Origin of the sequence: Mycobacterium sp. 2-64 (assembly GCF_035918375.1) — a bacterium.
In the GTDB taxonomy this organism is placed as follows: Bacteria; Actinomycetota; Actinomycetes; order Mycobacteriales; family Mycobacteriaceae; genus Mycobacterium; species Mycobacterium intracellulare.
On the sequence record NZ_CP142361.1, the window covers coordinates 2,553,199 to 2,609,058 of the forward strand.

General features: G+C 65.2%; 61 protein-coding genes (2 of these 61 cut by a window edge). 35 read left to right on the forward strand and 26 right to left on the reverse strand.

The genetic code is table 11. The features are described from left to right. The 8 genes in view from QGN31_RS12140 to QGN31_RS12175 are tightly spaced (at most 32 nt apart) and all read right to left on the reverse strand, a layout consistent with a single transcriptional unit that may run on beyond the window. On the reverse strand, positions 1–937 hold the 5' portion of the coding sequence (locus tag QGN31_RS12140) for an aldehyde dehydrogenase (protein ID WP_014384960.1). The gene continues 548 nt to the left of window position 1, outside the view; 937 of the gene's 1,485 nt are visible here — the first part of the coding sequence; it begins with the start codon at positions 935–937; its stop codon lies beyond the left edge, outside the window. A gap of 11 nt (positions 938–948) precedes the next feature. After that, positions 949–1,734, reverse strand: coding sequence for an enoyl-CoA hydratase/isomerase family protein (locus QGN31_RS12145; protein WP_014384959.1), 786 nt, complete (start codon positions 1,732–1,734; stop codon positions 949–951). 7 nt (positions 1,735–1,741) lie between these two features. Further along, positions 1,742–3,295, reverse strand: coding sequence for a class I adenylate-forming enzyme family protein (locus tag QGN31_RS12150; protein ID WP_179960076.1), 1,554 nt, complete (start codon positions 3,293–3,295; stop codon positions 1,742–1,744). A gap of 13 nt (positions 3,296–3,308) precedes the next feature. Continuing rightward, positions 3,309–3,839, reverse strand: coding sequence for an aromatic-ring-hydroxylating dioxygenase subunit beta (locus tag QGN31_RS12155; protein ID WP_014384957.1), 531 nt, complete (start codon positions 3,837–3,839; stop codon positions 3,309–3,311). Next, positions 3,836–5,131 carry an aromatic ring-hydroxylating oxygenase subunit alpha gene (locus QGN31_RS12160; protein WP_014384956.1) on the reverse strand — a complete coding sequence of 432 codons (1,296 nt, stop codon included), beginning with the start codon at positions 5,129–5,131 and terminating at the stop codon, positions 3,836–3,838. The genes QGN31_RS12155 and QGN31_RS12160 overlap by 4 nt, the downstream gene beginning before the upstream one ends. Beyond that, positions 5,128–5,586 carry a Zn-ribbon domain-containing OB-fold protein gene (locus QGN31_RS12165; protein WP_014384955.1) on the reverse strand — a complete coding sequence of 153 codons (459 nt, stop codon included), beginning with the start codon at positions 5,584–5,586 and terminating at the stop codon, positions 5,128–5,130. Before QGN31_RS12165 ends, QGN31_RS12160 begins: the two co-directional genes overlap by 4 nt. After that, complete coding sequence (locus QGN31_RS12170) at positions 5,583–6,701, reverse strand: thiolase family protein (protein WP_041785632.1); 1,119 nt, start codon at positions 6,699–6,701, stop codon at positions 5,583–5,585. Before QGN31_RS12170 ends, QGN31_RS12165 begins: the two co-directional genes overlap by 4 nt. A gap of 32 nt (positions 6,702–6,733) precedes the next feature. Beyond that, complete coding sequence (locus QGN31_RS12175; protein WP_041785005.1) at positions 6,734–6,979, reverse strand: hypothetical protein; 246 nt, start codon at positions 6,977–6,979, stop codon at positions 6,734–6,736. A 436-nt stretch (positions 6,980–7,415) separates the two neighbouring features. Between QGN31_RS12175 and QGN31_RS12180 the strand changes: the two genes are divergently transcribed. The 10 genes from QGN31_RS12180 to QGN31_RS12225 all read left to right on the forward strand — a co-directional run bounded on the left by QGN31_RS12180 (position 7,416) and on the right by QGN31_RS12225 (position 18,148). Next, the gene (locus QGN31_RS12180; RefSeq protein WP_014384952.1) at positions 7,416–8,627 is read left to right on the forward strand and encodes an RNA-guided endonuclease InsQ/TnpB family protein; all 1,212 of its coding nucleotides are present in this window, start codon (positions 7,416–7,418) and stop codon (positions 8,625–8,627) included. Positions 8,628–8,748: 121 nt separating this feature from the next. Next, a complete protein-coding gene (locus QGN31_RS12185) occupies positions 8,749–9,597 on the forward strand; it encodes an alpha/beta fold hydrolase (protein WP_139826539.1) in 849 nt (282 codons plus the stop codon). Between the two features lie 28 nt (positions 9,598–9,625). After that, positions 9,626–10,447: a 2-oxo-hept-4-ene-1,7-dioate hydratase gene (gene hpaH, locus QGN31_RS12190; protein WP_014384950.1), complete on the forward strand. Its 822-nt coding sequence runs from the start codon at positions 9,626–9,628 to the stop codon at positions 10,445–10,447. Further along, positions 10,444–11,214, forward strand: coding sequence for an aldolase/citrate lyase family protein (locus QGN31_RS12195; RefSeq protein ID WP_041785004.1), 771 nt, complete (start codon positions 10,444–10,446; stop codon positions 11,212–11,214). Before hpaH ends, QGN31_RS12195 begins: the two co-directional genes overlap by 4 nt. Further along, positions 11,211–12,248, forward strand: coding sequence for an LLM class flavin-dependent oxidoreductase (locus QGN31_RS12200; protein ID WP_236593130.1), 1,038 nt, complete (start codon positions 11,211–11,213; stop codon positions 12,246–12,248). Before QGN31_RS12195 ends, QGN31_RS12200 begins: the two co-directional genes overlap by 4 nt. Positions 12,249–12,450: 202 nt before the next feature. Continuing rightward, on the forward strand, positions 12,451–13,623 hold the full coding sequence (locus QGN31_RS12205; RefSeq protein ID WP_014384947.1) for an acyl-CoA dehydrogenase family protein: 1,173 nt from the start codon (positions 12,451–12,453) through the stop codon (positions 13,621–13,623). Between the two features lie 12 nt (positions 13,624–13,635). After that, positions 13,636–14,664, forward strand: coding sequence for an acyl-CoA dehydrogenase family protein (locus QGN31_RS12210; RefSeq protein WP_201407131.1), 1,029 nt, complete (start codon positions 13,636–13,638; stop codon positions 14,662–14,664). Continuing rightward, positions 14,661–15,821: an acetyl-CoA acetyltransferase gene (locus QGN31_RS12215; protein ID WP_014384945.1), complete on the forward strand. Its 1,161-nt coding sequence runs from the start codon at positions 14,661–14,663 to the stop codon at positions 15,819–15,821. The genes QGN31_RS12210 and QGN31_RS12215 overlap by 4 nt, the downstream gene beginning before the upstream one ends. Further along, complete coding sequence (locus QGN31_RS12220; protein ID WP_014384944.1) at positions 15,822–17,324, forward strand: class I adenylate-forming enzyme family protein; 1,503 nt, start codon at positions 15,822–15,824, stop codon at positions 17,322–17,324. A gap of 8 nt (positions 17,325–17,332) precedes the next feature. Further along, positions 17,333–18,148 (forward strand): mycofactocin-coupled SDR family oxidoreductase, encoded by an 816-nt coding sequence (locus tag QGN31_RS12225; RefSeq protein WP_014384943.1) that lies wholly within the window; start codon positions 17,333–17,335, stop codon positions 18,146–18,148. Between the two features lie 9 nt (positions 18,149–18,157). Here QGN31_RS12225 and QGN31_RS12230 read toward each other — a convergent pair whose 3' ends face one another. Continuing rightward, complete coding sequence (locus QGN31_RS12230; RefSeq protein WP_080588065.1) at positions 18,158–18,754, reverse strand: PaaI family thioesterase; 597 nt, start codon at positions 18,752–18,754, stop codon at positions 18,158–18,160. A gap of 165 nt (positions 18,755–18,919) precedes the next feature. On the opposite strand from QGN31_RS12230, the gene QGN31_RS12235 reads away from it, so the two are divergent. After that, entirely contained in the window at positions 18,920–21,376 is a 2,457-nt protein-coding gene (locus QGN31_RS12235; RefSeq protein ID WP_041785002.1) for a CaiB/BaiF CoA transferase family protein, read from the forward strand. 4 nt (positions 21,377–21,380) lie between these two features. Here the strand turns inward: QGN31_RS12235 and QGN31_RS12240 are convergent, their stop codons facing one another. Then, positions 21,381–22,064, reverse strand: a complete 684-nt coding sequence (locus tag QGN31_RS12240; protein ID WP_014384940.1) for a TetR/AcrR family transcriptional regulator — start codon at positions 22,062–22,064, stop codon at positions 21,381–21,383. A 141-nt stretch (positions 22,065–22,205) separates the two neighbouring features. Between QGN31_RS12240 and QGN31_RS12245 the strand changes: the two genes are divergently transcribed. The 10 genes from QGN31_RS12245 to QGN31_RS12290 are packed head-to-tail and all read left to right on the forward strand — an operon-like array spanning position 22,206 to position 30,035. Next, positions 22,206–23,342 carry an amidohydrolase family protein gene (locus QGN31_RS12245; RefSeq protein ID WP_014384939.1) on the forward strand — a complete coding sequence of 379 codons (1,137 nt, stop codon included), beginning with the start codon at positions 22,206–22,208 and terminating at the stop codon, positions 23,340–23,342. A 4-nt stretch (positions 23,343–23,346) separates the two neighbouring features. Then, positions 23,347–24,546: a thiolase C-terminal domain-containing protein gene (locus QGN31_RS12250; protein ID WP_014384938.1), complete on the forward strand. Its 1,200-nt coding sequence runs from the start codon at positions 23,347–23,349 to the stop codon at positions 24,544–24,546. Next, positions 24,543–24,986: a Zn-ribbon domain-containing OB-fold protein gene (locus tag QGN31_RS12255; RefSeq protein WP_014384937.1), complete on the forward strand. Its 444-nt coding sequence runs from the start codon at positions 24,543–24,545 to the stop codon at positions 24,984–24,986. The genes QGN31_RS12250 and QGN31_RS12255 overlap by 4 nt, the downstream gene beginning before the upstream one ends. 13 nt (positions 24,987–24,999) lie before the next feature. Beyond that, on the forward strand, positions 25,000–25,209 hold the full coding sequence (locus QGN31_RS12260) for a hypothetical protein (RefSeq protein WP_014384936.1): 210 nt from the start codon (positions 25,000–25,002) through the stop codon (positions 25,207–25,209). Between the two features lie 19 nt (positions 25,210–25,228). Next, positions 25,229–26,044, forward strand: coding sequence for a mycofactocin-coupled SDR family oxidoreductase (locus QGN31_RS12265; protein WP_014384935.1), 816 nt, complete (start codon positions 25,229–25,231; stop codon positions 26,042–26,044). 24 nt (positions 26,045–26,068) lie between these two features. Next, positions 26,069–27,529, forward strand: a complete 1,461-nt coding sequence (locus QGN31_RS12270) for an aldehyde dehydrogenase family protein (RefSeq protein ID WP_014384934.1) — start codon at positions 26,069–26,071, stop codon at positions 27,527–27,529. 17 nt (positions 27,530–27,546) lie between these two features. Then, positions 27,547–27,996: a VOC family protein gene (locus tag QGN31_RS12275; RefSeq protein WP_139826533.1), complete on the forward strand. Its 450-nt coding sequence runs from the start codon at positions 27,547–27,549 to the stop codon at positions 27,994–27,996. 42 nt (positions 27,997–28,038) lie between these two features. After that, a complete protein-coding gene (locus QGN31_RS12280; RefSeq protein ID WP_014384932.1) occupies positions 28,039–28,872 on the forward strand; it encodes a hypothetical protein in 834 nt (277 codons plus the stop codon). A 23-nt stretch (positions 28,873–28,895) separates the two neighbouring features. Continuing rightward, positions 28,896–29,852: an alpha/beta hydrolase gene (locus QGN31_RS12285; RefSeq protein WP_232065603.1), complete on the forward strand. Its 957-nt coding sequence runs from the start codon at positions 28,896–28,898 to the stop codon at positions 29,850–29,852. Between the two features lie 9 nt (positions 29,853–29,861). Then, complete coding sequence (locus QGN31_RS12290; RefSeq protein ID WP_014384930.1) at positions 29,862–30,035, forward strand: NAD(P)-binding domain-containing protein; 174 nt, start codon at positions 29,862–29,864, stop codon at positions 30,033–30,035. A 373-nt stretch (positions 30,036–30,408) separates the two neighbouring features. Here QGN31_RS12290 and QGN31_RS12295 read toward each other — a convergent pair whose 3' ends face one another. Beyond that, positions 30,409–31,500 (reverse strand): phosphotransferase family protein, encoded by a 1,092-nt coding sequence (locus tag QGN31_RS12295; protein WP_201358721.1) that lies wholly within the window; start codon positions 31,498–31,500, stop codon positions 30,409–30,411. Positions 31,501–31,544: 44 nt separating this feature from the next. On the opposite strand from QGN31_RS12295, the gene QGN31_RS12300 reads away from it, so the two are divergent. From QGN31_RS12300 to QGN31_RS12315, 4 genes are all read left to right on the forward strand, one after another. Next, entirely contained in the window at positions 31,545–32,591 is a 1,047-nt protein-coding gene (locus tag QGN31_RS12300) for a TIGR03857 family LLM class F420-dependent oxidoreductase (RefSeq protein ID WP_014384928.1), read from the forward strand. A 35-nt stretch (positions 32,592–32,626) separates the two neighbouring features. Then, on the forward strand, positions 32,627–33,343 hold the full coding sequence (locus tag QGN31_RS12305; RefSeq protein ID WP_014384927.1) for a hypothetical protein: 717 nt from the start codon (positions 32,627–32,629) through the stop codon (positions 33,341–33,343). Between the two features lie 83 nt (positions 33,344–33,426). Further along, positions 33,427–33,930 carry a cytochrome c oxidase subunit 3 gene (locus QGN31_RS12310; RefSeq protein ID WP_014384926.1) on the forward strand — a complete coding sequence of 168 codons (504 nt, stop codon included), beginning with the start codon at positions 33,427–33,429 and terminating at the stop codon, positions 33,928–33,930. Beyond that, positions 33,930–34,208 carry a cytochrome C oxidase subunit IV family protein gene (locus QGN31_RS12315; protein ID WP_014384925.1) on the forward strand — a complete coding sequence of 93 codons (279 nt, stop codon included), beginning with the start codon at positions 33,930–33,932 and terminating at the stop codon, positions 34,206–34,208. Before QGN31_RS12310 ends, QGN31_RS12315 begins: the two co-directional genes overlap by 1 nt. Positions 34,209–34,211: 3 nt before the next feature. On the opposite strand, the gene QGN31_RS12320 is transcribed toward QGN31_RS12315, so the two are convergent. The 5 genes from QGN31_RS12320 to QGN31_RS12340 are packed head-to-tail and all read right to left on the reverse strand — an operon-like array spanning position 34,212 to position 38,224. Beyond that, positions 34,212–34,793: a nuclear transport factor 2 family protein gene (locus tag QGN31_RS12320; protein ID WP_014384924.1), complete on the reverse strand. Its 582-nt coding sequence runs from the start codon at positions 34,791–34,793 to the stop codon at positions 34,212–34,214. Positions 34,794–34,798: 5 nt separating this feature from the next. Next, a complete protein-coding gene (locus QGN31_RS12325; protein WP_326544703.1) occupies positions 34,799–35,722 on the reverse strand; it encodes an SDR family NAD(P)-dependent oxidoreductase in 924 nt (307 codons plus the stop codon). Continuing rightward, positions 35,719–36,153, reverse strand: a complete 435-nt coding sequence (locus tag QGN31_RS12330; protein WP_139826540.1) for a Zn-ribbon domain-containing OB-fold protein — start codon at positions 36,151–36,153, stop codon at positions 35,719–35,721. The genes QGN31_RS12325 and QGN31_RS12330 overlap by 4 nt, the downstream gene beginning before the upstream one ends. Beyond that, entirely contained in the window at positions 36,150–36,953 is an 804-nt protein-coding gene (locus tag QGN31_RS12335) for an enoyl-CoA hydratase/isomerase family protein (protein WP_014384921.1), read from the reverse strand. Before QGN31_RS12335 ends, QGN31_RS12330 begins: the two co-directional genes overlap by 4 nt. Further along, complete coding sequence (locus QGN31_RS12340) at positions 36,950–38,224, reverse strand: cytochrome P450 (RefSeq protein WP_041785000.1); 1,275 nt, start codon at positions 38,222–38,224, stop codon at positions 36,950–36,952. Before QGN31_RS12340 ends, QGN31_RS12335 begins: the two co-directional genes overlap by 4 nt. Before the next feature lie 168 nt (positions 38,225–38,392). Here QGN31_RS12340 and QGN31_RS12345 point away from each other — a divergent pair, with 168 nt between their 5' ends. Continuing rightward, the gene (locus QGN31_RS12345; protein WP_326544704.1) at positions 38,393–39,475 is read left to right on the forward strand and encodes a Gfo/Idh/MocA family protein; all 1,083 of its coding nucleotides are present in this window, start codon (positions 38,393–38,395) and stop codon (positions 39,473–39,475) included. A 5-nt stretch (positions 39,476–39,480) separates the two neighbouring features. On the opposite strand, the gene QGN31_RS12350 is transcribed toward QGN31_RS12345, so the two are convergent. The 3 genes from QGN31_RS12350 to QGN31_RS12360 form a co-directional block, all read right to left on the reverse strand. Then, the gene (locus tag QGN31_RS12350) at positions 39,481–40,056 is read right to left on the reverse strand and encodes a cysteine hydrolase (protein WP_169716664.1); all 576 of its coding nucleotides are present in this window, start codon (positions 40,054–40,056) and stop codon (positions 39,481–39,483) included. 67 nt (positions 40,057–40,123) lie between these two features. Further along, complete coding sequence (locus QGN31_RS12355) at positions 40,124–41,257, reverse strand: Zn-dependent alcohol dehydrogenase (RefSeq protein WP_041785616.1); 1,134 nt, start codon at positions 41,255–41,257, stop codon at positions 40,124–40,126. Positions 41,258–41,282: 25 nt separating this feature from the next. Beyond that, positions 41,283–42,746, reverse strand: coding sequence for an aldehyde dehydrogenase (locus QGN31_RS12360; RefSeq protein WP_014384916.1), 1,464 nt, complete (start codon positions 42,744–42,746; stop codon positions 41,283–41,285). Between the two features lie 79 nt (positions 42,747–42,825). Between QGN31_RS12360 and QGN31_RS12365 the strand changes: the two genes are divergently transcribed. The 3 genes from QGN31_RS12365 to QGN31_RS12375 are packed head-to-tail and all read left to right on the forward strand — an operon-like array spanning position 42,826 to position 45,068. Beyond that, a complete protein-coding gene (locus QGN31_RS12365; protein ID WP_014384915.1) occupies positions 42,826–43,263 on the forward strand; it encodes an FAS1-like dehydratase domain-containing protein in 438 nt (145 codons plus the stop codon). Further along, the gene (locus tag QGN31_RS12370; RefSeq protein WP_041784999.1) at positions 43,260–43,715 is read left to right on the forward strand and encodes a MaoC/PaaZ C-terminal domain-containing protein; all 456 of its coding nucleotides are present in this window, start codon (positions 43,260–43,262) and stop codon (positions 43,713–43,715) included. The genes QGN31_RS12365 and QGN31_RS12370 overlap by 4 nt, the downstream gene beginning before the upstream one ends. Before the next feature lie 12 nt (positions 43,716–43,727). Then, positions 43,728–45,068, forward strand: a complete 1,341-nt coding sequence (locus QGN31_RS12375) for a TetR/AcrR family transcriptional regulator (protein WP_014384913.1) — start codon at positions 43,728–43,730, stop codon at positions 45,066–45,068. Here QGN31_RS12375 and QGN31_RS12380 read toward each other — a convergent pair. From QGN31_RS12380 to QGN31_RS12395, 5 genes are all read right to left on the reverse strand, one after another. Beyond that, entirely contained in the window at positions 45,021–45,932 is a 912-nt protein-coding gene (locus tag QGN31_RS12380) for a 3-carboxyethylcatechol 2,3-dioxygenase (RefSeq protein ID WP_014384912.1), read from the reverse strand. The genes QGN31_RS12375 and QGN31_RS12380 overlap by 48 nt on opposite strands. Before the next feature lie 5 nt (positions 45,933–45,937). Further along, entirely contained in the window at positions 45,938–46,033 is a 96-nt protein-coding gene (locus tag QGN31_RS26350) for a ferredoxin (RefSeq protein WP_158023543.1), read from the reverse strand. Positions 46,034–46,522: 489 nt separating this feature from the next. Further along, the gene (locus QGN31_RS12385) at positions 46,523–47,362 is read right to left on the reverse strand and encodes a thioesterase family protein (RefSeq protein ID WP_041784998.1); all 840 of its coding nucleotides are present in this window, start codon (positions 47,360–47,362) and stop codon (positions 46,523–46,525) included. A 50-nt stretch (positions 47,363–47,412) separates the two neighbouring features. Further along, positions 47,413–48,159: an alpha/beta fold hydrolase gene (locus QGN31_RS12390; protein WP_014384910.1), complete on the reverse strand. Its 747-nt coding sequence runs from the start codon at positions 48,157–48,159 to the stop codon at positions 47,413–47,415. Next, on the reverse strand, positions 48,156–48,284 hold the full coding sequence (locus QGN31_RS12395; protein WP_014384909.1) for a hypothetical protein: 129 nt from the start codon (positions 48,282–48,284) through the stop codon (positions 48,156–48,158). The genes QGN31_RS12390 and QGN31_RS12395 overlap by 4 nt, the downstream gene beginning before the upstream one ends. A gap of 448 nt (positions 48,285–48,732) precedes the next feature. Here QGN31_RS12395 and QGN31_RS12400 point away from each other — a divergent pair, with 448 nt between their 5' ends. The 4 genes from QGN31_RS12400 (at position 48,733) to QGN31_RS12415 (ending at position 53,114) form a co-directional block, all read left to right on the forward strand. Further along, on the forward strand, positions 48,733–49,938 hold the full coding sequence (locus tag QGN31_RS12400; protein WP_014384907.1) for a cytochrome P450: 1,206 nt from the start codon (positions 48,733–48,735) through the stop codon (positions 49,936–49,938). Between the two features lies 1 nt (position 49,939). Next, a complete protein-coding gene (locus tag QGN31_RS12405) occupies positions 49,940–51,157 on the forward strand; it encodes an acyl-CoA dehydrogenase family protein (RefSeq protein ID WP_014384906.1) in 1,218 nt (405 codons plus the stop codon). A gap of 296 nt (positions 51,158–51,453) precedes the next feature. Next, the gene (locus QGN31_RS12410) at positions 51,454–52,293 is read left to right on the forward strand and encodes an NAD(P)-dependent oxidoreductase (protein WP_014384904.1); all 840 of its coding nucleotides are present in this window, start codon (positions 51,454–51,456) and stop codon (positions 52,291–52,293) included. After that, a complete protein-coding gene (locus QGN31_RS12415) occupies positions 52,293–53,114 on the forward strand; it encodes a mycofactocin-coupled SDR family oxidoreductase (protein ID WP_014384903.1) in 822 nt (273 codons plus the stop codon). Before QGN31_RS12410 ends, QGN31_RS12415 begins: the two co-directional genes overlap by 1 nt. Positions 53,115–53,291: 177 nt before the next feature. On the opposite strand, the gene QGN31_RS12420 is transcribed toward QGN31_RS12415, so the two are convergent. Both QGN31_RS12420 and QGN31_RS12425 read right to left on the reverse strand, forming a co-directional pair. Further along, on the reverse strand, positions 53,292–53,444 hold the full coding sequence (locus QGN31_RS12420; protein WP_014384902.1) for a DUF7156 family protein: 153 nt from the start codon (positions 53,442–53,444) through the stop codon (positions 53,292–53,294). Positions 53,445–53,461: 17 nt separating this feature from the next. Next, complete coding sequence (locus QGN31_RS12425) at positions 53,462–54,376, reverse strand: spirocyclase AveC family protein (RefSeq protein ID WP_196771518.1); 915 nt, start codon at positions 54,374–54,376, stop codon at positions 53,462–53,464. Between the two features lie 115 nt (positions 54,377–54,491). Between QGN31_RS12425 and QGN31_RS12430 the strand changes: the two genes are divergently transcribed. Together QGN31_RS12430 and QGN31_RS12435 are read left to right on the forward strand one after the other, a co-directional pair. Continuing rightward, the gene (locus QGN31_RS12430) at positions 54,492–55,673 is read left to right on the forward strand and encodes a phosphotransferase (protein WP_014384900.1); all 1,182 of its coding nucleotides are present in this window, start codon (positions 54,492–54,494) and stop codon (positions 55,671–55,673) included. A gap of 80 nt (positions 55,674–55,753) precedes the next feature. Continuing rightward, positions 55,754–55,860, forward strand: the beginning of a protein-coding gene (locus QGN31_RS12435) for a spirocyclase AveC family protein (RefSeq protein WP_014384899.1). It continues 934 nt past the right edge of the window; 107 of the gene's 1,041 nt are visible here — the first part of the coding sequence; the start codon lies at positions 55,754–55,756; its stop codon lies beyond the right edge, outside the window.

A 55,860-nucleotide genomic window follows, 5' to 3' on the forward strand; every position in this document is an offset into this window, starting at 1 on the left:
CGCGGGCCACGATGCGCTGGACCAGTGCGTCGGCAACGCTCTCGTGGACCAGAAGACGCGAGCCCGCCAGGCATGTCTGACCGGTGGCCGCGAACACGCCTGCGATGACGCCGTTGGCGGCAGCGTCGAGGTCGGCGTCGTCGAACACCACCTGTGCGGACTTGCCGCCCAACTCCAGGGTGAATCGAGTCATGTTGGCAATCGCCGCCTTGCCGACGTGAATTCCGGTGGCCGTCGAACCGGTGAACGCAACCTTGTCGACGCCGGGGTGCGAGGCAAGGGCGGCGCCGGTCTCCGGGCCCCAGCCGGTGACGACGTTGATGACGCCGGGCGGAAAGCCGGCCTCGGCGAACAGCTTTGCGAACGCCAGCGTCGACGTCGGCGTGTGGTCACTGGGTTTGACGACGAAGGTGCACCCTGCCGCCAGCCCTGCGGCGAGCTTCCAGGTCAGCAGCAGCAGCGGCGAGTTCCACGGGGTGATCGCACCGACCACGCCGACCGGCTCGTGACGGGTGTAGACGAAGAAGTTCGGCTTGTCGACCGGAACGACCTCGCCTTGCAGCTTGTCGGCCAGCCCGGCGTAGTAGAAGTAGTAGTCCGGCAACGCCTTCATCTGGCCGACCATCTCCCGGGTCAGCTTGCCGCCGTCGCGGACCTCCAACTCGGCCAGGTTCTCGGCCTCACGCGCGATGACTTCGCCCAACCGCCACAACAGCTTGCCGCGCGAAGTAGCGGTCAACTGCCCCCACTGGCCGTCCAGCGCCGCGCGGGCGGCGGCCACTGCGCGGTCGACGTCCGCGGCCCCGCCGTCGGGCACGCGCGCCCACGGGCTGCCCGTGAACGGGTCGACGCTGTCGTAGGTGGCTCCCGATGCGGCGGCGGTCTGCTCGCCGCCGATCAGCAAGTCGAACTGCACCAATTGCTCAGTCGTGGTCATATCGACCCCTCCTATCGGGTGCGCGGCGCTTTCTTGTTGGCGCGCGAGTCGGTCCGCCCCGCGCCGGCGTTGCCCAAATCCGTGTAGAACTTGCCGTGTCGTGCGGCGGCGCTGGGCGGCAGGTCGCGAGCCTCCCACATGGCGCGGACCGTGCCCTGAACCCCCAAGGGCCGCCGTGCGGCGATCTCACTCGCCAATTCGGTTGCCCGCGAACGCAACTGATCGTCTGGGACTACTTCGGTCACAATGCCAATCCGCAGTGCGGTTTGTGCCGACATTCGTTCCTCGCTGCCAAGGAGGGCCCACCGCATCACCTCGCCGTAGGGCACGCCGAGGGCGAGCATGCCCATCGGTTCCAGTGCCGAGACGATCCCGGCATTGGCATGCGGATCGAAGAAGGTGGCCGTCTCGCTGCAGATGGAGAAGTCGCATTCGTTGACGAAGTACATCGCGCCGCCCGCCACGATGCCGTGCAGCGCCGCGATCACCGGCTTCCACACCCGGTGGGCCTTCGGTCCCAGCAGTTCTCCGGGGTCTTCCTGGTTGAAGATCGACTTGTGCTTCCACCAGGTTCCTTCGGACACGTCGATGCCGGTACAGAAAGCTCGCTCGCCATTCGCGCGGAGCACCGCGACATGGATGTCGTTGTCGTCGCGCACCCGGGCCCATACCGCAGCTAACTCGTCTGCCATCTGCTCGGTGAAGCTGTTCATCCGATCAGGTCGGTTCAACGACACCGTGGCTACGTGATCGGACACTTCGAACTCGATGGTGTGCAGGTTCCCCAGGTCAGTCACGGGTCGATCATACCTGTATAACTTGGTTAGCGATCTCGCGTTTGAGGATCTTTCCGGCCGGGCCGAGCGGGAATTCCTCGCGGTATTCGAAACGACGCGGTTGCTTGTAGCCGGCCAACTTCTCGCGGCACAGCGAGGTGAGCTCGCGGGTCAGCGCATCGGTGTCGTCGACGTGGGATTTCGCAATGACGACGGCCACCGGGGTCTCGCCCCATTCCGGGTCCGGCACGCCTACCACCGCAACCATGTCCACGTCGGTGTGCTGCGCGATGACCCGCTCGATCTCGGCGGGGTAGACGTTGAAACCGCCGGAGATGATGAGGTCTGTGCGGCGGCCGGTGATGTGGAGGTAGCCGTCGGCGTCCAGGTAGCCCAGATCGCCGGTACGCAGCCCGTCGGACTGGAACGTCTCGGCAGTCTTCTCGGGTAGCTTCCAATAGCCGACGGAGTTGGCGGGACTGACGATGACGATCTCGCCGACTTCGCCGGTGGGGGCGTCGCTGCCGTCGGCGTCGATGACGCGAATCGCGCACATCGGTGTCTCCTGGCCGCACGACGTGGCGATGGACGTCCTGCCCGCAACGATGTCGCGGTGGTCCTGCGGCGTGAGAATGGTTGCCTGCCCGCCGCATTCGGTCAGTCCGTACCGCTGCTGTAGGTCGCAGCCGAGCAGGTCCATTGCCTTGCGTGCCAGGCCTGGCGGCACGGGCGCCGAACCGTAGGAGATTCGCCGCAGGCTCGACATGTCCCGTGGGGGACCGTCTTCCAGGATCGCCAACGTGCGGTGCAGCATCGTCGGGATGAACGTGGTGAAGGTGATCGCGCTGCGTTCGATCTCGTCGATGACCGCCTGCGGATCGAAGCGTTGGTGGATCACCATGGTCTGACCCAGGTAGAGCCAGGACACGGTGCGCACCATGCCACCCGCGGTGAAGAACGGGGTGGTGGCCAGCATGACGTCGGACCGGTTGGCCTCGGTCACCAGGTTGGTGTCCGCCGCCTGATAAAGCAGCCCGCGGTGGGTGTGCATTACACCCTTGGCGCGACCGGTGGTGCCGCTGGTGTAGAGGATGACGGCGATGTCGTCCGGCGAGATGTCGCCGCGCCCAGCGCTCGGCTGGGCTTGCGCCAGTGCCGTCTCGTAGTCGGTGACCAACTCGCTGAGGCCTTTTTGCGATTGGGCGCCGATGCCCAAAACCAGCCCCAGCCCGCTCAGTTCGCCGAGGAATTTGTCGAGGTGATCGGCGTGGATGATCACCGCGCTCGCGCCGCAGTCGTCGCGGGCGTGGGCCACTTCGTCGGGCGCCAGCCGGATGTTCACCGGCACGGCGATCAACCCGGCCTTGGCGAGCCCGAACGAGATCTCCGGCCATTCGATGCAGTTGCGCGCGATCACCATTACGCGGTCGCCGGGTTCCAGCCCACGCTCGGCGAGGAAGCCGGCCAACCGCCGGGCCCGCTCGTCGACCTGGGCCCAGGTGTGCACCCGGTCGGCGTCGACCAGGGCGCGCTTGTCCGGGTAGCGGCGGGCGTTGTTGGTGGCGATATCACCGATAAGCATCAGTTGCACAACCTCATATCAGGAATGCCAACGTATCGACGGCTCCGCCCGCGTCGACCAGGTGCACGACCTTGCGGACCAGCCGTGGGCCGCCCGGTGTTCGCCTGACCGTGTGGCGGACGCGGCCGGCCCAGAAACGTTGGCGGATACGGTATTCAAACAGCGAGAAGTTGGATTCGACCGTAATCAGACCGTCGGCATCCTCAATCACCTCACTGTTGGAGATGATGCGCCGCATTACCGACGGCGGCGTTTGGGAGTGCCGGTTGCCGGTGTTGAGCTGAGCGACGCGGCTCTTGATGCGCCGCCGGTTGTCGTTGATGTAGGCCAGCGTGGTCCGCGGGTCGTCATCGGGGTGCATGGGCACCCGATACTCGACGGTGTCGTCATCATCCGCCCACAGTGCTTCCCACTCGGAGTACCGGCCTTCGTCGGCGAGTCGAGCCTCCAGATACAAGAAGGACAGGATGTCGGCATCGGGCAGTGGCCGCAGCGTCGGGCGGGTCTGGGGCGCCGGCTGTTCCGACTGAGCGTTGACTGTCACGCTCCCGCCCCTCCACCGACGACGGCCGCCCACTGGGAATAGAACCCGCGCTGTGGCGTCTCAGCGCTCTTGTCCCGGTTGATGATTCCGGTCTTGTCGTGCACGTCGTTTTCGCTACCGCGCGCCAGTACGAGCCATTCCGGCAGTTCGGCGGCCAGGCCGGCCTGGTTGCGCATGCCGATCTCGCCGTCGTCGGCGATGAGGAACCCCGCCGGACCCATCGCCCCCTCGGAGCGCCGCAGCGTGCGTTCGTTTAACGCGTCCTGACCAGGTATCAATACCGCGGTGGTGTAGGCCACGGTGCGGTCGGGGGCCTGTGGCTCGACGAACATGACGTTCATCTCCGCCAAGAACAGGTTGGGCCAGATCAGCGTGTGGGGTGGACCCACCACGAGGGCGTCGTGTGCCTGCTCGGGACCGTAGGCCTGCTCCAATGTCTCGACGTAGGAGGCCAGCTTCGCCCGCGGGATCCGGCCGTACCAGACGAATTCCTCGTCGAGCTTGCGGTATTCGTCGCTGTAGTCGATCTCAGAGTGGCCGTTTCCGAGGTCGCGGACCAGCACGTCGACCTTGGTCGGTACGTGTGACACCTTGGCGGGCTTGATGGCGTCGTATACCGAGGCATGCGTGAAGAGCGCGTGGTAGCCGTCGACATTGTTCTCCACCACCATCTTCCAGTTGGCGTGGTGCAGGTGCTTCATCCAGTTGGCCCGCAAGTCGATCTCACGGTTCGGGGACAGGTTGAGCAGTCGATCGATGGCATGTGTCGCGTTGCCGAGGTGCTCGCGCAGCGAGATACCCTCAGCCGCAAGCGAGGCGAAGACGAAGCCGCCGTAACTGTCGACCCGTGGAGCCTGGGCAAGACCAAGTTCGGAGCGGATCTCGTTGAAGGCCTTCCCATACCCTTCCCGCATCGGAACACCTTGCAGCGCACCAGTGTTATTGAATGTCCAGCCGTGGTACGGGCACCGGAACGAGTTGGCGTTGCCCTTTTCCGCGTTGCACAGCTTGTTCGCGCGGTGGGTGCATCGGTTGAGCACCACCCGCACGACGCCGTCCTTGCCGCGCACCACGACGACGGGGTCATACCCGATCATCCGGGTGAGGTAGTCGCCCCGTTCACTCACCTCGCTTTCGTGCGCAACGAAGACCCAGCCGGTCTTGAAGATGGTGTCCATTTCCCGGCGGAAGATTTCGGCCGAGGTGTAGACCGACCCGTGTACTCGGTCACTCCGGATGATCTTGCTGACGTCGAACTCGTCAAGGGGCGGGGCTGATTCGAGTGTCGTCACTCGTCCTCCAAAATGTCAATGGCTGGAATTGCAATGTCGCCGAGCCGGCGAAAGCCGATGTGAACCACGGTGCCGATGGTCGGAGCCGTGTCCGCGGGGAGTGCGGTGGTCATCACCAAGCGGTGGCCACTCGAAAGTTCGACGTCGACGATGGGGTAGGGCCGTTGCGCACGCACCAAGCCGGGCTCGCGCCGGTGCATCAAGGTGGCCGAATGAACGGTGCCATGCAATTCCACAGTGCGCCAGCCACATTCGGCGGATCCGCAGGAGTCGCAGACTTCCTGTTCAAGGTCGAGCGGCTGAGCACATCCCGCGCAGAAGGGCAGGGCGAGCTCGCCGCGGGCTGCCGCTTCGTAGAGCGGTGCCAACCGGTCGCCGGCGGTCTGCGGCGCCAGCGAAGGGTCGAGCAGCCAGTCGTGGACTACTTGCGCGGCGGGCTTGACGGCAGCACTCATGTCGCCCGCTCCAATACCAGCGCAGCGTGGTGGTCGACACGGCCGCCGATGCCGCCGACCAGTGCGACCGTTGCGGCCGGAATCTGGCGGTCGCCGCCTGTACCGCGCAGCTGGATCACCGCTTCGGCCAGCGGCGTCATGCCCTGCAGATAGAAGCCGGAGAGCTGCCCGCCACCCGTATTCGTGGGCAGCGTGCCACCCCGGCCGGTGTGGCCGTCGCGCACGAAGGCGCCGGCCGGTACCTCGCCGGTGAGCCGGTACTCATCGAGCAGCATCAAGGTCACGATCGAAAACGGGTCGTAGAGCTCGGCGACGTCGAGGTCCGACCGTTGCATGCCGGCTTGCTCGAGCGCGTCGTCCACGGCCCGGCCGCCGCCCCCGAACCACGACTCGGCGCCTGCACGCCGTCGCCGTACCGGATGGTGGCGGCCAGTGCCGCGGATGCGAAGTCGTTGGGTGCCAACCGAACTGCGGCCGGTCAGCACCACCGCGACCGCGCCGTTCACTGGCCGGGCGCAGTCCAGCAGCCGCAACGGCTCCGAGATCATCGGACTCGCGTCGTAGCCGGCGTCGTCGAGCGGTTCGCGGTTGACGGCATCGGGATTGCCCCGCGCCCATCCGCGCGCCGTGGTGGCCACGGAGCGCAGTGCATCGGGGGTGGTGCCCGTCACGTGCAGCCACCGTTGCGCCATCAGCGCGTACGTCGGCACCGACCCGAGCAGACCTGACGCACGCTCAAGCCCGCGCACGCCTGAGTTGCCCCCACTGTGGGCGTAGGTCGATCCCGCACCCCGGTCGGCGACCAGCGGCGCGTCGGCGAAGACGCACAGCACGGTGGACGCCTCACCCGTGGTGATCGCGTGGCGCGCACGCTGGATCATGGCGATGGTCGTCGCGCCCTTGATCTCGACGTGCTCGAGGAGGCGCAGGTCCGAGAAGCCGCCCTGCGCGGCGAATCCGACACCCAGCCGGTCCGGCCGAATGCCCTGCGAGGAGCCGACCAGAAGCCCGTCGACATCGGCACGCCCGATTCCGGCGTCGGCCAGTGCGGCCGTGCTTGCCCTTGCCGCCAATTCGAGGGGCGCGGCGCCGGGGCGAAGCGACATCTCGGTCATGCCCAAGCCGACCAGGTCGACGGCCGAGGCGCTCACGGCGCTTCCCTGGGTCGACGTTCACCCCGGTAGTTGCCGACGCGCAGCCACTCCTCGCGGTCTTCGGGCGTAGCCAAGGTGAAGCTGGCCAGCTCCAGCGGACACAGAAACACGTGCTCGCCGCCCTCGAGATCCTCGACGAGCAGGCGCGGGCCATTGCCGCTGACGTCCAGCGACACCCGCACGGCCGCGAACTCGTTCACCAGCTCGGCGAGCACGCGACGTCCCGACGGAGTGTCCACCTGCCCAGTTTTACCGCATATGACTGTCAGAATCAATGGAAGGCGGCCAAGCGGTAGCCACATGATTGGATATCCTCAGGAGGGCATAAGTGTTTCTCTACATGCGAACATATCGACTATGCGACCATATCTGGACACGTAGAACGCCGGTGGCGTAAGTTGACATTGCTGTCAGAAACAAGGGTAAGAAGGGGCAATATGACCGGATCTTTGGGCCCAAACCTTGTACATCAGTCTGGGGTTAGCCCGTCGTGCGTATCGCCGGACGTAGCCCGGCGTTCAGAGTGGGCGGGTTTGTTTCTCGATGTACTGCTCGGTGATGGACAGAGGTGCGCCGCCTTAGGAGACGGTGAAGTAGGACGGCGACCAGAGGTGGCCGTGCATGCGGGCGCGGCGATAGGTCTGGGTTGTCAGTGCGCGGGCTTAGGGTCGGATCATGCAGATGCGCTACCGGTACCGCATCGAACCGACACCAGCCCAGCAGTCGATGCTGTCGCGGGTGTTCGGGTGTTGCCGGGTGGTGTTCAACGACGCACTGCGCCTGCGCGACGAGGCCTATCAGGCCGGGATCAAACTGTCGGACAGCGAGATTCAGCGCCGCGTCATTACCGTTGCGAAGAGCACAGAGGCGCGAGGGTGGCTGTGCGAGGTGCCCAGTGTGGCGTTGGTTCAGTCGGTCAACGACTCCCGCCGGGCGTGGCGCTACTTCTTCGACTCAATCAGCGGGAAACGCAGCGGCCGCAAGGTGGGCCGACCACGCATGAAGTCGCGCAAGGATCATCGGCAGTCGTTTCGGCTCACCCGCAACGGATTTTCCGTACGGCCCAATGGTCGGCTGTTTGTGGCGAAAGTGGGCGAGGTGCCGGTGCGCTGGTCGCGAGATCTGCCGAGCGACCCGTCATCGGTCACGATCATCCGCGAGCCGGATGGGCGCTTCTACGCCAGTTTCGTCGTCGACGTGCCGGCGTCACCGTTGCCGCCGGTGCAGCGGGAGGCCGGGATCGACGTGGGGATCACGCGGTTGGCGACCATCGCCGCGACAGATTGTGTGCGTACGGATGTGGCGAATCCGAAGCATTTGGGTCGCAAGCTGCGCAAGCTGGCGCGGTTGGAGCGGGAGAAGTCCCGCCGGCAGAAAGGATCAGCAAACAGGGACAAGACGCGGCGCAAAGTCGCGGTCGCACACAACGAGGTGGCGCGTACTCGGCGGGACTATCACCACAAGCAGGCTTTGGCGTTGGTTCGCGAGAACCAAGTGATCCACGTCGAGGACCTCAACATTGTGGGCATGGTCAAAAATCGCCGACTGGCCCGCGCGATCTCGGACGCGGGCTGGGGCCAGTTCGTGCGGATCATCGGCGAGAAGGCCGACCGCTACGGGCGCACCGTGCACACGGTGTCGCGGTGGTTGGCATCGAGCAAGACATGCTCGGAGTGTGGGCATCGGCTCGACGAACTCCCGCTACAGGTCCGGCAGTGGACGTGCCCGGCGTGCCGGGCGGTCCACGATCGCGACCACAACGCCGCCAAAGTCATTCTCGCCGCCGGGCGGGCGGAGAGACTAAACGCTTTTGGAGCCCCGATAAGTCCTCCTGCAACTCGGGAGGCACAGGGCGATGAATCAGGAAGCACCCCAACAGCGGCCTAGCCGTACGGGAATCCCCGCCGTTCATGGCGGGGAGCACGTCAACCAATCGCAGGCAACGGAGAAGAAGACCGACGCCGACGGCGTCACCCGGCTGGACACCGAGAACTACCGGAGCCTCTGGATGTATCTCAAGGAGCTGGAATTTCGGCAGGGATTCGTCGACGTGCCGGTCAACGGCGCGGTGGTTCGCACGCGATATGTCGAGGCCGGCAGCCCGGACAAGCCGCATGCGATCCTCCTGCACGGCACGGGCGGCCACTGGGAGACGTTCGCACCCAACCTGGCCGCGCTCTCCGAGCACTTCCATTGCGTGGCCATCGACATGGTCGGAAACGGATTCTCCGACAAGCCGGACTACGACTACGAGATCGCCGTCTACGTGGAACACGTGTTGGGTGTGATGGACCACTTCGGCATGACATCGGCCAACTTCGTCGCCATGTCCCTCGGGGCGTTCGTCGCGTCTGCAGTGACCGTCGGTCATCCCGATCGGGTGGACAAGGTGATCCTGATGTCGCCGGCCGGCCGCGAGGCGTCGGCGTCGAACATGGCGCGCATCCGGGCGGAACGGACCAAGGCGGTCAACGAGCCGACGTGGGAGTCCTTGCACGCCGTGTTCGCACATCTGATTGCTGACGAGAGCAATCGACTGCCCGACCTGATCGGCTTACGCCAAGCGGTATATCGGCGCGAGGACACTCGCAACACCATCGATCGGCTGCTGATCCTTCAGGACGAGAAGGTGCGCAACCGCAACCTGATTCCCGACGACAAGTGGCGCAGCATCACCGCGCCTGTGATGATCGTGGCCTCCGGCAAGGATCACGGCGTGTATCAGGACACCGCACGCACCATCGCCGATTTGATTCCGAACTCCGAGGTGTTCGAGATGGCTACAGTGCGGCACTGGCCGCACTTCGAGGACCCCGAGTCGTTCAATGCCGCAGCCGTCGAGTTCCTGACGCGATGATGAGCGCTCGCGCGAAGCGCATCCGATCATGACCAGGCCGGCCGAGAATGAGCTCGCGGACATCGCACGTCGGCTGTATGAGGCCGAGCAGAACCGCGCGCCGATCCGGCAGCTGTCGCTGGACTATCCCGACATGACGATCGAGGACGCCTACGCGGTCCAGCGGGCGCTCGTCGCGCTCAAGGTCGCCGACGGGCGAGAGGTCAAGGGCCGCAAGATCGGGCTAACGTCAAAGGTGATGCAACGTGCCGTGTCGATCGACGAACCCGACTACGGCGCGCTGTTCGACGACATGTTCGTCGAGGATGGCGGCCGTGTTCCGGTCGGACGCTTCATCCGGCCGCGCATCGAGGTCGAGCTGGCGTTCGTCCTCGGTGAGGAGCTCCGCGGGCCGGGCGTCACCCTCTTCGACGTGCTGCGGGCTACCGAGTTCGTCACCCCGGCGCTGGAGATCCTCGACGCCAGGGTGCAGATGTCGGACCCCGAGACCGGTCACCTGCGCACCATCGTCGACACCATCGCCGACAACGCGGCCGACGCCGGTCTGGTCTTGGGCGGGCGGGTGGTGCGGCCGCTGGACGTGGATCTGCGCTGGGTTGCGGCGTTACTGCTGCGCAACGGCGTGATCGAGGAGTCCGGGGTGGCGGCGGCCGTACTCAACCACCCCGGCAACGGCGTCGCGTGGCTTGTGAACCGGCTTGCCCCACATGGGGTTTCGCTGCACCCCGGCGAGGTGATCCTGTCGGGCTCGTTCACCAAACCGGTGTTCGCCGAGCCGGGGGACACCTTCGTCGCGGACTACGGACCGCTCGGCACGGTGACGGTCTCCTTTGATCGCGAGGCTTCGTGACAAACCGATGGACGGAGCGCATCGCAGCCGGAGCGCCGCGAATCGGCATGTGGCTGGCCTCGGGCAGCGGTTATGTCACCGAGGTCTGCGCGGGATCCGGAATCGACTGGGTGCTCCTGGATCAGGAACACGCGCCCAACGAGCTGAGCACCACACTCGAACAATTGCAAGTGCTCGCGGGATACCCCGACGTCGACGTGCTGGTGCGCCCGCCATCCGCCGACCCGGTATCCATCAAGCGACTGCTCGACATCGGCGCGCAGAATCTCATCGTCCCGATGGTCGATGATGCGAGCGCGGCCGCTAGGGCGGTGGCCGCCACCCGCTACCCGCCGGCGGGCATCCGCGGCGTCGGGAGCGCGCTCGCCCGGGCATCCCGGTGGAACCGCATCTCCGACTATCTGGCCACCGCCGATGCATCGGTGTCGCTGACGGTTCAGGTGGAGTCGCTGTCCGGTCTGGCGCATCTGGGTGACATCGCCGACGTCGACGGCGTGGACGCCGTGTTCATCGGGCCCGCAGACCTGGCGGCCTCGATGGGCAAGCTCGGGCAGCCGGAGCATTCCGACGTAGTGAGCACCATCGAGACCGCGCTGGCGACCATCGTGAAGCACGGAAAGAGCGCAGGAGTCAACGCCTTCAACAAGACGATCGCGCAGCGATACCTCGCAGCGGGGGCCAGTTTCGTTCTGGTCGGCGCCGACGTGGCCCTGCTGGCCCGCGGCGCCGAGAAGCTGGTGGACGAGTACAAGCAGTCACGTTCATGATCGAGCTCGCCACCGAAGTTCGCTGGCACGACCGCCGGTTCAGCGTTCCCCTGGAACGCATTCGGTACTCCGAGGAACTCGGCTATGACGCGGTGTTCACGGCGGAAGGCTATGGATCCGAAGGGCTCGTCCCGCTGGGGTACATTGCCGGACACACCTCGAGATTGAAGCTCGGTACCCGCATCGCCCAGGTGACCAGCCGACCTCCAGCATTGGCGGCGATGGCATTCCAGACCGTCGACCACCTCGCCGGTGGTGGACGCGTGATGATCGGGCTCGGCAGTTCCAGTCCGGTTGCCGCGGAGGGCTTCTACGGCCGGAAGTGGGGAAGCCCTACGCGGCGGATGCGGGACTACGTCTCGATCCTGCGACAGGCGTTGAGGGGCGACACCATCGAGCACGAGGGCACCGAGTGGTCAGCACCTTACCGAGGGCAGGACGCCACTGGTGTTGCGCCGGTCGCCGTCGGACTGGACGTCTTGGCCGAGCTTCCGATCCTGATGGCGGCGGCGGGACCCGAAATGGTCAGTCTGGCTGCCGAAGTGGCTGACGGGTGGTTTCCGCCGGCATTCACCCCCGGCATGTTGCCCGCCGTTGTGCCACTGCTTCTACGCGGTTTCGATCGCAGGAACGACGGCAAGGGCCTCCATGACTTCGCGATCTGGGCCCACGTCGACGTGCTCGTCGACGACGACGTGCGAGCGGCCATGCACCCCTTCAAGGAGTTCGTCGTCACCTGGTCGGCGATGTTGCGGCCGTTCATGGAGGCGCGGGGCTATTCCGAGCTCGCGCAGCGGCTCGCCGACATGCTCGCCGACGTGGACGCCGTCGAGGCCGAAGCGCGAGTACAGGCCGGCGGCACATTGCTGGAGGGTGCGCTTTGGCAGGAGGCCCTGGACGCGGTGCCGGACGAATACAATCGACGAGGGCTGGCTGGTTGGTCCGGTCTCCCGGATCCGCACGCGTGTCGAACCCTGGCTGGACTGCGGGCTGACGGGGCTCGTAGTCCGCTATGGACCCGAAATGACGCCTGAACCGGTCCCTGAGAACTTGGAGGTGTTCGCGGCGATCGCCGAAGCTGCAGGCAAACGCCCGATGGCGCGAACGTAGATAATTCTGACTTGAGTGTCACTCGTGTGGGCGTCTATCGACTGCAGTTCCAACGCGCATGCTGATCGCATTGATCGAGTGCAAGACCTTTGTTTCTGACTGTTGTGTCACCTATAGTTGGGTACCATGGATCTCGACTTCACGGCTGACCAGCTCGAGTTCCGCGATCGGGTCCGAACGTGGCTCGACGAGCACAAGCCGACCGAGCCCCGGCCCCGCGACGACGCAGGCATCCGCGAGTACGACCTGGCTTGGCAGCACACTCAGTGGCAGGGCGGCTGGGCGGGCATTGCCTGGCCGGAGGCGTACGGCGGCCAGGGCCTGTCTCTGATGCAGCAGCTGATCTGGTACGAGGAGTACGCGGCTCGGGGTTTTCCGGGAATCGATGCATGCTTCGTGGGGAACTCGCATGCCGGACCGACTCTGATCACCAGGGCGACCGACGAGCAGAAGTCGTTCCACTTACCGAAGATCCTTCGCGGCGAGGTGATCTGGTGTCAGGGGTTCTCCGAGCCCGATGCCGGATCGGATCTGGCGGCTCTGCGGACCAAAGCCGTCATCGACGGAGAGCACCTGGTGGTGTCGGGCCAGAAGCTGTGGACCAGCTTCGCGACCGTCGCCGACTACCAGGAGTTGTTGGTGCGCACCGACAACACCGGCAGTAAGCACAAGGGCATCACCTGGGTGATCTGTGACATGAGCACACCGGGCATCGACATCCGACCCATCGAGACGATCGAGGGCGGTTCTGAGTTCTGCGAGGTGTTCTACGACGACGTCCGCATCCCGCTGTCCAACGTCGTCGGCGACGTCGGGGAGGGTTGGTCGGTGGCGATGGCCACGCTGTCCTTCGAACGCGGCACCGCGTTCACCGCCAACCAGGTTCGGCTGGCGAAGATCATCGAGGACCTCATCGACTACGCCCGTGACCACGTCGGCCCTGACGGGCGCAGACCCGCCATTGCCGATGATGAGATTGCGCGTCGGCTGGCCAGGGCGCGCGCCTCGGTTGCGTCGCTGCGGGCACTTACCTACACCAACATCTGCGAGGCGATGAAAACGGAGACGCCGGGGCCGCGCGGGTCGATCGTCAAGCTGATGTACGCCGAATTGGCCAAGGAGATCGGCAAGTTGGCGTTGGACATCGTCGGTCCCGAATCCCTTCGGCACTCTTCGCGGTGGGACGTCGACGGGTGGGTCGGTTACTACTACTACAGCTTCTCGCAGGCCATCGGGGGCGGCACGTCTGAGATTCAGCGCAATATCGTCGGCGAACGTGTGCTGGGGCTGCCCAGGTGACCCAGACAGGAGATGACCGTGGATCTGCTTCCAGGACCTGAGCAACTCGAAATCGTGGCGGCGGCGGGAGAATTCCTTGCCGAGCGGCTGCCCGTGGAACATATCCGCACCAACCGTCACACTGAAGCGGCTGTGCCCGAAGCGCTTTGGCGAGAATGCGCCGAGCTCGGACTGCTCACGCTCGGACTCGATGAGGAGTCGGGCGGCTCGGGGAGGCCCTTCGACGACGAAGTCTTGCTGTTCATCGAACTCGGCAGGCGGCTGGCACCCGGTCCGTTCCTCGCGGGCACACTCGCCGCCCGGGTCGCGGCCCGCTGCGGGGACGCAGCGCTGGCGGAGCGGATAGGGGCAGGCAATGCGACGGTGGCGCTTGCGGTCCTTCGTGGCGACGGCGGGGCGCAACCTGTTAAGGGCACCTTCGACCTGTTCGAGCCGGCGGGGGCCTCGTACGCGTTGATTGTGGCCCGCGATGGCGCTGCATTGGTAAACATCGAGTCGTTTGGCGCGCTGACGCCGGTGGTCGCGGCGGATCCGGGAACTCGAATGGCCTCCGCCACAGTCGAGTCCGCGGAACCCCTACACTGGTTGCCGGCACGGGACGAATGGATCTGGGCGCGTGCCACGGTGCTTGCGGCTGCCTATCTCACGGGCTTGGCGGCGGCCGCGGCTGCCGCCGCGACGGAGCACGCCAAGACCCGCGAGCAGTTCGGTAAGCCCATCGGCGTGCACCAGGCCATCAAGCATGCGTGCGTCGACATGGAGATCGCCGCGGAGGCGGCGCAGGCGCAGACGTTCTTCGCGGGGATCGCCCTGGCCGAGGGACGCACGGATGCGCTGCTGCAGGTGCTGTCCGCCGCGACGGTGGCCGGCTCGGCCGCAGTCGACAACGCGGCTGCGGGCATTCAGGTGTTCGGCGGGATGGGCTACACCTTCGAGAACAACATGCACCTCTATCTCAAGCGTGCCCACCTAATTCGGCACCTCTTCGCCGAGCCCACCGATGTGCTTGCGGAGCTGCTCGCCCAGGACCGCGCTCAGTGAGCGGCGCCTCAAGAAACACCGCCATCGCGGGTGTCGCCCTGTCGGACGTTGGGCGGGTCGACGACAAGGGACCCTACGAGCTCATCGCTCAGGCCAGCCGCCGGGCATTGGCCGACGCCGGGCTGACGCCGGCGGACATTGACGGCCTGGCGTCCACCAGTCAGGGCACGCTGCCCCCGGTCGATATCGGTGAGTATCTCGGCCTGCGGTCACGTTGGATCGACTCGACGGCGGTCGGCGGCGCATCATGGGAGGTGATGGCCGCGCACGCGGCGGACGCGATTGCCGCCGGGCATGCCGATGTGGTGCTCCTGACGTACGGATCGACTGCGCGGGCTGATCTGCGAAAGGGCTTGCGGGGCGCCAACATCAACTGGGGTGCGCGCGGACCACTGCAATGGGAGGCGCCATACGGGCACACCCTGATTTCCAAGTACGCGATGGCCGCGCGCCGGCACATGCACGTCTATGGCACCACCATCGAGCAACTCGCCGAGGTCGCGGTGTCGGCGCGGTTCAACGCGGCTGACAACCCCGAGGCGTATTACCGGGACCCCATCACCGTCGACGACGTGCTCGCGGGCCCGATGATCGCCGACCCGTTCACGAAGCTGCACTGCTGCATCCGCAGCGACGGGGGAGCGGCCGTCGTGCTGGTCAGCGCGGAACGCGCCAAAGACCTACGAAACAAACCGGTCTGGGTGCTTGGCTCGGGCGAGACCACCTCGCACATGCTCACCTCCCAGTGGGACGACCTGACCGTCGGCCCGGCGTCGGTCAGCGGACCGCTGGCCTTCGCGCGGGCAGGCGTCTCACCCTCGGACGTTGACGTCGCCGAACTCTACGATGCGTTCACCTACATGCTGCTGCTCACACTCGAGGATCTCGGCTTCTGTCAGAAGGGGGAGGGCGGCGCGTTCGTCGAGCAGGGCGCATTGCGTCTCGGCGGCCAGCTCCCCACGAACACCGATGGTGGCGGGCTCTCGGCCTGCCACCCAGGCCAGCGAGGTCTCTTCCTGTTGGTCGAGGCGGCACGCCAGCTGCGTGGTGAATGCGGACCGCGCCAGGTCCCCGACGCCCGCATTGCCTGCGTCAGCGGAACCGGCGGATGGTTCTGTTCCAGTGCCACAATGATTCTCGGCGCCGAGGAGCCGTAGGTGGCACGCGCACCGCTGAGTTCCGACGTCGCCGACATACGGTCGATGTTGGAGTTCGCGGCCGCCGCTCACGCGGATGTCGAGGCCTACGTCGAGCCGGGAGCGCGAATCACGTTCGCGGAGTGGATCGATCGGGCAAGAGCCATTGCCGCCCAGTTCGTCGAAATTGGAGTGGCCAAGGGCGACGTGGTGGCGCTGTGGCTGCCCTCGGGCATCGACTATGCGACGTGCTACGCCGCGGCGGCGATGATCGGTGCGATCACCACCGGACTGAATCCGCGGCTGGGCTGGCGTGAGCTCGAATCCATTCTGCAGCAGGCTGATCCCAGGTTGATCGTCGCTGACGGCAGTTGCGGTGCGCTACCCGATGGGGGGCGCCGGATGCTGTCAAGGGCGTCGCTAGATACAGCTACCTCACGATCGGCACCCCCTGCTGTGGACTTGAGCAGACGGGATCCGGTCGCCCTCGTCTTCACCAGCGGGACTACGGGGACGCCGAAGGGTGCGGTGTACGACGCCGACCGGCTGGCAGCGGGTGCGGCGGCGGCCGGCGTCATGAGCGCGCCATACGACCGTCGCCTGACATCCACCCCGTTCGCCCACGCCGGTTACATGTTCAAGCTCTGGGACCAGCTGGTGTGGGGCAGCACCCTGGTGGTACCGCCGACGCCGTGGTCGGCGCAGGGCATGTTCGACGTCCTGCGCGCTGAACGGGTCACCGTGGCAGGTGCCGTTCCAACGCAGTGGGCCAAACTGCTCGAGGTCGACGACGTGAGCGCAGATACGTTGCCGCACTTACGGTTAGGGATCGCGGCCACGGCGCCGGCGCCCCCCGACTTGGTACACCGGGTCGCCGAGCGCGTCGGAGTTTCGCTCGTGGTGCGATATGCGATGACCGAGTGTCCGACCATCTGCGGCACCGAACCGACCGATCCCCCCGAAGTGCAGTTCCGTACCGTGGGGCGGCCCGCCACGGGAATGGATGTCCGCATCGGCTCCGATGGAGTGGTCGAGGTGAACGGACCCTGCGTGATGCGCGGCTACTGGCGCAACCCGGAGCTAACCGCCGAAGTGCTGCGGGACGGATGGCTGCGCACCGGTGACGTCGGCGTGCTCGGCGAGGACGGGAACCTCACCCTCGTCGGACGCAGCGGCGACATGTACATCCGGGGCGGATACAACATCCATCCCGGCGAGGTCGAGCGGACGATCGCCGGGCATCCCGGCGTGAAACAAGTTGCTGTGGTTGGCCGTTCCGCACCGGTGATCGGCGAGATCGGCGTCGCATGCGTGGTCCCCGCGGACGGCGCCGCCCCACCGACCCTGTCCGAGCTTCGCGAACACGTCACCAGCGAACTGGCGGACTACAAGGCGCCCGACGAACTGCTCATCGTCGACGAGCTGCCCTTGACGGCGATGCTCAAGCCGGACCGGATAGCCCTGAGTGAACTGATCATTCAGCGCGACAGCGACATTCAACGTCGACAACCGACAAGAGGATAGGACCGACAATGGGTAGACACGACGGACGGGTAGCGTTCATCACCGGCGCGGCGCGGGGTCAGGGCCGCGCACACGCGGTTCGGCTCGCCTCCGAAGGCGCCGACATCGTTGCGGTGGACATCTGCCGCGACATCGATTCGATGGACTACCCCAACGCCACGCCCGACGAGCTCGACGAAACCATCAAGCTCGTCGAGAACGAGGGCAGACGAATCGTCGCTCGCCAGGCCGATGTCCGCGACGCCGACGCGCTGCAGCAGGCCGTCGACGACGGCATCCGTGAATTCGGCAGGCTGGACATCGTGATCGCCAACGCGGGCATCATCCGCCTCGGCGGCGACGGGGACCGCCGCCAGATCTTCCGAGACATCGTCGACGTGAACCTGGTCGGGGTGTGGAACACGGTCGAGGCGGCGCTGCCCGCGCTTATCGACGGCGGCCGCGGCGGGTCCATAGTCCTGACGAGTTCCAGCGCAGGCCTCAAGGGCATTGGCACCGACCGGGTCGGCGGGCAGGCGTACACCGCCGCCAAGCGCGGTCTCGTCGGACTCATGCAGGTGTGGGCGAACGAGTTCGCGCAGCACTGGATTCGGGTGAACACGATTCACCCCACTGGCGTAGCGACCGGCATGGTGATGAACGAGACCATGGGCAAGCTGCTCGAGTCTGGCGACACTGCCATCGAAGCCATGCAGAACGCGTTGCCCATTCAGATCTTGATGCCCGAGGACATTGCCGGCGCGGTGGCCTGGCTGGTCTCCGACGAGGCGAAGTTCATCACCGGGGTGGCCTGGCCGCTGGACGCCGGATTCACGGTCCGCTGAAACAGGTGCTCAGGGTTGATCAGGGCGCAGCACGATGAACAATCCCTCGGCTTCTGCGCAGAGGGTGTCGCCGTGACACAGCTCCGCGCGCAGGATCCGTTTGCGTCCCTGCTCGCTGACGAACCACCCGCGTACCGTGAGTTCCTTCCCGATGGGTGTGATCGACCGGTAGTCGGTGTGCAGGTACGCGGTTCGCGAAGGCTCCCGATCCCCGGAGTTGGCGAGCTGACCCAACACCTCGTCGAAGAGCAGCGGAATGGCGCCGCCGTGGGCGGCGCCACCACCACCAAGGAAGTAACGGCCGAACGTGACGGTGCCGGACACGCCGTCGTGATCTCCCGCTGTGATCGTGATGCTGGGCGCCATGGTCTGACCGTGACCGGGGAGGTCGAGTCTTCTGGCGAATATCTGCCTACGCTCCGGAACGGCGTCGGGGGACAGTCTGTCGGCCCAACTCTTCAGGTCTTTGGTCAAAGCCTCGATGGTCGCTGTGTCCGGAGCGGCGGCGGCCACGTCGTCGAGGAAGTCCCGCAACGCGGCGATCATGTCGCCGTACTCCGGGCCACCGCCCGGGCTGCGGACAGTCGGTTCCTGCCAGGACCGCATCTGCGGGAAACCACCACGCTCGACGGGCTGCTCGGTCACGGTGCTCCTCGGTTTGTCATTTTTCAAGACTAATGCATTGACATTAATCTTAGGCGCTGCGATGCTGGCGTGGCGTGCGTCACAACACGTCGCGAACGAAACTGCCCGCACACCGTAGGAGCGAAAATGCCGGAAGTCGGAACGGGATCGGCTGGTCCACTGGCCGGCCTAGTGGTGGTCGACCTATCCACGACACTGCCCGGCGCGCAGGCGACGCAGTTCCTCGCCGACTGCGGCGCCGAGGTGATAATGGTCGAGCCGCCCGACGGCAGTCCGCTGCGCGGCCTCGCGAGCTGGCCCGCTCTGCTGCGTGGTAAGCGCAGCGTGACACTGGACGTGCATGACGACGCCGATCTCGACCGGCTGCGGGCGCTGCTGCAGCGCGCCGACGTCATGGTGAACACTATGCGGCCCACAACCGCCGAGCGGTTGGGTCTCACCCACGACGCACTGTCGCGGCGGTACCCGCGACTCGTGGTGGCAACAATCACCGGATGGGGCTCGACAGGTCCGTTCCGGGATTACAAGGGCTGGGAGGCGCTGGTGATGGCCAAGACCGGCGTCATGCACGAGAAGCGCGGCCTCACCCCGCGACCGGGTCCGGCCTTCGTCACCTTCTCCTATGCGTCCTGGGGCGCGGCGCACGCCGCCGTTCAGGGAGTGCTCGCGGCGTTGATCGAGCGGGAGACCAGCGGGCTGGGTCAGGTCGTCGAGACCAACCTGGTGACCGGAATGGGTTCGATGGATCCGTACAACTGGTTCTACGAGATGGTGCTCGAACGCTATCCGGGCGCATACGAGCCGATGGATGCCGCCTATGACGACCAGGGCAGGCCGCAGGCGTACCTCATTTACGCGCTGCTGGTGTGTCCGACCAAGGACGGCCGATGGCTGCAGTTCGCCCAGGTGTCACCCAAGCTGATCGGTGCGTGGCTCAAGGAACTGGATCTGCTGGGAGAACTCGCGGATCCGAAGTGGCAGGGCTTCCCCATGCTCCCAACTCCCGAACTCCGCACCGAGTGGTGGGACATGATGATCGAGCGGGTGCGGGGCCGCACGCTCGCCGAGTGGCAGCAGGCCATGGCGGAGAACCTCGACCTCAGCGGGGAGCTGTTCCGGACTCCTGAGGAGTCGCTGGACCATCCTCAAACCGCACACGAAGGCCGTGCCGTCACCGTGACCGACCCCGAGTTCGGGCCGGTGCGCCAGCCGTCGACCCTCATTCACGCAGAGGGCAGGCCGCTGACCGAGCTGCGGCCCGCCCCACGACTCGGTGAGCACAACGATGCACCGATCGTCGCGGATCCGGTGGAAGCCACGACGATCAACGGCGTCGCTGCGGATCGCCCGCCGCTTAACGGTGTGACGGTGCTGGAGTTCGGCAGCATGTTCGCGGGCCCGTACGGCGCCACGCTGTTGGCCGACCTGGGTGCGCGCGTGATCAAGGTCGAGCCGCTCGAAGGGGACAACATAAGGAGTCTGGTCGCGTTCCCGGAGGCCGGCGGGGGAAAGGTACTGCAGGGCAAGGAGAGTGTCGCCATCGACTTCACCAAGCCGGAGGGGCTCGACCTGGTGTACGAACTCGCGAAGCGGTCCGACATCGTGCTTCAGTGCTTCCGCGGGAAGGCTGCCGAGCGGGCGAAGATCGACGAGGCGTCGCTGCGGGCGGTCAACCCCGACCTGGCCTTTGTGACTACCTCCGGCTACGGGCTCGACGGCCCGTTCGCGCACCGCGCGGCTTACGCACCGTCGGTCGGCGCGGCGTCGGGCCTTTCGCTGATCGACAGCCACGATTCGGGTGACCCACCTGCTGACGTGGACGACCTTCACCGACGGGCAGTCCAGCTTCACGCGGGCGGCACCGTCCCCGCGGTGCAGTCCGACGGCATCGCGGCGCACGGCGTCGGTTCAGCGCTACTCGTCGCGTTGTACGCCAAGCGCCGCGGCATGAAGCTGACGAACGTGGTCACCACCATGCTCGGCACCGTCCAGCAGGCGATGATTCCGTACAACGCGAGCTACGCGTCGCGTCCGGCGGAACGTGCCGCCGATGACCAGTTCTTCGGAATGAATGCGCTCTACCGGATGTACCGCGCGGCCGACGGCTACGTCTTCCTCGCCGCACCGCTGCCGCGCGAATGGCCTGCGTTGGCCAAGGCCATGTCACCCTACGTCGAGCTGCACACCGACGAGCGATTCGCCGACGCCGACGCCCGCGCGGCTCACGACGACGACCTGATCGCTGCGCTGACACCGGTGTTCGCCACCAAGACCAAGTTGGAGTGGGAACACGAACTGACCGCGCAGGACGTCGGATGCGTCGAGGTGGTGGAGGCGAACTCAGAACTGGTGCTTCAGACTGACCCGTACTTCGAGGCCGGCTACGCGGTGGAGGCGGTCAGCCCCATCTTCGAGGAGCACCGTCGTCTAGCGCCGTTGTGTCGGTTCTCGCGATCGCGGACACGGGCGGATGCGGGCTGCACGATCGGTCAGCACACGGACGCAGTACTGCGCGAACTCGGACTCGACGAGAACGCGATCGGCGCCCTGCGGGAGAACGCGGTGATCGGCGGCGGCAGCTAGACCGTCAGGAGTCGTCGGCGGCGATCAGCGCACGGGTTTCGTATGACACCGGTGCGGTCAGCATGCCCACCCAGGTGTCCACATAGTTGTGCAGCTGCGCCTCGCTGACTCCGTGCCCGGATCGGGCGGACGCAGCCAGCACGTTGATCAAGCTGATGTACAGCTGGAACGTCCGTCCGCGCCTGATCCGCTCGGGCAGGTCCTGCAGCGCGGCGTCGACCAACTCCTCCAGCTGCTCCTGGGTCCACTCGTCGTCGACGTGATCCGGCCAATAGTCGCTGCGCGCCCGGGGATCCTCACTGAGCCGAGCCAGGAACGGCACGAACATCTCGCCCGCGGCGATGCTGTTGGCGAGCGGCCGCACCAGCAGCCACACCACGGCGCGGGGATCCGCCTCCTTGCCCTGCTCGCGCATAGTCGCGAGCATCCGCTGTCGATCGGCTCCGAGCGAGGCCTGGCGGTAGGAGACGAGCGCGCGGATGAGGCCGTCGCGAGAGCCGAAGTGGTACCTGATCACGGAGGTGTTGGACTGTCCTGCAGCTTGCTGGATCTCCCGCAACGTCACCGCCTCGATGCCACGCGTGGCGAATAGCCGTTCGGCGACCTCCATGAGCATCACGCGCGTGGATTCACCCGAGGCGTTGCGACGCCGCGTGGCCGCCTGCGAATCGGCGCTCAGTTCGCTCATCGCGGTTCCTCCCGTCCGTCACAGTTCTACCGCTGGCCACGCCGATGTCGAGATAATAATGGACAAGCATTAAAAATGCTGGACTTTCCTGCCCCCTGGCTGGCATCATCAGCAGCAGCGGCTCGGACCCTTGGAGGACGAATGAGCATGATCTGGACGAACTCGGGAGACTCTCACTTTCTGGAACCCGACGACCTGTGGCAATCGCGGTTGCCCAAACGACTCGCCGACCTGACGCCGCGCGCGGAGAAGGATCCCGACGGGGAGTACGAGACCGTCTTTGTCGACGGGCAGATCTTCCGGCGCAAGCTCCCGTCGTCGGCGATGACGGCCTTCTTCGAGGAGAGCATGAAGCCGCAAGGCATCCGCGATGCCAAGGCCCGCATCGGGGACCTGGATAAGGAAGGCGTCTGGGGTGAGGTGATCTTCCCCTCGCTGGGAATGTGGGGTTCGACGTTCCGCACCCCCGAACTGCTCAAGGCGTGCATGCGCGCCAGCAACGAATGGGCGCTCGAGGAGATCTGCGCCGTGTCGCCGCGCTACGTGGTGACCGCGCAGGTGTCGACGCTGGTTGTCGAGGACGCGATCGAGGAGTTGCACTGGGCCGCGGGACAGGGCTTCAAGGCGGTCTTCCTGCCGACCACACCGCACCCGAGCGCCCCCGACTGGCACCGAAAGGAATGGGAGCCATTCTGGGCCGCCGCCGAGGAAGCCCGCATGGTGATCGCCTTTCACATCGGCACCGACCCCGTGGACATGACGGTCGGCGGCGCCAGCGGTGGTGCGGGCATGGTCTACCGCGGACCGGGTGGGGCAGTGCTGAACTATGCGGAGACGACCTTCTCGGGGCAGCGCGCGGCGATGAAGATGGTCGCCTCCGGGGCCCTGGATCGCCATCCCGATCTGAAGGTGCTCATCTCCGAAGGTGGAGCCACGTGGGTGCCGTTCCTTGGCGACCGGATGCTCGAGGGATACCGCCAGCACCATATGGCGGTACGGCCCAAGCTTTCCCGCAGCCCCAAGGAGATCCTCTACAGCCAGGTCTACGCGTCGTTCCAGCATGACGAAACTGCCGTGGCCGCCTTCGACCACATGGGCTACAAGAACGTGATGTTCGGCAGCGACTACCCGCACATGGAGGGAACCTTCGGTCACACGCAGGACACCCTCAAGGGCCTCTTCGACGGCGTGAGCGACGAGACTAGGCTACGGATCACCCAGGGCACTTTCTATGAACTGTTCCCCGACGTGCCGCCGATCCCGGCCGAGAAGTTCTGAGCGCATGTCGAATACGTCGGGCCTACGCGATGTCGCCATCGTCGGCGTTGGCGCCACGCCCTACTACAAGCGTGGCGGCTCGCTGCCCAAGTCGATCACCGAGTTGGCCGGTGAAGCCATCCTGGCCGCCTGCGAGGATGGCGGTGTTCCGGTCACCGACATCGACGGTTTCGCCTATTACTCGGGTGCTAGCGCAGGCTACACCGAGAAGATGGACACCGCTGATTTCGTGGAAACCCTTGGCATTCCCGAAGTTCGGTTCACCGCGGCGCTGACGTCCGGCGGAGGTGGTTCGGCGGGGGCAATCGGGTTGGCGCGTGCCGCGATCGTGGCGGGTGACGCCTCGGTGGTGGTCACGGTGATGGCGTTGCAGCAGGCTAAGCAGCGCCTGGGGTCGGTGTTCTCAGCGATGGACCCGGATCCGATCAACTCGTTCCTGCAGCCGTCGGGCCTTTTCGGACCGGGCCAGCTGATGTCCGTCCTGGCCCGCCGGCACATGCACCTGTATGGCACCCGCCGCGAAGCCTTCGCGGAGATCGCAATGTCGACGCGGACCAACGCGTTGAACCGACCGAAGGCCATGCACCGCCAGCCACTGACGTTGGAGGACTACTTCAACGCCAGGATGATCGCAGAGCCCTTGTGTCTCTACGACTTCTGCCAGGAAACCGACGGCGCCGTCGCGGTGATCACCACCAGTATGGATCGGGCCAAGGACCTCAAGCAGCCGCCGGTACCCGTGGTCGCCGCCGCGCACGGCGGTGTGCGCGATTGGGGCAGAGCGTTCGCGTGGATGGGGATGCCGGACGAATACTTCGCGTCCTCCGGCAACGCGCCCATCGCCAAGCGACTCTATGAGCAGGCCGGCGCCGGGGCCGCCGATATCGACGTGGCGCTCTTGTACGACCACTTCTCGCCGATGGTGCTGATGCAGCTCGAGGACTACGGGTTCTGCGGCAAGGGCGAAGGTGGCGCGTTCGTCGAGAGTGGAGCCATCCGGTTCGACGGCGGCAGCATCCCGGTCAACACCCACGGCGGACAACTGTCTGAGGCCTACATCATCGGAATGACTCACATCCTGGAGGGGGTCGAGCAGATGCGCGGTACGGCCATCAATCAAGTGAAGGACGCCGAATTGGCTTTGGTCACAGGCGGTCCTGCGAGCTTGCCGGTCAGCGGCCTCATTCTGGGGAAGGCAGCGTGAGCACCGCGGCAGCAATTCTGGCCACCACCATCCCCGGCGAGCACGTCCGGATTGCGGTCAACAAAGACACCGAGCCTTTCTGGCAGGCCGCGAAGGAGCGTCGCCTCGTCGCGCCGCAGTGCGCGGAGTGTCAGACGTTCCGGCTGCCCCCGACACCGTTCTGCCCCAATTGCCAGTCCAAGGAAGTGAATTGGGTCGAGCTCAGTGGTGTGGCAACGGTGTACAGCTTTGCGGTGGTGCACGGGTTTCCCGGCATGCCGGACTTGCTGTTGGTGCCTGCCGTCCTCGACCTGCCCGACGCGCCTGGAGCCCGGCTGGTGTCCAATGTCGTTGACGTCGCACCAGCCGACGTCTCCATCGGCATGTCGCTGCGCGTGGACTTCTCACCCATCGCGGACGGTTGGCTACTGCCGATCTTCCGTGTCGCTCAAACCGATTAAGGAGTGGAACGCCATGTCCGACGACAGTGCGCTTCATGAGAAGCCGCTGGAGTTTCTCACCAGCATCGCCAATACCGGCGGAGACTGCGACGGCCAGGCCATTCTCCCCGTGAACGGTCACTTCCGGTGCACGTGCTCGTGCGGCGAGTGGGACGTGAATGTCGATGACCCGCAGGAAGGCCTGCGCCAGGCGAGGATTCACACAGCTAGCGCGACCGACTAGTTTCTGAGGAGCCGAACGCATGGGTAGTCTCGACGGCAAAGTTGTCTTCATCACCGGTGCAGCGCGTGGTCAGGGCCGCGCTCACGCGGTGCGACTGGCCGCGGACGGCGCGGACATCGTGGCGCTGGACATCTGCCGTGACATCGATTCCATCGACTACCCCAACGCCAGCCCGGAAGACTTGGACGAGACCGTCGAGCTCGTCGAGAAGGAGGGCAGGCGCATCGTCGCGCGTCAGGCCGACGTGCGTGATGCCGATGCCGTCGAGCAGGTCGTCGCAGATGGTCTCGGCGAATTCGGTCGACTCGACATCGTCATCGCGAACGCCGGAGTCATCCGGCTCGGCGCCGGTGGAGACCGGCGAAAGGCGTTCCGCGACATCGTCGATGTCAACCTGATCGGCGTCTGGAACACCGTGGAGGCCGCCACCCCCGCACTGGTCGAAGGGGGGCGCGGTGGGTCGATCGTGATCACCTCGTCGAGTGCCGGACTCAAGGGCACCGGCACCGACAGGGTGGGAGGGCAGGCCTACACAGCAGCCAAGCGCGGACTCGTGGGCTTGATGCAAGTGTGGGCAAACGAATTGGCGCAGTATTCCATTCGCGTCAACACGATTCATCCGACGGGCGTGGCCACGGGGATGGTGATGAACGACGCGATGGCGGCGATGTTCGAAGCAAACGACCCCGCGCTGTCGACGATGCAGAACGCGTTACCGATTCAGATCCTGATGCCCGAGGACATCGCGAACGCGGTGGCCTTCCTGGTCTCTGACGAAGCCAAGTTCATCACCGGCACTGCTTGGCCGCTTGACGCCGGCTTCGCCGTCCGCTGACCGCCCGAGAGGAAGTAATCGACAATGACGAGTTCCGTTGACGTAGAGCGTCCCAAAGTCGAATTGCGCATCGGTGCCGAACGGTTATCCACCGGCTCGGGCGGTGTGCGTCAGCACATCGATCCCACGACCGGTCGGCCAGACGCCGACGTCCCAATGGCCGGGCCGTCCGAGGTTGACCGGGCCGTGCGGGTGGCGCACGCGGCATATCTGAACTGGCGCCGCACCAAACCCGCAGACCGTCGGCAGCTGCTGATGCGCCTCGCCGATCTCATCGAAGCGCGCTCGGAGGACTTCGCGCGAATGGCCGCGCTGGACAACGGCACACCGATCGCGACCTCGTCGGTCATGCTCCCCGTGGCGGTCGAGTGGACCCGCTACTACGCCGGGTGGGCAGACAAGCTCAGCAGTGAGGTGACCGCGACGCTGCGGGCGGACGGCGAGTTCAGCTACACGCTGGCGCAGCCATGGGGCGTCATCGGTGCGATCATCACGTGGAATGGCCCGCTGATCTCGTTGGCGATGAAAGTTCCTGCGGCAATCGCGGCAGGAAACACCGTCGTCATCAAGCCGTCAGAGTTGACGCCCTTCACCGCGGGGCTCTTCGCCGACGTCGCCGCAGATGCCGGGATTCCCGCCGGCGTCATCAACGTCGTGCCCGGTGGGGCCGAAGCAGGCGCAGCGCTTGTCGAACACCCGTTGGTGAAGAAGATCAGTTTCACCGGCGGACCCGAGACGGCGCGAAAGATTTTGCGGTCCTGCGCCGATCAGATCAAGCCGGCGGTGATGGAACTTGGTGGAAAGTCGGGCAACATCGTATTCGCCGACGCAGACCTCGACACCGCATGCGGAATCGGAACGATGATGTCGGTCGGAATACTCAGCGGGCAGGGCTGCGCCTTCCCCACTCGAATGATCGTCGAGCGATCGATCTACGACGAGGTCATCGAGCGGGTGAAAACGATCGCCGGTTTCTTGAAGGTGGGCCATCCGTTCGAGGCCGACACGATCTCCGGACCGGTCGTCAGTCAGCAGGCGCTGAACCGGATCTCGGGAATGGTCGAGCGGGCCATCGCGGACGGCGCGCGCCTGGTAATTGGCGGCGGACGCCTGGGCGGTGAGTTCGCCGACGGGTACTTCCTCGAGCCCACCATCCTCGCCGACGTGGACCCGCAATCGGAGCTGGCGCAGACCGAAGTGTTCGGGCCAGTGCTCTCGATGATCCCGTTCGACGACGAGGAGCATGCGATCGAGATCGCGAACGGCACCCCGTACGGTCTGTCGGGCTACGTCTTCACAAACAATCTGCGCCGCGCGCACCGGGTGGCCGAGGAACTCGACACGGGCGAGGTGCTTATCAACGGCGCCCCTAACCTCGGTTGCACGCGCCCGTTCGGCGGCATCGGCATCAGTGGGATGGGCAAGGAAGGTGGCCGAGCGGGCCTCGAGGAGTTCCTGCATTTCAAGACCGTGAGCATGGCGTGACGGCGGCGACTGGTCAGGTGGCCTCCGACGAAGACGTCCTCGACCACGCCAGCGCTTCGCTAACCCTGCACGTGCGCGACCTGGACGCGTCAGTGCGTTGGTATTCCAGTGTTTTCGGGACCCGGCCCGTCCACCGCGGCACCGACACAAGCCTCGACGGCGTCGGCACGTCCTTCGCCGTGTTTCTTCTTGCGGGCATGAAGGTGTTCCTGAGCGAAACGGGAGCCGACCACGGCGATTGCGACCACGAATCACATCCGCCCACTCTTGTCTTCATGACGCGAAGACCACTCGGACCGCTTCGCCACCAAATCGAGAGTCGCGGCGCGCTTTTCAGAGATGAGACCGTGGATGGGTTCCCGGCCGATGCCGACGGCGTCCGTGCGGGTCGCAATGCTGAGTTCCTGTGGTTCTACGACCTCGACGGCAACAAGATGGAGTTTTGCCGAGTTTTGAAGAAGGACTGACGTCATGACGCGGGGGATCGAAATGCGCTGGAGGGGGCTGTCATGATCTTGCCTGCCGACTACATCCCAATGCCCACCGAGCTCAGCCCTCCCACCGGCTCGTCGGTGGGTTTCACCGCCGCAGCCGCCGTCATTGTGGTGGCGTTGCTGGTGTGGTGGTGGTTCTCAGGCGAACGCCGGAGGGGACCCATCCTGCCGTTGCTCTTCGTTGGCATCGCCATATCGGCCATCGTGGTCGAACCGGTCTACGACAACACCCTCGAGTACTGGTATCCGCCGGACAACGCGCTCGGATTGTTCAACACATATGAGCGAACCGTGCCCTTGTTCACCGTGATTGGCTATGCCTGGTTCTTCGGTGGGACGTCTTACATTCTGTGGCGGCTGTTCCAGCGCAGGGTGAGCAGACGACAGATCTGGGGTCTGTTCGGAATCGTGGTCGTTATCGACGCGCTGGCGACCGCCACGGCAGGCTGGCTTGGGATCAGCGGGTTTTACGGCGACCAACCGTTCATGTTCGGCGGAGTAAATGTGTGGTTCGCCTTCGCCGACGCGACCGGTTCGATCGTCGGTGCAGTGATTCTCTACCTCTTGGTGCCCCGGATGCAGGGCTGGAAGTGGCTGTGGTTGTTGGTGATCCCGACGATCTCGTACGGCGCGGTTCTCGGCGGCGTGACGTCACCAGTGGTCCTCGGCCTGCATTCGGATTGGACGACGTCGGGCCGATGGCTTGGCGGCGCAGGAACCATCGCGCTGTGTTGCGTCGTCACGTATGGGTGCGTTGCGATTGCGGAGAAGGGCTTGTCCTTCGGAGCAGTGTCGATTCCGCGCAACGACACGGCACCCGAACCTGCGACCAGCGTCCCGCCGCACTGATCATGGCTGACGCGCCAGTTCCGTTGACGTTCGACGTCACGGCAGGAGTGGGCACCGGTGAGCAGTTGACGCAGGCGGCATGGGCGTTCCTTCCCGACCGCCCTGCCGATGCGCGAGCGGTGCTTCTATGTCTCGCCGGTGGTACCTATGACAAGCACTATTGGCACATCGACATCGACGGCCATCGCGGGTATAGCTTCGGTCAGCACCTTGCCGATTCCGGCTTCATCGTGATCGCCGTCGATCACCTCGGCATCGGCGCAAGCAGCGACCCTGTTGCTTCGGGTCCTCTGGGATTGCGGTTGCTTGCCGCCGGCGACGCCGAAGTGGCGCGACAGGTCCGAAATCGGCTGAGCCGCGGCACCTTGCTCGACGGCGTCCCGCTGACTGATGCGCCGCTGGTAGGTGTCGGGCATTCGATGGGCGCCTGCTTGACCACAATGGTGCAGGCCACGGCCCACCCGTATGACGCCGTCGTGCTTCTGGGCTACGGCGTGCAGATCACCAACGTATACGAAAAGACCTCTGATGCAGCCGAACTCGAGCAACGCATCCAGCAAACGATCGAGGCGTCGTGCCAACTCACTGGTGCCGAGCCCACAGACAGTCACACCGTCGCGCCCCGCGATTACCTAGCTGATTTGTTCTACGCGGGGGAGGTCCCGCGCGAAGTGGTCGACGCCGACACCGCCGTACAGAGTCGCGTTCCGCTGCGGGCCGCCGCCGAGGTCACCACCCCGGGATTCGTCGAGGATTACACCTCAAGTGTTGATGTACCTGTCTTTTTGGCGTTCGGCGCAACGACTGATGTATCGCCGAATCCTTATGCCGAGCCAGCCAACTACTCCGCCGCTCCCGACGTCACCCTGCACCTGGTCCCGAAGTCCGGCCACTGCCACAACTTCGCGAGTCACCGTGCCCTGCTATGGGACCGCATCGCGGCGTGGGTACCGACCGTCGTCCGATCCTCCAACCGGTAGGAGCGCCGCATGACCGAGGTCATCGGTTTCATTGGCGCAGGGCAACTCGGAGAGCCGAGGGTGTCTCGTTTGATCGATGCCGGTCACCCCGTGCTCGTGCACACCCGCCGCCGTGAGGTGCGGGACCGGGTGGTGTCGCATGGCGCAGCCGTGGCCGATTCGGTGGCCGATCTGGCCCGATAGGGGCCGGGATTGCGGTCACGATCCTCTAGCGCGAACGCGTCTACCGCGACATTGGGGCGGGGAAGCGTTGGTGCCGTGGGGATCCAGGAGGCAATACGCCTAGACGTGGCGGACGTGGTTCCCGCGACTGAAGGCGTCCCCGTGATGACCAAGATGGTGTCCTATGACGAGTCGCAGAACGTTGATGAGGCCCAGCGTCGGTCCCGCGACTTGTCCAACGTGGTCGACGGCGGGTGTCGTCGGCGTCGGTCACCCGGAACTGCGCGAAGCGTTGGCCACCGCGGCCACCAAGGCCGCGGCCACGGTCATGGCCGCTCCGTTCGAGGCCTTCGCGCCCGACATCCTGACAACGCTGGCGTCGCCTGACAGCTTGTCAGATCCTGTCGAGGTAGTGCTCCACCAACGCGACAGACGTCCGCGGATAGCTCATCGCCGTCGTGGCGTCCAAGCCGTCGCGCACGAGTAATCGGGCGAGCCGGTTGTTGATCAGCGACAGCACGAAAGCCGCCACCAGTTGGTAGTAGGCGATATCGCCAGTCAGGCGGCCACCAAAGTCGAGATAGCGGCGCACGAACCCGTCGTCGTCGGGGATGCCGGGTAGCCGGGTGAAGCCCAGCGCTTCGCACAGAAAGCGCTCGAACATCAGCCACCAACCGAGGTCGATGTCCGGCGGCCCGGTGCCTGCGGTCTCCCAGTCGAACAGCGCGACGACCTCGAGATTGTCACCGAAGCACATGTTCCCCACCCGTGCGTCGCCCCAGACGATGGTCTCGGTGTCGGTGTCGGTGTCGGGCGCCGAGTGGACGATGACCCGCAGTGCCTCGGCCAACGTGTCGGCGCCCACCACGAGATCGGCGCGGCACCATTCGAACCAACCGCGGAGCTCGTCCACATAGCGGTGCAGCGCGGTGCGGGTCGGGTCGGCGTCACCACGGAGGAAGGCCAACGTGTCCGGGTCGTCGACGCGGTGAAGCGCAACCAGCGCCCGCAGTCCGTTGTCGCATAGCACTGAGCGCTCATCGGCCGACAGGTCGACCGTCCACCCGCGCTTGTGCCAGCTCGGAACGTCCGAAGGTGTCTGCCCCGACACCCGTCGCATCAGATAGAAGGGCGACCCGAGGACCGTCGCGTCGCGTTCGATTCCGATAACCTCCGGCACCGGAAGGCCATGCGCGCTCAGACGTTTCATCACGTCGGCCTGGCGCGGCGCGTCGGGAGTGGTGAACAGCTGGTGGTTCTCGGCCTGCGCGCGCAGTACCAGGTCCGCGGCGTGGTGTGCACCGAATGGGTCGGTCCAGGTGGCGGTGAAGAAAGCCGTCTTCCCGGAGTAGCCGGCCTGCGGAGCCGTGAACTCGGAGATCTCGAACGCGTTCACGCCACCGGGCGCCAACCGTTCGGGAAGCCACGCCCGCATGACCTCGCGCATGCGGTCGCCGACGTCACCGCGCGCGGATGTGTACGGCATAGACCTCCTTTGCAAACCTGAACACTACTGTCAGAATAGCGGTCATGGAGCGACATGAATCCGGTGGCATCGCGCTCGGCGCCTACGTGCTTCCCGGACGTGTCACTGATCCCGGCGCGGCCATCGGTCAGGCACGAGCCGCAGAGCGGCTCGGTCTGCGCACGGTGTGGCTGAGCGAGCGGTGGGGCACCAAGGACCTAGGAGTGATCGCAGGCGCATTAAGCCAAGTCACGTCGAGCGTCCGAATCGCTTCGGGTATCACGCATTTGCAGTCCCGGCATCCCGCGCTGCTGGCGTCGCTTGCGATGACGACTCAGGCGCTCTCGGACGGGCGGTTCGTTCTCGGCGTCGGGCGCTCGGTCGACGCCATGTGGACGGCCGTTGGGCTGCCGCGCTCCACCAGCGCCGCGATCGTCGACCACGCCGACATCTTCCGGCGGCTGTGCCGCGGCGAGAAGGTCCACTATGACGGACCCGCGGGGAAGTATCCGTCGCTGCGGCTCAACGACCTTCCCGACCAACCGGTGCCGCCGTTGGTCTTCGCCGCGATCGGCCCCAAGGGCCTGGAACTTGCGGGCCGTCACTTCGACGGTGTGCTTTTGCATCCGTTCCTCACTCCTGCAGCCGTTCGCCGTTCAGTCGAGCGCCTGCGCGACGCCGAACACGCGGCTGGGCGGCGGACGGGCAGCGTGCGGGTGTATGCCACCGTCGTGGTGGCGTGCGAGCTGCCCGCCGAAGCGGAACTCGCCGTGGTGCGTGCCCGGGCAGTGACGTACTACCAGATTCCCGGCTTCGGAGAGCGCCTGGCGGCGGTAAATGGGTGGAATCGGGAACCGTTGACACGGTTGCGATCCCATTCGTTATTGGCTGGTATCAAAGGCTCGGCGGACTCTGTGCTCACCCGCGAAGAACTGGTAGAAGTCGCGTCGGTATTGCCCATGGCCTGGACCGGCGAGGCGGCGGCGGTTGGAACGGCGCGTGCCTGCCACGCGATGTTCGAGCGCTACCGGGACGCCGGCGCCGATGAACTGGTTCTGCACGGCAGCACGCCCGACAGGTTGGGTACGCTGTTCGCGGATCCATTAAACTAGTTAAACATTGAGCGGATTATAGTTACGATGCCATCGTGGACCTCAAACTCCAACGCATCGCCGCGTGGGGCGGCATCGCCATGCTCGCTCTGTTCTTTATCTTCTTCATGCTCATCGCAAAGCTGATTCCGCCGCTCTCGCCGACCGCCAGCGCTGCGGCCATCACCGACTTCCTCATCGCCAACAAGCTGCGGGTACGGGTCGGTCTCGCCTTGAGCCTGCTAGCAGCCTGCGTCGCGTTACCCTGGTTGGCCACCATCTGCCTGCGCGTACGTCGCGTCGAAGGCAAGTGGGGAGTGCTGTCGATGACCCAGATCTTCGCTGGGGTCATCTTCGTACCGGGCTTCCTCTTTCCCATGATGGTGATGGCTGCAGCGGCCTTTCGTCCCGAAGAGCGCGATCCGCAGATCACCCAAGCCCTTAACGACGTGTTCTGGCTGATGTTCGTCGGGATCGTCGGGACCCTGGTGATCCAGGCCTTGGTCTTGACTTTGGCGTCCTTTCTCGATCGGACGGAACCGGAAACATTTCCGCGGTGGTTCGGCTACCTGAACGCGTGGTACGCGCTTCTGGCCTTGCCGGGTGGGGCGGTCATGATCTTCAACGACGGCCCGCTGGCTTGGAACGGGATTTTCGCCTTTTGGGTTCCATTGGTGGCGTTCTCTGTGTGGATGATCGCGGTGACCGTGGTGTTGATCCAGTCGATCAGTACAGAGCAGTCGGCGGAGCCGGTGACCGCCGCGGCGTCGTGACCGTCGAAGCGCCCTCGACCACTGCAGCGCCTGCCCGACGGCTCCCTGGCGAGAGTGGCACCTGGGTCTTCCTTCTCGGCGACATGCTGGTCTTCGGCGCGTTCTTCGCCACCTTCATGGTCGAACGCGACAAGGCGCCCGAACTCTTTGACGTCGCGCGCAAGACGCTCCACCTCGGGGTCGGCCTCGCCAACACGCTGGTGCTGTTGACGAGCTCACTGTTCGTGGTTGTCGCGCTGGGAGCGCTGCGCTCGGGAGCGCATCGGCTAGCGCGCTCAGTCGTGTCAGGTGCGATCGCTTGCGGCGCAACGTTCATTGCGCTCAAGGCCTTCGAGTACTCCTCGTTGGTGGTGGATGGGCACGGAATCGGGGCGAACCACTTCTACCTCTACTACTTCATCCTCACCGGCGTGCACCTGTTCCACGTCTGCGTCGGCATGGGTGTCCTGACATTCCTGCTGACCCAGACTGGGCGGCCCGAGCTCGGTGCGACGCGGATGGCTGTCGTGGAGGGCGGAGCCTGCTTCTGGCATCTCGTCGACCTGCTGTGGATCGTGCTGTTTCCGTTGCTGTACCTGGTGGCCTGATGACCGGTCCGTCGGCCCTCACGTTCGTCCGCAGCCGCGCGGGACTGTCGTGGCTGGTTCTCATCGTGGCGACCCTGATCTCTTATGCGCTGGGCGCCGACCACGGCACCGGATCGGTGATGGTAGTCGTAGTGCTCGCGATTGCCGCGATCAAGGTTCGGCTCGTCGGGCTCGACTTCATGGAACTGCGCAGTGCCCCAATACCATTGCGCCTGATCTTCGAGGGTTACTGCCTCGGGCTGTGGGCTATGCTGTCCGGACTGTACTTGTTCGGTTGACCATCAGTGCGACCGAACGCCGAAGTCGATGTCCTGGATGCCTTTGAACGGCGTGAAGCCGTCCTTGCCCAACCATGACGGGCTGGCGCTGTGCCCGGGCTCCGGCCGCGCCCAGTCGACCCACGGCCCCCAGTCCTCGCGGCGCAGTTGCTGTTCCAGCGTCTGCGGATGTCTCTTCGCGGCCGCGGAGTAGCGCCGCGCAAACTCCTTCATCTCGGCCATCACCCAGACGTCCTCCTCGGAACGCCACTTTCCGTCGCCGGCGTACTCGATGAACTGATAGGACGGGAAGTCGATGGGCGGTGCGCCGGGCTCCGGATTGTCGGCACGATTGAACACCTTGTAGGCGACCCGCGCCCCGTCGATGACGTAGAAGATTAGCGGGCTGTAGACCTGCGGCGCGGCACCCATCGTGCCTTCGAGGAATTTGGTGATCTCGTCGGGACCGGTGAAGGTTCCGTAAAAGTGGTCGAAGTAGGTCGCGTCGTCGGTGAACAGGTTGGCCCAGGCCGCCCAGTCCTCGAGCACGGGGCCGGTCATGAAGTAGCGTCGGAACTCTCGCTCGACTTCTTCGATGTCTGCCATGGTCGTTAACCTCCGCGTCGTAGTCCTGTGTTGCGTGTGCCGAATATCTCGGTAGCCATGATGGCGCCGAGTTTGCCTGCGTCCCAGCGCTTCTGGCCGTTAGATGCCGATGCTGCCGGATGCCAGCCTTTGAGCAGCTGAAGGTGTTCACCCATGGCCCGAATCACCTGACCGCTGACGTGTCCGGCCTCCGGGCTGGCCAGCCAGGCCACCACCGGGGAGCCGAGCGACGGATCCTTGGGATCGAACTCGTCGTCCGATCGTTCGTCGGGTTCGATGGGCGCCTGCGCTCCTGGCATCGACGCCGACATCCGGGTGCGTCCGCCCGGGCTGATCGCGTTCACGGTAGCGCCGATCGACGCCAACTCGAGGCTCAGCGTCTGGGTCAATCCCACGATCGCCGACTTCGCGGTGCTGTAGTTGGTCTGTCCGAAGTGACCGTGCAAGCCTGCTCCGGAGGTGGTATTGATGATGCGTCCGTACACCTTTCCGCCTGATGCCTTGGATTCCGCACGCCATTTGCGGGCAACGGCGCGGCTGGTGAGCCAGCTGCCGCGGACGTGCACCCGCATCACGAGGTCGAAGTCGTCGACGCTCATGTTCCAGATCGCCTTGTCGCGCACGATGCCCGCGTTGTTGACGACGATGTCGAGGCGGCCGAGCTGCGAGTAAGCCCGCTCCACCGCGAGGTCGACCTGCTCCTCGTCGCCCACGTCGCTGAAGTCGGAAACCGCTTTCCCGCCCCGGCTTTCGATAATGGCCACCACCTCGTCGGCAACTTTTCCGGTGCCTTCACCGGACAGACTGGTGCCGAGATCATTGACGATCACGGTGGCGCCGTGCTTGGCCAGCTCAAGCGCGTGACCGCGGCCGATGCCATGGCCTGCGCCGGTCACCAGGGCGACCTTGCCCTCGAGTAGTCCTGTCACTGGTTCTCCTCGCTAGGTGTGAACACCGTAAGGTAGGGACTTTCGGGATCGTCCTCGTCGACCGCACGAAACAACGCCGTGACCGGCATCCCGACCCGCAGCCGATCCGGCTCGACGCCGTCGATCGTCGTCATGAGCCGTGGCCCCTCGTCCAGTTCGACGATCGCAGCTACGTAAGGCAGCCGCTCCTTGAAGGGGGGCAGATCATTCACGTACACAGTCGAATACGTGTAGAGCGTTCCGAATCCGCTGGCCTGAACGGGGTGGACATCCTCGCTCCAGCAGTGCGGACAGAACGGTCGCGGGTAGTGGTGGACCTTGCCGCAGGCCGCGCATTCGGTGATCAGCAGTCGACCTTGCCGAGCCGCCTCCCAGTATGAAGCACTTGCGGCGTCGATCGTCGGAATATCTGCCCTTGCCACGGCCGTCACCACCCGGTGAACTCGGTCGGACGCTTCTCGACGAACGCCTGCACGCCCTCTTTGGAGTCGTGCGAGTACGACTGGAGTTCCTGCGCCATCGCCTCCGCGACGAACGCGCCAGGCCGGTCGGTGTCGGGGGAGTCGTTGAGAAGCCGCTTGGTGAACGCGATGGCACTGGTCGGCGCGCCGGCCAGCCGTCCCGCGAAGTCGGCGACGGTGGAATCGAAGTTCTCGACGCTCACCACCCGGTTCACCAGCCCCAGCCCCAACGCCTCAGAGGCCGTGAGTCGTTCGCCGAAGAACGCCATTTCCTTAGCCTTCTGCATGCCGATGCGGCGAGGTAGCAGGTAGCACCCACCGCCGTCGACGACGAGCCCGCGTTTGACGAAAGACTCTGCGAAGTAGGCGTTTTCGGTGGCAATCACTAGATCGGAGGCGTAGACGACATGCGCCCCAAGCCCGGTTGCGGCCCCGTGCACCGCGGCGATCACCGGCTTGTTGCAGTCCAGGACACACGCCACCAACTTCTGGGCCCCGTTCATGATGCGCCGCATGGGCTCCATCACGCGTTTCTCACCCTGCGCGCGCCGATCGGCCAGCGAACCCACATCAGCGCCGGAGCAGAAGTGTTTGCCGTTGGCGCGCAGCACCACGACGCGCACCTTCTCGTCGCCGTCGGCGGTGGACAACAGCGCGATGAGCGCGTCCCTGTCGTCGGGCCGGACCGCGTTGGCAGCCTCCGGCCGGTTCAGGGTGATGGTCATGACTCCGTCGGAGATGTCCGACAGGACCGTTTGGGGTGTGCTCACGGTGTGTAGGTCGCCTTCAGATGTTTGATGCCGTTGACGAAATTCGACCTCAGCATGACTGGCTCACCTGCCGCCGTGATGTCGGGGTATCGCGCATAGAGCATGTCGAAGGCCACATTCAACTCGAGGCGGGCCAGGTGAGCGCCCAGGCAATAGTGCGGACCCGGACCACCGAAGGCAATGTGGTTGTTGGGTTTTCGAGCAATATCGAAGATTTCGGGTCGGGCGAAGACCGCGGGGTCCCGATTGGCGGCGGGATACCACATGACAACTTTGTCGCCCGCGTTGAACGTATGGGTGACCTGGCCATCCTCATTGGTGAGCGTCACCCCGTCGCGGGTCACGGTGCGGCGCATGTGGATCACCGGACTGGCATACCGCAGAATCTCTTCGATGGCTGTCGGCGCCAGCTCTTCGTAGTTGGCCAGCAGCCTGTCGCGTTGGTCGGGGTGCTCGCTCAGGATCAGCAGGCCATGGGTGAGCGCGTTGCGCGTGGTCTCATTGCCCGCGCCGATCAGCAGGATGAAAAACTTGGCCAACTCCTGCGGGGTCAGGTTCTCCTCGTCTGAGGTGACCAGCTTGCTGATCACATCGTCACGGGGATTGGTTATGCGATCTTCGGCGATGCCCTTCAGCAGTTCGATGAGTCGCTCGCTCGTCTCGGTCACCGCCTTCTCGATGCCGGACACGGTCTGGTCGGGAACATATTCGGGGTCCGATGCGCCGAGCACGACGTTTGTGGCGCGCAGGATGAACCGCTCGTGCTCGCGCGGCACACCGAGCATGTTGTCGATGATGCGCAGCGGCAGCAGGGTGGCGAACGATGAGACGAAATCGCACTCGCCCGAGCGCGGCATCTCCTCGAGGATCTCGGCGGTGGTCTCCTGCACCTGGCCGCGGAGTTCGGACAGGATCCGGGGACTGAAGCCCCTCGAGACGATCTTGCGGAGCCGTTGGTGTTCGGGATCGTCCATGTCGATGATCGAGCCCCGGTATTCGCGCATTTCGGCGGTCTGGTCGAAAATCTGGGTGCCCTGCCCGGAAGCGAACTCGGCGGGGCGACGGCTGATGGCAATGACATCGCGGTGCGATCCGACCGCCCAGAATCCGCGCACGCGCGGGGAGCCGGGACGGTTGGTACGGACGAACACCGGGCCCCCAGCCTCGCGGAGGCGTCGGTACAGCTCCGTCCGGTCGCCAGGCCGCTCCTGCCACCATTGCAGGTCGACCAGCGGGGCGAAGTGCTGCTCATCGATGTCCGTCGCGCTCACAGCATCCGATTCTGGCACTCATGTCACTTTTAGGCAACGTCGCAGTACCGGCCGATATAAGCGGTTGACTTCGAATCGCACTCTTGAACACAGGAGTCATCTAACATTAGCGTCACTACTGGGTCCGGGCGCACCGAGCCGGGCCGACGGCAAGATTGGGGAGTGCAGATGACATTACGGGTCGGCATCATCGGCGTCGGCTGGGGTGCCCATGTGCAGGTGCCGGGATTCCGGGCGGCCAAGGGTTTCGAGCCCGTGGCACTCTGCGCACGCACTCCGGAGCGCCTCGCACGGGTGGCCACCAAGCTTGGCATCGAAGAGACCTCGATCGATTGGAAGTCGTTCGTTACGCGAGACGACCTCGACGTCATCTCGATCGCGACGCCGACGACCCTGCACCACGACATGACGCTGGCCGCGCTGGCCGCAGGTAAGCCCGTGCTGTGCGAGAAGCCGCTTGCCGGTGACCTGGATGCGGCGCGTGACATGGTGCGCGCCGCCGCCGAGGCCAACGTGCCCACCGCCTGTTGCTTCGAGAACCGGTGGAACCCAGACTGGTTGGCCGTCGCGGACCGGGTGCGTTCCGGCTTCCTGGGCACGCAGTACCTCGCGCGCGTGAGCCGCAGCGCATCGTATTGGCACCCGAGCCATCCCCTGCAGGCTCACTGGATGTACGACCGTGAGCAGGGCGGCGGATACCTGGCAGGCATGTTGGTGCACGATCTTGACTTCCTGTGCAGCTTGCTCGGTCGGCCGGTGTCGGTGTGCGCGGAGGTGCGCACCAGTGACCCCACTCGTGAGCTGCCCGATGGTGGGACGCTGCGCGTCACCGCCGACGACACCGCGGCGCTGCTGATGCGCATGGAGTCCGGGGTGACCGCTGTCCTGAGTGTTTCGGTGATGGGCGCCCACGCCGACCACTACCGACTGGAACTCTTCGGCTCCGACGGCACGATCATCGGTGACGGCGATTTACGCTCTGCGGCATATCGTCTCGGCGCCGCGGCTGACGACGGGCTGAGGCCGCTGACCGTCGACGACCGCGAGCCTGCGCATCCCGAGCGGCTCCCCGACGGGCTGGCGGGCCATGCCAGCCGGGCGATGGCGCTGATGCTGCAGGACTGGCTGCCCGCGTTCGACGGGGGTCCGAGCGAAGCTGCCACCTTCGAGGATGGACTGCTGTCACTCGCAGTGATCGACGCCGCGCGCCGCTCCTCCGAGGGTGGCGGCTGGGAGCCCGTACAGGCCTGAGGCCCCTAGCAGTTGTGCCAGGCGGTCATCACGTCCCGGGTCGTCGGTGTGGGACCGAGTAGCCGGAGCGAATGGCGGAGCATGGCGTCGACGAATTCCGCTGGGAGCCCTGATACTCCGTCGCTGAGCACGGCGACGCGGTACCCGAGATTGACCGCCTCGATGGCCATGCCGATGATTGCCTCGTTCACCGACACCCCGCCGATCACGAGCGACTCGATGTCGAGGCTGCGCAGGATGGCGTCGAGGTCGGTGCCGGTAAAGGCGGACATGCCATGTCGGCGCGCATGCACGACGTCGGGTTCTAAGGGCGCCAATTCAGCGATGATCTCGGCCGCGGGACTGCCCTCCGCCATGTAGCTTGCGTCGTGTCCGAGCGTCGCGGCCAGTAGCGGAGTATTGATCCGGACGCCGACGTGATTGGCCCGGAACTGCAGGGTGGCATGAATGACCGGTACGTCGAGTTCGCGTGCCTGGGCGCAGAATTCAGCTAGCCTCGTTGGTAGTCGCGCGGCAGCGACCGCACCCGAGAGCTCACGCATTGCCTCTGGCGCCAGGTCGCCGACGATGCCGCGCTGCATCTCGGAAATGATGACGGCCGTGCCTCGGCGGGGGATCAGGTCAGACAATTGCATGCGCGTACCGCGGTCAGCCCGCTGACGGCTCCGCCGGCGGGTAGAGCAGGACGCCGCGGATGTTGGCTCCCGCGTGCATGTCGGCGTAGCCGTCGTTGACCTTCTCCAATGGATACGTTCGGGTGACCATGGTGTCGAGGTCCACCTGGCCGGCGCTGTACAACTCGAGAATCTTGGGGATGTCGGCGCGCGGATTGCCCGAGCCGTACAGCGTTCCGATGATCTGCTTCTCGGTCAGTGTCAGGTCCATCAAATTGGCCCGGATCTCGCGCTCCAACATCGGATGGATGTTGGTGACCACCAGCCTGCCCCGCTTGGCCGTCATCGCGAGGGCCTGGCCGACCAGCTGGCCGTCGCCGACGCCCATCGCGCAGATGAACTTGTCCACGCCGCGGTTCCAGGTGGCCTCGGCGACAACGGCTTTCGCTTCCTGCCAGTCCGCCACCGTGTGGGTCGCACCCATCTTCGCCGCTTCTTCCCGCTTGTACTCCGACGGGTCGATCACGGTTATGGTGCGCGCACCCGCGAGCCGGGCGCCCTGGACCGCCGCTGCGCCTATGCCGCCGACGCCGGCGACGGCCACGGTGTCTCCCGGCCGTACGTCGGCGGCGTACACCGCCGATCCCCATCCGGTGATGAAGCCGCAGCCGAGCAGGCAGGCGAGGTCGAGTCGGTAGTGCTCCGGGATCTTGACGCAGCTCGCCTCGTGGACCACGGTGTGATGCGAGAACGAACCGACGCCGCAGGCTAACGCGAGGTCCTTGTCGCCGATATGGTGGCGGGCGGTTCCGTCGTGAATCTGCATGCCGGAGTAGATCTTTGCGCCAAGATCGCACAGGCTCTGATGACCGGTCGAACACGACGGGCACCGGCCGCAGGATGGAATGAAGCTGAACACCACGTGGTCGCCAGGAGCGAGCCACGACACATGATCGCCGACGGCCTTGACCACGCCGGCACCCTCGTGCCCACCGATGCAGGGCAGGGCGATCGGCATGTCACCAGTGACGAGGTGGTCGTCGGAATGGCACATACCTGATGCATGAAGTTCGACCAGTACCTCGGTCGCCTTCGGCGCGTCGAGCTCGATGGTCTCGATCGTCCACGGCGTGTTGCGCTCGTACAGGACCGCCGCCTGGGTCTGCATGCTCATGGGCACGCCCTTTCTGTCCTCAACGGATGATGGCCTGATATTCGATGAAGCCGGCGATGCCCTCGGGACCGCCTTCGCGGCCGATGCCGGATTGCTTGAACCCGCCGAACGGGCTGGCGAAGTCCAGCACGGCTGTCGAGTTGACGGCCACCGATCCGACCTCGAGCCGTGTCGCAACCGCCGAAGCACGCGCCGCGTCGGACGACCACACCGCACCGACAAGTCCGTAGCGAGAGTCGTTGGCGATGGCAACCGCTTCGGCGGCGGTATCGTCGCCAACGTCGTCATAGGCGATGACGACCGCGACCGGACCAAAGACCTCCTCGCGGGCGATCTCCATGTCGTTGGTCGCCGCGACGAGCGCCGGGGCGACGTACCAGCCTGGGCGGTCCGGCCGTTCGCCGCCCACCAGGATCGTGGCGCCCTCTTCTCGCGCACGCCGCAGGAAGCCCTCCGCCTTGTCGCGAGCCGCCTCGTTGATCACCGGTCCGATGTCGGTGGACCGGTCGGCCGGATCTCCTACGGTGAGGCCGGCGACCGCATCGGTCAACGCCGTCACGTATTCGCCGTAGCGGCTGCGCGGCAACAGGATTCGCGTCAGGGCCGCGCAGAGCTGGCCATTGTTTCCCATCACGCCGCTGACCAATCCGGGCACCGCGCTCTCCAGCTCCGCGTCGGGCAGGACGATGGCCGCGGACTTACCACCCAGTTCGAGGCTGTATCGGCGGATGCGAGACCCGCACGACGCGGCGATCCGCGCACCCACTGCCGTCGATCCGGTGAAGCTGACCTTGTCGACTCCCGGATGCTCGGTGAGCAGCTCGCCCGTGGCGGCACCGCCGTTCACGACGTTGACCACGCCGTCGGGGATTCCGGCCTGTTCGATCGCGTCGGTCAGCGCGGCGAATTCCAGCGGTGCGTCGGGTGCCGGTTTCAAGACCACCGTGCACCCTGCGGCCAGTGCGGGGCCGAGCTTCAACGCGGCGATGAACAACGGCGTGTTCCATGGCACGATCGCGCCGACCACCCCGACGGGTACGTGGCGCACCTCGACCGTCCCGCCCGTCATCGAGGGACGGGTGGCGAAGAAGGGATAGTCGGCGGTGATGGAGGCATAGGCCTTTAGCACGCCGACGGCGGTGATCACCTGACCGAAGGTGCTCCAGGATCGCGGTGATCCGATCTCGGCGGTCGTCAGGTCGGCCAGTTCACCCTTGCGCGCCTCGAGCGCATCGGCCAACCGGCCGAGTGCGGCGCCGCGCTCGGCGGGAGAGGTGGCGGCCCATGCGGGCAGGGCAGCGCGAGCGGCTGCAACGGCGGCGTCGACGTCGTCTCGCCCGGCGACACTGACGGTCCCCAGCACCTCGCCGCTGGCCGGGGACGTCACGTCGATCGTCTCGGCGGGGGCACCCGTGATCCATTTGCCTGCGACGTAGCTTGCCGCCAACTCGACCATGAAGACCGATTCTGGCACCAATGTCATCTTTCGACAAGCGGCTCATTTGTGCTGTAGACGCCCTATCGGTTTCCTTCCGGTACTTTTTCTGACACTATTGGTCACTATGACTGCACCGTCCGAAGGCGACGCCGATCTGGGCCACGGACAGCCCTGGGAGGTCGTCGTCGAGCGCGGCAAGATCGCCGAGTTCGCCGAGGCCATGCTGAGCGACGAGCCTGCCTACCGCGGCCCCGACGCGATCATTCCGCCCACGTTCCTCACCAGCGCCGCCCGGTGGGCGCCGCCCGGTGTGCGGGTCAGCGTGGGCTTCGACCGCAAGCGCCTGCTACACGGCGAACAGGAGTACGCCTTCTATGGCGACCTGCCCGCTGCGGGCGACGTGCTCACCGCTCAGGAGCGGGTGGTCGACCGGTTCGAAAAGCCGGGTAAGCGCGGCGGCACGATGCGCTTCGCCACTGTAGTAACCGAATACCGGGATGCCGCAGGAGCATTGGTTGCCGAGGCGAAGGCGACGTTCATCGAAACGGCGGCCGAGAAGTGACGGCCGCAACTGCCTTGCGGGTCGGCGCGGAGGCCCCACCACGCGAATTCGGTCCGCTCACCCGTCAGATGTTCGTCCGCTATGCGGGGGCGTCCGGGGACCTGAACCCCATGCATTACGACGACGAACTCGCGCGGTCCGCCGGATACCCGTCGGTGTTCGCGCAGGGAATGTTCTCGGCAGCGCTGCTCGCGGGATTTGCGACCGATTGGATGGGCGCGGGCAACGTGCGCCGTTTCGGGGTCAGATTCCGCGAACAGGTCTGGCCGGGTGACGTACTGACGTGCGCGGGGACCGTCACCGAGATCTGCGAGGAGGGGGACGCTGACCGCCTGTCTGTCGAGTTGACCGTCACCCGCCAGACCGGCGGGGTCGCAATCACCGGTTCCGCACAATTCCTCATACCGCGAAACGCGCCACCGAGTGCCACGTCGAACGCGGATCGGCCATAGGCTTAACCGATCATGTCCGAAGCCTCGATCGTCCGCCGGGCCAGTTACGGCCCGTCCAGCCCCGCCATCGGTGCCCGCGGGGCCAGTACGAGGAGCAAGATCACCGAGGTTTCCCTGGAGTTGTTCGGCCGACTCGGGTACTTCGACACCTCCGTCGATGCGATCGCCAAAGGTGCCGGAGTGTCCCGGGCCACCCTGTACCAGTACTTCAAGGGCAAGGACGAGATCTTCCTTGAGTTGCTCAATGAATGCGGGAGCGCGTTGTTCCGAGTGGCTCGCCGCATCGGGCCGCTCGGGCCGGACGAGGTGGGATTCGACAACCTGAACTGGTGGCTCGGAGAGTGGAGCTGGGTATTCGACAAGTACTCCACGATGTTCGTGCAGTGGACGGCCATCGCCTCCTCGGACACCAAGGTGCGCCCGGAGATCACCCGATTCGTGCGCAGCTACAACCACCGCGTCGCCGAGCGGCTCGGCGCGTCGGGCCTGCGAGGCCTCGACCAGGAAGTGGCGGCCATGACGATGACCGCACTCGTGCACCGCATCAACCTGTTCGTGCACACCAACCGCGCCTACGGCCGTACTGCGAAAGATGCGGTCGACACGCTCTCGGTCTTCCTGCAGCTGATGTTGTTCCCCGACACGCCGCCTGCGGTGTTGACCTCGCTGCGGCTACATGGCAGCACCAACCCGGCCGCAGACGTGGACGCCGTCGAGCTGCCAGACGAACCGACGGTCGAGGGACTTTCGATCAGCGAACGCACCGCCAGTCTCAGCAAGCGGGCCGTCGCCACGGTCACGGCGCTGGCCGAAGCCGGTGCGGCTCAGTTCCGCGCTCGCGGCTACCGCAGCACCAGCGTCGACGACATCGTGGAGGCCGCCGACGTCGCGCGAGGCACGTTTTACAAGTACTTCAGTGACAAGCAGGATCTGCTCGCCGCCGTGGCGGCTGAGATCTACGGGGCCGGAAAGGCTTTCGCAGATAGAATTTCGCACGTCGACCCAATCACGGAAGGGCCGACTCTGCGACACTGGCTAGCCACCTACGTCGAGTTCTACGACCGGTATTCCGGCTGCATCGAGGCGTGGGCGGAGGCTGCCACCGACGACCCAACGATCGTCGGCATCGGTGAGCACGGCCAGGTCCTGATGGACCTCGGCGCGGCGAGAATGCTGATTCGTCGACCTGGTCCATACCCGTTCGATCCATTGGTTTCGGCGCTGATCTTGCGCGCGCTCGTCACCCGGGTGCCGCAGGCGGCGTTGGATCTGCCGGAGCCCATTGACGGTGACGGTCTGGTCGAGCTATTGATCAGCTGTCTTCAGCGCGGGTTCTTCGGTCACACGACCTAACGCACCGGGGGCGGACGCGGCGACGGCCATCCCTGTGATCCATTCCGGAACCGGCTCGTAGGCCAGAGGGTTGACTGGCCTACCGCCACCGGCGGCACCGGCGGCGACCCAGGTCCTGACCTCGTTGGCGCCGGCACCTGCCCGCGTGTGCGCGGAGTCCACGAGTCGAATCAGCGTCGCGGCGTCCCAGGTCGACATCGCCTGCAGCACCTCGGCATCCCAGTCCGGCCGTATCTTGTTGCGCGCATCTGCCATTCCCGCAGCGATGATTCGCGCCCGTTCGTCGTCGCTGAGTTGGTACGTGTCGACTTCTAGGCTTGGTGGCGAATGGGACAGACCGCCGGTGCCGATGAGCAGCACCCGCTGATTCACCGTGTCGAGGAAACGCCCGACCGCCGCGCCGAAGTCGGCGACTCGCCGACCGGTCGGCAGCGGGGCTGTTGCGCAATTCACCGCAATCGGAATGACAGGCTTGGCATGTAGTGTGCCCAACAGATCCCGAATCGGCTGTGCGAAAGCATGGTCCAGTTTGACGTCGCGACAAACCGCGACGTCGAATGCCTCACTGAGCAAGTGCTCGCACAGCGCGCGTGCCAACGCCGCCGGCACCGCCAGTTCGCCTGCGGGATGGCCGCCCTCCGCGATGATCGAAGCGGACAGTGCAACCCCGAACGTGGGTACCACAGTGGTGAATGCGCGACGGTGATCGCCACCGAACACGATGACGATGTCGGGGTCGAAGCTGTTCACCGCATCGGCAGCGGTCGCCAGGGCGGAGCGAAATTCGGACCCGAACGCCTTCTCGACGTCGCGCTCCTTGCCGGGGCTGTGGCTCGCGCAGACCACCAATCGACTCGAAGTCATCGGAGTCAGCCCGCCCCGGATATCGCGCCCTCAGGGCAGTTCGCGGCACCGTTGCGTGCTTCATCTGGGTGCTCCGGCGGCACCTCACCATCTCCAATCACGTGGTGATACCCGCGTCGTCATACTCGAATACGTTGGGCGCCAATGTATAAACACATGCCATGGCCCATGCACCTATCGGCGTCGATCCTTGCGCTCAAGCGGCACCGCCTGCCCCGGGACTTGCGGAAGGTCGGTGGAAACCTTGGGAAGTTCGTCGGTGGTCAATCCCAACCTCGATTCCTATCCGCGCGCACCCTGTGGGAAAACTGTGACCTGGCTACTCCCCAAAGTGTGCCATCACCGTCAGATATAGACAACTCCCTGCATCATCGCCCCAGAGATCCTTGCGCGAAATAGCGCGTGCTCGCGGAAAATATTGCGAAATACCGCTGGGAGATGTTGTGACATCATTGTCAGACATCGCCATACCCTTGGCGTTGTGACAGTGAACTTCCCCTTGGATCGGGGACGCGTGTCGCCGACAACGGATTGACCATCCACGCAAGAACAACCTCGGCAGTTCCCACACAGAAGGGAACGCGCGCGAGTCAAGTCGACACCATCGACATCGGCGGCGAGAACCCGTCATTCGCCAACGCCGTGGCCAGCCCGCTGCCGATGGGCCCCTCTTCGTCGAACAACGTCGCGACGCCGGTGGCAACGCCCTCATGGTCGTAGTGCGTTACCGATGCCAGTCCGATGTAGACGCCTTTCGGCAAGCGACTGAGCGAGATCGTGTAGTCGGCGTTGATGAACTGCAGTCCCGCAATGCCCCAGTGGGTTAGGGAACTGGTGAGGTCACCGGCCATGACTGCGCGAGTGAAGGGTGACAGCGGCTCGTCATCGACGAGCGTCTTCGTCTCCCGAACCCACGCGAACTTCTGCCCGTTGTGTCTCCACTCGGTGACGCCGACACCGGGAGTGCCAGCAACCGGGTCGCGACCGTACGAATGCAACAAGAGGGGCAGGTCGTCGGGCACGACGTCGGGCTCGGCGGGGACTGCAGGCATCGCAACGGGCCACGTCCACACCTTGTCCATGGCCAACTCACTGCGACGCAGGTACAGAGCACTGGCCCGTGCCACGGTGGCGTCGTTCTGAGTCATGACCGCGTCGACCAGCCGAAGTCTGCGGCCGTCGCGCACCACCGACGAATGCACCTGTACGGCCTGCAGTGCCACTGGCCTGAGTAGGTCCACCGTCAGCCGGGCGGGTTGCAGATCGATGTCATCGACTTGTTGCTCGACCGCACGCCCGAGTAGTCCACCGATGTAGTTGCCACTCAGGGAAGGACCCCACGGCCCTCTCGCTAAAGGAGTTGGCACATAGTCTGGGCCGTTGGTGACGAAGAAGCACGTGGGCATAGTGCCGGCCGAGTCCACGGTCATATTATTTTCGATACCTCTCGTCGCGCGGTCGCCCGGCGCCGCAAATGATTTCAGCTCCGCAGTCGGCATCGGGCGAGGAGGATCTCCGCCAGCCGCTCCGGGTGGCTGAACATCAATTCGTGGCAGGCAGCGATCGGGATGACCTCCTGCACGCCGCCGAGCGCGGCCATGCTGGCGTGCTGCGACGCCTGTGAGAGCGCTCGGTCGCGAGTAGTCAGTATCCAGGTGCGCGGCACGTCGTCGGGCATTTCGCTGCGATCTACCGGCTCGCCGGGGATCTTCGGCGACTCGGCAGACAGCAGCGCCATCGTAAGTCGACGTTGTTTGCGAGTCATGCCGTTGCAGAACGCATATCGGGATACGAGGCGTGGAATCTTCATCGGTCGGCCGCCCTTCGCGGCCTGCCGCGCGAAGACGGCCAATGGACCGCGCAACGTGTCCGCGATGGACAGGCCCTGCGGCGGTACGAACGCGGCGGCCAGGATCATCTCCCGCACCCGGGAGGACCCGAGTTTGGTGACGACACCGGGCACCGTCACCCCGGCCATCGAGTGGCCGACGATTACGATGTCGCCAAACCCCTCCCGCTCGATGTCCGCCACGACGGAGTCGACCCATTTGGCGATGGTGGCAGATGCGAGGTCTCCGGGCGTGCGGCCGCGGCCGGGGAGATCCACGGCCAGGGTGCGCAGTTCCGGTGCCTGGCGGTGCAATTCGGCGACGACGAGATTCCAGCAATCACCGGCATGCTCACCGCCGTGGACGAGGACGAGATCGGGGAGTGGCGTCTTTGTCACCGCGTTCGTGGTCGCTTCTTGTTGTTGAGCGAATCGGGATTGGCACCCGCGTTGCCGATGTGGGCGTTGGACATGTCGTCGCGGGCGGCGATGGCGGCCGCCGTCTGCCGGGTGAAGCCGTTCACCCGCTCGGGACGGTTCAGCGCCGCGGTCGCCAGATGGTCATCGACGCGAAATTCGACGGTGGCCAGGTCGGTCTGCTCGATCAGGGACGCTCCTCAAAATTCGATCCGGCGACACCTCGGATGCATCACACAACGTCTTTACCGGGTTACGAGCTTGTGTAGTCGTGGGGAACATATAAATGTATAGCTGATTATGGTGCCTTCGCGCATCAAAATGAAGGTGGAATTCAACTCGTGTGTGCAGCGCCAGTAGACGAACAAGCTCGGGGCTTGTGCACCGGACGGTAACATAGTTAACCTAGTTCTATGCGTCGGGTGCCGCTGGCCCGGCGACACCCAGTTGAATCTGGCAGTCAGCTGGCTGCCACACCGCTCAGCGGAGGGCACGTCGACGGGTTCCCACCACGGACCAGGTGTCCCCTCGAGCACGGCAGCACAGAAGGACGACATGATCGAGAGTCAGCCCAGCGCAGTCTGTCCCGTCAAAGAGTTGGAGATGAACACGGCCGGTAGTCCCGCGCTGACGCACTTCCGGCGGCTGGACGAGTGTCAGGACGCGGGCGGCCCGGTCTTTCGCAACAGCGAGGCGGGGGCGGAGTACTGGGTGTTCACAGACAACTCGGTGATCCTGGATGGACTCCAGCACCCGGAGCTCTGGTCCAGCAGCGTCATCGTGCCGACCGAACCGGAACCGCCCTACAAGTGGATTCCTATCATGATCGATCCGCCCGACCACGCCAAGTGGCGTCATGTGCTGGCAGAGTACTTCTCGCCCGGACGCGTCAAGGGCCTGCGCGATGCGCAGGAGAGCCTCGCCGCCGGACTGATCGAGCAGGTCGTCGGCGAGGGTAGATGCGACTTCGTCGAACGGATCTCGCGTGTATTCCCGTCCACGGTGTTCCTGACGATCATGGGCATGCCCGTCGAGGACCTCGAGCAGTTCATGGCGTGGGAAGACAAAATTCTGCATCAGAGCGGCGTAGGCGAGGAGGTGAACGCCGCCCGTTTCGAGGGCATGCAGCAGGTGATGGGCTACTTCTCCGGTCTGATTCAACAGCGCCGGGAGGATCGTGATCCGCAGGCTGACGACATCGTCAGCAAGGCGATTGACTGGACCATCGACGGCCAGCCGATCAACGACCTCGAGCTGCTGAACTGTCTGCTACTGCTGTTCATGGCCGGGCTCGACACGGTGTCCAATCAGCTCTCCTACGCCATGCTGCACTTGGCCACCCATCCTGCCGACCGTGCCAGGATCGTCGCCCAACCCGAGCTCATCCCAAGGGCGGTTGAGGAGCTGCTACGGGTCTATCCGATCGTGCAAACAGCCCGAAAGGCAACGCAGGACATGGACTTTCATGGATGCCCTGTTAAGGCCGGCGACATGGCGGCGTTCCCGCTTGCCTTCGCCGGACGCGACAAGGCGGCCTACCCTGATGCCCGCAAGGTTGACCTCGACCGCGGCGTTACGCGTCACCTGTCCTTCGGCGGTGGGCCGCACCGGTGTCTGGGTTCGCACCTCGCCCGCCAGGAGCTGGTGGTGGTTCTGCAGGAGTGGCACAAGCGCATTCCAGACTACGAAGTCGCCGGGCAACCCATCGAACACGGCGGACAGGTGTTCGGCGTGGATTCATTGAACCTGACGTGGCAGTGACGTGAGCCTGCCACGCGCACAGGACAGGATCTGGCACGACATCGGGCTTCCCGCGGAAATCGTCGAACTGCGAGCAGAAGTCCGACTCGCCGTCGAGAAGGCCGTCGCACCCCACGCCGCTCAGATAGGCCAGCGCGAAGAGACCGCGGACAGCTTTCCATGGAAGGCTTTTCGCGGACTTGCCGACGAGGGCGTCTTCGCGATCCCGTTCGGCCCGAAATTCGGCCGTGGCCTGCAGTACCCCTTGCTCGGTACCTGCACGGCGACCGAGGAGATCGCCTATCACAGCAGCAGCATGGCGGGCGTGTACGACGGCCAGTGCATCCTGGCGCCAAAGGCGTTGTCGTTCGGCTCGAGCGAGTTGCAGGCAAAGCTCGTTCCTGGACTCGTCAGCGGTGACCTCGTCTTCGCCTTCGCCACAACCGAACCCGATGCCAGCAGCGATTTGTCCGTCGAGGCGATGCAGACGGTCGCCGAGGAGACCTCCGACGGCTTCGTGGTGACCGGGCGAAAGCGCTGGATCACCAACAGTCCAGTGGCCGCCTGGGTCGCGGTGCTGTGCCGCAGCGGGCGAGGCATGACGATGCTCGCCATCGATCTGAAGAACAGCCCCGGCATAAGAATCGGCACGCCCGACCTGAAGATGGGACACCGCGGCCAGCTCACCGCGGACATCGTCTTCGACCAAGTCGTCGTCCCGCGCGCGAATGTGCTGGGGGAGCCGGGCAACGGATTGTCGGTCGCTCTTGCCACGCTGACCTACGGCCGCATCGGTATCGCCGCTGCTGGAGTGGGCGTCGCGCAGGCTGCCCTCGATCTGGCGGTCGAGCGGATGCGCACGCGCCACGTGTTCGGCAAGCCCCTTGGTGCGATGCAACATTGGCAATACCGGCTCGCCGAACGTGCCACTGAGCTCGAGTGCGCGCGAAACTTGTATCAAAAGGCGGCGCTGCGAGTCGATAGCGGGGAGCGTCACGCCGAGCCTGAGGCGTCGATGGCCAAGTCGTTCGCCACCCGGCTGGCCGCCGACCTGGCCCGTGACGCGATCCAGGTCTACGGCGGGTATGGGTTCGCTCGCAAGGTGTCGGAGACGGGTGAGACGTTCCGGCTCGAAGAGCTCTACCGGGATGCGAAGATTCTCGAGATCTTCGAGGGCGCAAATGAAGTGCTGCAGTGGGTGATAGCCCGACAGCTGATCGGCCGAGATGTGACGGGTTAGCGTGCATGCGACGTTCGTTGACGTTCGACGTCACCAGAGGCGTTGGGTCCGATGAGGAACTGACTCAGGAGGCATGGCGGTTTCTGCCTCAGCATCCTGCGGACGTGCGTGGCGTGCTGCTCTGTCTCGCCGGGGGTACATACGACAAGCACTACTGGCACATTGACATCGACGGCTACCCCGGGTACAGCTTTGGCGAGCACCTGGCGACTCCGGGTTCGTCGTCATCGCAGTGGATCGCCCCAGGATCGGTGGCCGCTCGCCGCGCCGTATCCGCCGACGCTTAGAGGAGAGCAATGACCAATACCGTCGGATTCCTCGGCGCCGGACAACTCGGAGAACCCATGGTCGAGCGGTTGCTCGGCGCCGGCCACGACGTGCTGGTCTACGCCCGGCGCGAGGAGGCCCGCCAACGACTGGAGGCGAAGGGTGCAGCGATCGCCGATTCGGTGGCCGGCCTGGCGCGCGGCAGCGACTTCCTCATCTCATGCCTGTTCTCCGACGCGCAGCTGCGCGAAACCGGCGTCGGGCCAGACGGTTTTATCGCCAACGCGAAGCCGGGCTTGGTGTTCGTCTCTCATACGACAGGCACACTGGCCACGCTCGAGGCGTTGTCGGACGGTTCTCCCACGGCGCCGATTATCCTCGACGCCCCGGTCAGCGGGACCGCGGACGACATCGCCGCGGGTACGTTGACGGTGCTGATCGGGGGACCGGGGGACGCGGTCTCCGCCGTGACGCCGATCCTGGCCGCCTACGCCGACCCGGTAGTGCCGACCGGTGTGCTGGGCAGCGCGTTGGCGCTCAAGCTGATCAACAACCTGTTGTTCGCCGCCAACGCCCAACTCCTGGCAGCCGCAACCCAACTGGGTGGCCAGCTGGGCGTCGATTCCGACGTGCTGTTGTCCACGCTGCGAGTGTGTAGCGCCAACAGTCATGCGGCCGCCCACGCCCACCGCATCGGCGGGATGGACCGGTTCGCCGAGCTGGCCGGACCGTTCCTGCGCAAGGACATCGCGGCATGCCGCGAGGCCGCCGCCGAGGCGGGCGTGGAACTCGGGTTGCTGGGCACCGCTGTACGGGAGGGTCCGCTGGAGCTCGACGCCGTCGACTCAGCGACCGGAGCAACACCCTGATGACGGGTCGACTCGCGGGCAAGGTCGCATTCATCACCGGTGCCGCCAGGGGCCAGGGCCGCGCACACGCGGTGCGGATGGCTGAAGAAGGGGCCGACATCATCGCCGTCGACCTCGCCGGCCCGTTGCCCGAATCAGTGCGTTACCCATCGGCAACCGCAGACGACCTCGCCGAGACCGTGGAGTTGGTCAAAGCGAAAGGTAGCCGAATCTTGGCTACCGCCACGGACATCCGCGATCTGGACGCGCTACGAACCACTGTGAACGAGGGCGTCGAAGCCTACGGGCGATTGGACGTCATCGTGGCCAACGCCGGGATCTGCATCCCGTCGCCATGGAACGAGATCACCCCAGAAGCGTTTCGCGACATCATCGACGTCAATGTGACGGGTACGTGGAACACCGTGATGGCCGGTGCGCAACGGATCATCGACGGTGGCCGCGGCGGGTCGATCATCCTGATCAGCTCCTATGCTGGGGTGAAGGTGCAGCCCTACATGGTGCACTACACCGCCAGCAAGCATGCCGTCACAGGCATGGCCCGGGCCTTCGCCGCAGAGCTGGGCAAGCACGAAATCAGGGTCAACAGCGTGCACCCCGGGCCGGTCAACACGCCGATGGGGGGCGGGGACATGATCGCCGCGCTGTTTGCCGCGATCGAAACCAACCCCGCTCTCAACAACATGGGGACGCCGTTCCTTCCACAGTGGGCCTGCGAGCCGGAAGACGTTGCGGCCGCGGTGTGTTGGCTGGCCTCTGACGAGTCGCGCTTCGTAACGGCCACCCGTTTGTCGGTCGACCAGGGCATGGCGCAGTTCTGAGCGTTTCGCCTCACTTTCTTCTTCGGTGACGCGTCCCAGAGGTCGCGGTGGTGACAGGTATTCGTCGTCACCCGCGGAGCAAACGGATTGGCCGGTAAGGGGCACTAAGGCTCGTCGGCAAGGCGGCGCAGATCACCATCGTGTGCCCCAGGAGCTGTTCGGGCCCCTGCCGCGACGTCACATCGCGATGACGATGCCCTGAGTGAGCGCAACGATGACGCCGAGAACGACGAGAAAAGTTAAGGATCCTCCGACCAGTTTGACGGTCTCGCGCCACAGGGCGGCGTTGCTCTGTGGCGGAAGGAAGAATTCCGCCGGCAGCTCTTTCACATCGAGGTCCCTTCAAATCACGGAACGTAGGGGCTGTCGGCGCCGGTAGCCGCGCGCATCACCAGGAGCGGAACGACAAGGAACACAAAGAAGCTGACCTGGAAGACGATGAACCAGGCACCGAGCCGCAGGAATTCGAAGCGCCAGCGCGGAATGGTGACCTCGTAGTTCAGCCACGCGTCGAACTCATGCTGCTTGGTCGGTTGCACCTGCTTGGTGGCCACGGCGACCGAGCCGGCAGCGACGGTGTCGCCGGGAGGAGGCGGAATGACCTTCGGCACGGTGAATCGATCCAATCGGCAGAATCGCTCGAAGTGGTTGAGGCCACGTATCGGCGGTTTGCCGGCCCAGTAGGCGATCAAGTTGGGCCACACACACATGATGCCGATCGTCCAGAGCAATGTGATGCGCCCGCCGTTGCCCCATTGGAGCACGGGCCCGATGCCGGGGTCATACGTCCACCAGCCCATCGCCGTCGCCGTGCCCTCGACGACGAAGTCCCAGACGTAGTTGACCGGAATAGCAAGTATCACCATCGATTTGAGCATGCTCCAACCGAACCGGATGGAAACCCATTGGCTGAGCCACAGCACCAGCAGCGCATGCACGCCCCAGTACACCGCGTAGGCGAACGGCATGAATAGCGGATCGTGTGGGGTCTTGACAGGCAGCCACTCGAGCACGTGGTGTTGTGCAAACAACGGACTGTAGAAGAGCATCTGGCCCCAGTCGCCGATGGTCTCCATCCAATACACCGCAAGGCTGTTGAAGAGGAACAGGAACCCCCAGGTCAGGCGTCGGCGACGAATCGCGTCGGCTATTGCCAGCACGATGAAGATGCTCCCGACGATGGGGATGACCCAGTTGAAGAACCACACGCCGGATGGTTCGACGGTCGCGGGTGGTGCCAGATCCGAAGCGGCTGACAGCATCGTTGCCTCTCAACGAGCAAGTGTTGGAGCGGAGTCCAACACGTTTTTGGTACATGTGTAACCTAGTTCACTACATGTTGTTTGTCACCTGAATCTGCAATGGGGGTGCCGCTCCGTGACGACTCGAACGCTGCGGCATCGTGCCAGCGCGGCGGCAGCGAATCTCACCGCGGCGGGCGAGCTTGTCGCCGCAGTCTTGCCGACGCTGCCCGGATCCGGCCCGTCGTCAGCGGCGGATGTCACGGCCGAATGGTTGACGAGGCACCTGGCGAGTACGACGCCGGGTGCTGTGGCGCAGCGGATTTCACCGCTGGACGGCACAACGGGTACGACAGACCGTCGGCGCCTGGCGGTTGAATGGAACGACTCGGGTCGGACAGCGGGACTGCCCGACCGTCTGTTTCTCAAGAGCACCCCGCTGTCTGCAAAGAACCGCACGATGGTGGCGGCATTGGGGATGGCCGTCAACGAGGCACGCTTCTACAACGAGGCCGCCGACGAACTCGCCGGAGTCACCCCGCGCTCCTGGTATGCGCGTGCGGGGGTCGGAGCGCGATTCCTGATCGTTCTCGAGGATATCGTTGGCGCCGGCGGTCGGCCGTACGCATTGGCCGACAGGTGCGACATCGGCCACGCGCAGGGACTGATCGACGTCTTTGCGACTTTGCATGCCCGATTTTGGGAGAGCCCGCGGTTGGTAGGGGATCTGTCGTGGGTTCGAACGTGGAGCACCCGGCCGGGATACGGCGTGTTGAAGATGTTCTACTCGCGAGGCCGCCGCGGGGCACTTCGCCGGGAGCGTCCCGAGGTAACGCCTGCCGTGCGGGCTGTCGCGGCGGCTCTCGACACGCATGCCGATGCCTATTACCGGGAGTTCGAGTCGGGGCCGTTGACCCTCTTGCACGGCGACTCGCATCTGGGCAACACCTTCGCTTGGGCTGACGGACGGTCCGGACTTCTTGACTGGCAAGTGGTTTGGCGGGGGCCGGGACTGCGGGAGGTGTCCTACTGGATGACCACCGGGCTGGAGCCGGAGATGCGTCGCGCTGCGGAGCGCGATCTCATCGAGCGATACCTGCAGGGTCTGCGTGCTTACGGAGTGAAGGACGTACCGGCCTTCGACACCGCGTTCGACTTGTACCGCCTTTTCGCCGCCGAAGCCTGGGATGCGACAGCGATGACGATCAATTGGCCGGGTCTGCAGGCACAGCAGAATTCCGTCGCTGCCTTCCGGCGGGCCTGCACGGCCGTCGAGGATCTCGACACCGCCGCGCTGATAAACCGGCTGTACCGTTAGCAGCCCGGCTCGATGCCGGACGTTGACTCTATGACAGTGAACTGTCATCTTTGGTTAGGACGTGCCGAAGGAGCTACCAAGTGACGGATCTGAAGTCCTCTAGCCGGACAGAGCCATCGGCCGTCGAGCCCCCGCAGATCAAGACGATTCGGCCAGTGCTGTTCTGGTCGAGTGTCGGCGCCGTGTG

What these genes read in the sequence shown, in the direction of transcription:
- QGN31_RS12200 (WP_236593130.1), top strand. Translation starts at nt 11,211, where the DNA reads ATGATCGAGCTCGCCACCGAAGTTCGCTGGCACGACCGCCGGTTCAGC.
- QGN31_RS12260 (WP_014384936.1), top strand. Translation starts at nt 25,000, where the DNA reads ATGTCCGACGACAGTGCGCTTCATGAGAAGCCGCTGGAGTTTCTCACC.
- QGN31_RS12385 (WP_041784998.1), bottom strand. Translation starts at nt 47,362, where the DNA reads ATGACCGTGGACTCGGCCGGCACTATGCCCACGTGCTTCTTCGTCACC.
- QGN31_RS12350 (WP_169716664.1), bottom strand. Translation starts at nt 40,056, where the DNA reads ATGCAGCGCGGCATCGTCGGCGACCTGGCGCCAGAGGCAATGCGTGAG.
- QGN31_RS12365 (WP_014384915.1), top strand. Translation starts at nt 42,826, where the DNA reads ATGACTGCACCGTCCGAAGGCGACGCCGATCTGGGCCACGGACAGCCC.
- QGN31_RS12280 (WP_014384932.1), top strand. Translation starts at nt 28,039, where the DNA reads ATGATCTTGCCTGCCGACTACATCCCAATGCCCACCGAGCTCAGCCCT.
- QGN31_RS12235 (WP_041785002.1), top strand. Translation starts at nt 18,920, where the DNA reads ATGCCGGAAGTCGGAACGGGATCGGCTGGTCCACTGGCCGGCCTAGTG.
- QGN31_RS12400 (WP_014384907.1), top strand. Translation starts at nt 48,733, where the DNA reads ATGATCGAGAGTCAGCCCAGCGCAGTCTGTCCCGTCAAAGAGTTGGAG.
- QGN31_RS12415 (WP_014384903.1), top strand. Translation starts at nt 52,293, where the DNA reads ATGACGGGTCGACTCGCGGGCAAGGTCGCATTCATCACCGGTGCCGCC.
- QGN31_RS12300 (WP_014384928.1), top strand. Translation starts at nt 31,545, where the DNA reads ATGGAGCGACATGAATCCGGTGGCATCGCGCTCGGCGCCTACGTGCTT.
- QGN31_RS12230 (WP_080588065.1), bottom strand. Translation starts at nt 18,754, where the DNA reads ATGCGGTCCTGGCAGGAACCGACTGTCCGCAGCCCGGGCGGTGGCCCG.
- QGN31_RS12345 (WP_326544704.1), top strand. Translation starts at nt 38,393, where the DNA reads ATGACATTACGGGTCGGCATCATCGGCGTCGGCTGGGGTGCCCATGTG.
- hpaH (WP_014384950.1), top strand. Translation starts at nt 9,626, where the DNA reads ATGACCAGGCCGGCCGAGAATGAGCTCGCGGACATCGCACGTCGGCTG.
- QGN31_RS12210 (WP_201407131.1), top strand. Translation starts at nt 13,636, where the DNA reads ATGACCGTGGATCTGCTTCCAGGACCTGAGCAACTCGAAATCGTGGCG.
- QGN31_RS12205 (WP_014384947.1), top strand. Translation starts at nt 12,451, where the DNA reads ATGGATCTCGACTTCACGGCTGACCAGCTCGAGTTCCGCGATCGGGTC.
- QGN31_RS12375 (WP_014384913.1), top strand. Translation starts at nt 43,728, where the DNA reads ATGTCCGAAGCCTCGATCGTCCGCCGGGCCAGTTACGGCCCGTCCAGC.
- QGN31_RS12360 (WP_014384916.1), bottom strand. Translation starts at nt 42,746, where the DNA reads ATGACATTGGTGCCAGAATCGGTCTTCATGGTCGAGTTGGCGGCAAGC.
- QGN31_RS12165 (WP_014384955.1), bottom strand. Translation starts at nt 5,586, where the DNA reads ATGAGTGCTGCCGTCAAGCCCGCCGCGCAAGTAGTCCACGACTGGCTG.
- QGN31_RS12310 (WP_014384926.1), top strand. Translation starts at nt 33,427, where the DNA reads ATGCTGGTCTTCGGCGCGTTCTTCGCCACCTTCATGGTCGAACGCGAC.
- QGN31_RS12295 (WP_201358721.1), bottom strand. Translation starts at nt 31,500, where the DNA reads ATGCCGTACACATCCGCGCGCGGTGACGTCGGCGACCGCATGCGCGAG.
- QGN31_RS12425 (WP_196771518.1), bottom strand. Translation starts at nt 54,376, where the DNA reads ATGCTGTCAGCCGCTTCGGATCTGGCACCACCCGCGACCGTCGAACCA.
- QGN31_RS12290 (WP_014384930.1), top strand. Translation starts at nt 29,862, where the DNA reads ATGACCGAGGTCATCGGTTTCATTGGCGCAGGGCAACTCGGAGAGCCG.
- QGN31_RS12225 (WP_014384943.1), top strand. Translation starts at nt 17,333, where the DNA reads ATGGGTAGACACGACGGACGGGTAGCGTTCATCACCGGCGCGGCGCGG.
- QGN31_RS12315 (WP_014384925.1), top strand. Translation starts at nt 33,930, where the DNA reads ATGACCGGTCCGTCGGCCCTCACGTTCGTCCGCAGCCGCGCGGGACTG.
- QGN31_RS12240 (WP_014384940.1), bottom strand. Translation starts at nt 22,064, where the DNA reads ATGAGCGAACTGAGCGCCGATTCGCAGGCGGCCACGCGGCGTCGCAAC.
- QGN31_RS12270 (WP_014384934.1), top strand. Translation starts at nt 26,069, where the DNA reads ATGACGAGTTCCGTTGACGTAGAGCGTCCCAAAGTCGAATTGCGCATC.
- QGN31_RS12150 (WP_179960076.1), bottom strand. Translation starts at nt 3,295, where the DNA reads ATGCTTATCGGTGATATCGCCACCAACAACGCCCGCCGCTACCCGGAC.
- QGN31_RS12265 (WP_014384935.1), top strand. Translation starts at nt 25,229, where the DNA reads ATGGGTAGTCTCGACGGCAAAGTTGTCTTCATCACCGGTGCAGCGCGT.
- QGN31_RS12380 (WP_014384912.1), bottom strand. Translation starts at nt 45,932, where the DNA reads ATGACTTCGAGTCGATTGGTGGTCTGCGCGAGCCACAGCCCCGGCAAG.
- QGN31_RS12250 (WP_014384938.1), top strand. Translation starts at nt 23,347, where the DNA reads ATGTCGAATACGTCGGGCCTACGCGATGTCGCCATCGTCGGCGTTGGC.
- QGN31_RS12170 (WP_041785632.1), bottom strand. Translation starts at nt 6,701, where the DNA reads ATGACCGAGATGTCGCTTCGCCCCGGCGCCGCGCCCCTCGAATTGGCG.
- QGN31_RS12410 (WP_014384904.1), top strand. Translation starts at nt 51,454, where the DNA reads ATGACCAATACCGTCGGATTCCTCGGCGCCGGACAACTCGGAGAACCC.
- QGN31_RS12320 (WP_014384924.1), bottom strand. Translation starts at nt 34,793, where the DNA reads ATGGCAGACATCGAAGAAGTCGAGCGAGAGTTCCGACGCTACTTCATG.
- QGN31_RS12245 (WP_014384939.1), top strand. Translation starts at nt 22,206, where the DNA reads ATGAGCATGATCTGGACGAACTCGGGAGACTCTCACTTTCTGGAACCC.
- QGN31_RS12355 (WP_041785616.1), bottom strand. Translation starts at nt 41,257, where the DNA reads ATGCAGACCCAGGCGGCGGTCCTGTACGAGCGCAACACGCCGTGGACG.
- QGN31_RS12185 (WP_139826539.1), top strand. Translation starts at nt 8,749, where the DNA reads ATGTATCTCAAGGAGCTGGAATTTCGGCAGGGATTCGTCGACGTGCCG.
- QGN31_RS12180 (WP_014384952.1), top strand. Translation starts at nt 7,416, where the DNA reads ATGCAGATGCGCTACCGGTACCGCATCGAACCGACACCAGCCCAGCAG.